This window comes from Duganella sp. OV510, assembly GCF_900100205.1.
In the GTDB taxonomy this organism is placed as follows: domain Bacteria; phylum Pseudomonadota; class Gammaproteobacteria; order Burkholderiales; family Burkholderiaceae_D; genus Rugamonas.
Window position 1 is genome coordinate 55,484 of sequence record NZ_FNEQ01000009.1, and the last position, 57,671, is coordinate 113,154.

Consider the following 57,671-nt stretch of genomic DNA (forward strand, 5'->3'; position numbering starts at 1 on the left):
AACGTGGATGGTGCCGTACAGATAACTGGTCTTGCCTTCGTGCGTAACACGGTACAGCTGACCGGCGGCGAATACAGTCTGGTAGCAAGCCAGCAGCAATGCGAATAATATAGCGCGTGCCATCGAATTAATATTTACATTGGAATAAAAGGGAGAATAAGGCTAGCGCCTTACTGTTTCCAATGGTAAATCAAGTGCACGCGACAGAAAAACTATATTTAAAAATCGTCGGAAAAATAAAACATTATCTAAGGCGACTTTGATAATTACTGATTATTTTGCTCACACTTCTGTCCCTAACGATCTGGTCTATTGCCTTATTGACCTCGAAAATGCTGACATGCCCCTTGGGAGAGACCGCGCACTGGGCTTTGTAATGTTTTACCACCAAAGGCGGGTATAACGATAGTTTCTCGCCAACTTTAATATAATAATCAAGCGTGTTTTGCTGGGTAATAACATGATGCAAACGGCCAGCCGCCAATTTACGCAGATTACCGGACGACGAATAGCCGTCATCCCGCTTAAAACCCTGGCCGAGCGCCGCGTCAAACTCCGGATAGTAATATCCCAATACCGTGGCAATCTGCTGGCCGCTTAAATCGCGGAGTGTGTGCGGCTGCGGCACCGAGGTATCGGTCACCACCACTTCGGCCACCGGGAAAAAGCCCTGCGTCCACTGGAAATTGCCGGGCAACCACGGTGGCAGGTACAGGCAGATCAGGTCGGCCTGGCCGGCGTCCAGCGCCATGGCGATGCGCTTGCGCGGCAGCAGCAGGAAGCTGGCTTCACGCCCCAGCTTGCTTGCCAGCGCCTCGCCCAGCTCCTTGTGGAAACCCTCCGACAACTGGCCGTCGACAAAACCGGCCATCGGCATCTCGGTGCCGGTATCGACCGCCACCACCAGCGGCGCCGGGGCGGCCACCGCGCAGGTCAGCGTGATGAGGATGGGAATCAGGGCCTGGCCTGCACGCTTGGCCCAATCTGTGTATGCTTGTCTATCCATTTTGAAAGAATTATACCCATACGCTTTCAATGGGCTTGTGATGAACAGAGAGATTACCACCCATGATTCCATTCTCGATACTCGACCTTTCCCCGATTGCAGAAGGCAGCAATCCCACGGCTTCGTTCCGCAACACGCTGGACCTGGCGCAGCACGGCGAACGCTGGGGCTACCACCGCTACTGGCTGGCTGAACACCACGGCATGCCCGGCATCGCCAGCGCCGCCACATCGGTGGTGATGGCCCATGTGGCTGGCGGCACCAGCACCATCCGCGTGGGCGCCGGCGGCATCATGCTGCCGAACCACTCGCCGCTGGTGATCGCCGAACAGTTCGGCACACTGGAAGCGCTGTTCCCCGGCCGTATCGACCTCGGCCTGGGCCGCGCGCCCGGCTCCGATCAGACCACGGCCCGCGCGCTGCGCCGCACGCTGGAAACCGACGCCGACGCCTTCCCGCAGGACGTGCTGGAATTGCAGGACTATATGTCCGACAATCCGCGTCAGCGTGTGCTGGCCGTGCCCGGCATAGGCGCCAAGGTGCCGCTGTGGATTTTGGGTTCCAGCACCTTCGGCGCGCAGCTGGCCGCGCACCTCGGCCTGCCGTTCGCCTTCGCCTCGCACTTTGCACCGCAGATGATGCAGCAGGCCTTGTCGCTGTACCGCGCCAACTTCCAGCCATCCGCGCAACTGGCCAAGCCTTACGTCATGCTCGGCTTCAATGTGTTTGCCGCCGACACCGATGAAGAGGCGCACTTCCGCGCCACCTCGATGCAGCAGGCTTTCGTCAACCTGCGCACCGGCCGGCCATCGCAGCTGCCGCCGCCGAAGGCCGGCTATCTGGACACGCTGGGCCTGCCGGAACGCGCGATGCTGGATTCGGTGCTGTCCTGCACCGCGATCGGCTCGCCGGCCACGGTCAGCCAGCAACTGCAGGACTTCATCGCCCGCACCGGCGCCGATGAACTGATGATTACCTCGCAGATCTTCGAGCACGCACAGCGTTTGCGCTCGTATGAAATCACCGCTGAAGTGCGGCAGTCACTGGCGCGCGCGCAAGCTGGGCTGTAATCAGTGCGGCACGATCATCAAGACCTCTCGCCAGGCATGGTCTGGCTGTTCGCGATTGCGACCGGCCTGATTGTCGCCAACCTGTATTACGCGCAAACCCTGATCGGGCCGATCAGTCTGGCCACCGGGCTCGATCCCGGTGCGGCCGGCTTGATCGTCACACTGACGCAGATCGGCTACTGTCTCGGCCTGCTGTTCATCGTGCCGCTGGGCGACTTGCTGGAGAATCGCCGGCTGATCGTCATCGCGCTGCTGGTGACGGCGCTGGCCTTGCTGGCCGCCTCGGTGACCAGCAGCGCCAAGCTGTTCCTGTTTGCCTCGCTGTGCATCGGCCTCGGCTCGGTGGCGGCGCAGATCGTGGTGCCGTTTGCGGCGCACCTGTCGCATCCAGAAACGCGCGGCAAGACGGTCGGCAAAGTGATGAGCGGGCTGCTGATGGGCATCATGCTGGCGCGCCCGGTATCCAGCCTGGTGGCGGACACGCTGGGCTGGCATGCGATCTTTGTGTTGTCGGCGCTGACCACGGCGGCGCTGGCGCTGCTGCTGCGCGCCAAGCTGCCGCAGCGCCAGCCGCATGGCGGCATGCATTATTTCGCGCTGCTGGGATCGATGTGGCATCTGCTGAAGACCACGCCGGTGCTGCGTCGCCGGGCGGCTTACCAGGCCTGCATGTTTGGCGCGTTCAGCCTGTTCTGGACCTGTGTATCGCTGGAGTTGACCGGGCCGTATTTCCAGATCAGCCAGACCGGCGTGGCGATCTTCGCGCTGGTGGGCGTAGCGGGTGCGATTGCCTCGCCGATCGCCGGCCATCGCGCCGACCAGGGCAAGAGCCGCTCGACCACCTTGATCGCGTTGACGCTGGGCGGGCTGGCGTTTGCCATGCCGCTGTTTATACACAGCACGCGGCTGGTGGATCTCGGCGTGCTGGTGCTGACCTCGATTATTCTCGACATGGGCGTTTCCGCCAACCTGGTGACGGGGCAGCGCGCGATCTTCGCCCTGCCGCCGGAAATCCGCAGCCGCCTGAATGGCCTGTACATGGCGCTATTCTTCATGGGCGGCGCCATCGGTTCATCGCTGGGTGGCTGGATGTTTGCCGCCCACGGCTGGACCGGGGTGCTGTGGACAGGACTCGCCTTCCCCCTGATCGCCCTGTGCGTCTTCGCCACCGAACCCTAAATCCGGGGTCAGTTCTGCCAAACGTACACGGGCTCAACAGCTACGCTGTTGAGCCCGTGTACGTTTGGCAGAACTGACCCCGGATGTTTAGTTGCGGGGGACGGCGAAGGCGTCGCCGGCTTTCCATTCGGGCAGCCTGGCGCCGTTGGCGATCAGGCGGCCGAGGTTGAGCGTGTATTGCGCCGTCTGCACCATGCCCGACAGGTCCCAGCCCGGATCATATTCGTCGCTGGCCTGGTGGTAACGCTTGCCGTAGGCTTCAGACTTGGCCTTGGCGCCCGCCAGGTCCTTGATGTAGTCGCGGCCCGAACTGATCGAGAACGCCGGTACGCCGTTCTTGGCGAAGTTGAAGTGGTCGCTGCGGAAGTAGCCGCCCGCCAGGTCCGGCTTGGCCGGCGCGATCTGCATGCCCATCCCTTTCGCCGCCGTTTCGGCCAGCTTGCCCAACTCGGTACGCTCGCTGCCTTGCGTGCCAATGTCGCGCGTGGCGCCGATGAAGTTCAGGCTGTCCAGGTTGAGGTTGGCGGCGGTCTTGGCCATCGGCCACAGCGGCGACGAGGCATAGGCGCCGCTGCCCAGCAGCCCCTGCTCTTCTGCCGCGACCCACAGGAACATCTGACTGCGCTTGGCCGGCACGCGCTTGGCTTCGGCCGCCATCGCCAGCAATGCGGCGCTGCCAGAGGCATTGTCGACTGCGCCGTTGAAAATAGTATCGCCGCTGTCGCCCTGCTTGCCCAGGTGGTCCCAGTGCGCGCTGTAGATGACCACTTCGTCTTTCAGCTTCGGATCGGTGCCCGGCACCACGGCTGCCACGTTGAATTGCTCTACCTTGCGCACCGCTGCTTTCATCTCGCCGTTCAGCTTGGCGGACAATACGACTGGCTTGAAGTCTTTCTTTTCGGCCGCTGCGCGCAATGCGTCGAGGTCCTGGCCACCGGCCGTGAACAGCGCGCGTGCCGTGTCTTCGGTCACCCAGCCTTGCAGCGGCGTGCCCAGCGTGCCGGCCGCCAGCTGGAAGCGTTCGACGCCCGACCAGCTGTTCTGGATCACGCTCCAGCCATATGAGGCCGATGGCGTGGTGTGGATCAGCAGCACGCCAGCCGCACCCTGGCGCTGCGCTTCTTCAAATTTATAGGTCCAGCGGCCGTAGTAGGTCAGGCCCTTGCCGTTGAAGCGGGTCGGCTGCTCGGCCGTTGGCTGCGGGTCGTTGACCATCATCACCAGGATCTTGCCTTTCAGGTCGACACCCTTGAAGTCGTTCCATTGCTCGTCCGGCGCGGTAATGCCGTAGCCGACAAACACCAGCTCGGCGTTGAAGCTGTGCGCTGCCGTGGCGTCGCCCGGCGCAAATACCCAGTCCTTGCCGAAGGCGATGTCGAGCGGCTTGCCGCCCGCTTCCAGCTTCAGCGTGCTGTCGGCCGGCAGCGTTTTCACGCCGGCGATCTGCACCGATTGGCGGAAGCTGTCGCCATTGCCCGGCTTCAGGCCCAGCGCCATCGCTTGCGATTCGAGATAGGCAACCGTCAGGTCGCCGCCGCGCTGGCCGGTGCCGCGGCCTTCCAGCAGGTCGCTGGAGAGGAACTGGAGATGAGCACGCAACGGCGCTTCTTGTACTGCGGCGGTCTTGCCGGCGTCTGCATGGGCCGAAAATGCCAGCGCCAGGCTCATGGCCAGCGCCGATGCTGCGAAGGATGTCTTCATTGTTGTGATGTCCCTGTGGCGTTCGTAAGTGGTCGGTGCGGATTTGCCGCGCGCACATTGTATGCGATTTGCTGCCGCCCTCCGCCAGCCGGCGGCCCGCCGCGTTAAAATGACGGGCATGACTGCACGCACTCCCTACATCGGCCGCTTCGCCCCGTCGCCCACCGGCCCTCTGCACTTCGGCTCGCTGGTTGCCGCCATGGCCAGTTATCTCGACGCCCGGGCCCACCAAGGTCAGTGGCTGCTGCGCATCGAGGATGTCGACGGTGCCCGCAATGTCGATGGCGCCGACCAGCACATCATTGCCTCCCTACAGCGCTGCGGCATGCAGTGGGACGGCGAAATCACCTGGCAAACCCGGCGCTACGATCTGTACCAGCAGGCGCTGGCGCAGTTGGGCGAGCTGGTCTATCCCTGCGGCTGCACGCGCCGCGAGATCGCCGATTCGCAAGTCAAGCTGAGCGGCCGCCAGTTGCTGAACCTGGTCTATCCCGGCACCTGCCGCCACGGCCTGGCGCCGGGCAAGGTCGAGCGCGCCTTGCGCGTCAAAGTGCCGCAGCAGCCGCATTGCGTGCTGTCCTTCGACGACCGCTGGGCCGGCCGATACAGCCAGGACCTGACCGATGATGTTGGTGACTTCATCATCCGCCGCGCCGACGGTTACTGGGCCTATCAGCTGGCCGTGGTGGTGGACGATGGCGCGCAGCACATCACCGACATCGTGCGCGGCGCCGATCTGCTTGATTCGACACCACGCCAGTTGTACTTGCAACAGGTGCTGGGCCTGCCGCAGCCCAGCTATCTGCACGTGCCGGTGGTGGTCAACGAGGCAGGCGACAAGATGTCCAAGCAAACCGGCGCGCAAGCCTTCGACACCGGTGCCGATCCGCAACTGCTGTTACGCGAGGCGATGCTGCCGGCCGCCCGCTTCCTCGGCCTGGATATCCAGGCGGAATCCATCGATGCCTTCTGGCGTGCCGCCATACCTGCCTGGGCGCAACTCCTGCAAACCTTGCCGCGCAGCGCCTGAAAACGTGCGCCTTGCCCAGGCGCTTTTCCTTACACTGACGAGATGGAAGTCGAACTCAAACTCTTACTGGCGCCGGAACACAACGAGCAGGTGCTGCAACATCCGCTGCTCGGCAAGCCCGCGCAGGTACAGCATCTGCCCGCGCGCTATTTCGACACACCGGACCTGCACCTGTTGCATCACGGCGCCGGCCTGCGCGTGCGCAAGGTCGATGGCGCGTGGATACAGACGCTGAAGGCCGGCGGCAGCGTGCAAAGCGGCCTGCATAGCCGCAACGAATGGGAAGGCCCGGTCGACCAATCCTGGCCGCAACTCGGCAAGCTGCGCAAGCTGATCGGTGATGATGAGCAATGGCTGTCCATGCTGGATGTCCACGATCTGAAACAGCGGCTGGAACCACTATTTCTGGTCGATGTGCAGCGCCATCTATGGCAAGTGGAAAGCGCCGGCAATCTGATCGAAGTGGCGCTCGACGTCGGCCATATCGAACGCAAAGGCCGCCAGGTGCCGGTCAACGAGATCGAACTGGAGCTGAAGGAAGGCGATCCGGCCGGCCTGTATGCGTTTGCGCTACAGCTGCTGGACGATATTCCGCTGCGCATCAGCAACCTCAACAAGGCGCAGCGCGGCTACATGCTGGTGCGTGAAACCGGCCATGCCCCCTATCGCGCGCACGCACTTGAACTGGACAGCGACGCCGGCCTGGCCGACGCTCTGCCTGCCGTGCTGGGCAACTGCCTGGAGCACATCCAGCGCAATGAAGTGGCGGTGGTGGAAGGCCACGATCCGGAAACGCTGCACCAGATGCGCGTCGGCGTGCGCCGTTTGCGCTCGGCGCTCAAGCTGTTCGCGCCGGTGGCGCCCTGCCCGCCCGCCTTGCTGGAGGATGTCAGCTGGTTGGGTGAACAGCTGGGCGCGGCGCGCGACTGGGATGTGCTGCTGTCGTCCACGCTGTCGCACGTGGAGGCGCAGCCCGGTGGCGGCAACGGCATGATGGAAGTACAGGCGCTTGCGCTGGATACCGCGCACGCCAAACGGCGCGAGGCGGCGCAAGCCGTGCTGTCGCAGCGCTACACCAGGCTGATGCTGACGCTGGGATCGTGGACGCTGCAAACGGCGGCGCTGCTGGATGGCTCCGCCGCGCAGTTCTCGCGCGAGACCTTGCAGCGGCTGCATAAAGCGCTGCTGAAGCGCGCCAACCGCATGAGCGAAGATGATACGGCCAGCGCGCACCGCACGCGCATCGCCGCCAAGCGTGGCCGTTATGCACTGGAGTTTTTCCACGCACTGTATCGCAGCAAGGGAACGCGCGCATACCTGAAGACGCTGGCGGCGGTGCAGGAAGAACTCGGCCAGCATAATGATCTGGTGGTGGCCGGCCAGTTGCTGCAGGAACTGGCGCAGCAGCATCCGCAATCAGCCGGCGCCATCCAGTTTGTGCGCGGCTATCTGGTGGCGCAGCAATCCACGCAGTCGGCCGACCTGGATGATATCCGCACGCGGCTGCACGCCTTGCGGCTGCCGCGCGTCAAATAATCAAGGGCGCGCCACCTTGCCGGACACGTTCCAGCTCAGCGTGCCGGAACACTTGGCCTGCTGTAGCGCGGCCAGCGTGTCGTCCGCTTCGGTACTGGCTTGCGCATACGCCTTGTGGCCGGCAATGCGGAAGTGCAGCGCCGGCGAGGATGAGTTGGCGGTCTTCGACAGCGTCGGCGCAAACCCACGCTCGGCCAGGATCTTGCGGCAGGGTTCCATGCCGTTCAGTTCATCCCCGGTCAGCTCGATATTGAATACCCAGCTCTCCACATAGCCACGCGCGGCGCGCTCCGGTTCCGGCAGCATCAGGTGGGACGGCAAGGTGGCGGCACTGGCTGCCAGCGCCAGCAGCGAGGCGCTCAGCGCCAGCGCGATACGACGATACATGGGCATTCCTTCAAATCCGGTAAAACGCTATGGTATCAGGCCAGCAGCGGATACAGGGTAGCCACCAGCGCCAGCGCCATCACCAGATTGAAAATACGCACCGAGCGCGGGTCCTGCAACACGCGGCGCATCGCTACACCGAACACCACCCACGAGCCGACGCAGAAAATGCCGATCACCCAGAACACGGTGGCCGGCACCAGCACGTCGGCCACCTCGAAGCCTTGCGGCAGGTAGGTGGTCAGCGCGCTCAGAATCATTACCCATGCCTTGGGATTAATCCACTGGAAGGCTGCCGCGCCCCAGAAGCCCATCGGCTTCGACAGCGCGGCCTGCTCGCCGCTCATCGGCGCCGCGTGCGCCAGCTTCCACGCCAGCCATAGCAGGTAGAGCGCGCCGCCGTATTTGAGGATGGTTTGCAGCATCGGCACCCGCTCGAACACCGCGTGCAGTCCCAGCCCGGTCGCAAACATCATGAAGGCGAAACCGCAGCAGATGCCCAGCAAATGCGGCACCGAGCGTTTGAAGCCGTAATTCAGGCCTGAGGCCAGCATCATGGTGTTGTTCGGGCCGGGTGTGATGGAGCTGACGGTGGCAAAGCCGCACAGTGACAGCAGCAGTTCGGGTGACATGGCGGTATCCGTTTGTTAGGTGTGCTTGCATTGTACGGTCAAGTGTACTGGCATTGACCAGTACACTTATACAAACACTTGCCACCACTGTATAGGTAGTTTTACCTGTACGAGCTTTCCAGTTCGCGCCGCACCAGGTCCTGGCCGTTCTCGATGACGAAGTCCTGGAACGACGCCGCCACCTTGGGAATCGGCTGGTCGGTCAGGTGCATGATCTGCCAGTCCGCCTCCACCTGGTGCTTCAGCGGCAGGATGGCCAACAGGCCGGCCTTGAACTCCAGCGCGCAGGCGTGCTCCGACAGGAAGCCAACACCCAGCCCGGCCGACACCATGCGCTTGATTGCCTCGTTGCTCGATACTTCGGAGCCGAATTCCGCCGGGTGTCCCTCCTCGCGCAGCAGTTTCTCCACCGCCGTGCGCGTGCCCGAGCCGCGTTCGCGCACCAGCAGGTTGGCCGCCATCACATCGTTGAGCGTGATTTTTTTCTTCTTCATCAGCGGATGATTGGGGCTGGCCACGAAGGCCATCGGATGGCGCGCGAAGCGGGCCGCGTTGGTGCGCAATTCGCGCGGCGGCGTGCCCATGATGGCCAGCTCGATCTCGTGCCGCGCCAGCATATTGATGATCTCTGTGCGGTTGCCCACCTGGAGCTTGAGGCGCACGTCCGGCCGTTCCAGCGTGAACGGCACCAGCAATGGCGGCAGCAAGTGCTCGGCCGTGGTCACCGCACCGATGCGCAGCGTGCCGGAGGTGACGCCTTGTAGCGCTGCCAGTTCATCGGTCGCCTGTTCCCACAGGCGCAGGATGCGCTCGGAGAATTCGGCCATCACCTCGCCCGCCGCCGTCAGCTGTATATTGCGTCCGACCTTGCGCGTCAGGGCGATGCCGGCGATGTCCTCCAGCGTGCGGATTTGCAGCGATACCGCTGGCTGCGTGAGGTGCATGGCGTCCGCCGCACGCGAGATGCTCTCGTGCCGCGCGACCAGCACCAGCGATTGCAACTGGCGAAAACTGGCGTGATACATAAGTAATCCTTATTGATTATCCAAAATCTTTAATTTTTCTTTTAGTCATTCTACCTCTATATTTCATACTTATCTGACATCGTTGAGCGAGAATGACATGAGCATAGACGTGATCTTCCTGGGCCTGGACGGCGTACTGTTCGACACCGAGGCGCTGCACCTGGCAGCCTGCAACGCGGCGTTTGCCAATGCCGAACTGTCGATCCGCTGGACTTTGCCGGCGCTGCGCGCAGCCGCCGCCACCCATGGTTACGCCCGCGCCATCGGTTCCGCCGTCGCGGTGCCGCCACTGTCACGCGACAAGCACCGCGTGGCGCAACTGTTCGAAGACAAGCATCAGCAGTTCCATCAAGCCATTCTGACGCGCCCGCCGCAGACGCAGGCCGCCGCACTGGCGCTGATTGAAGACGCCACTGCTGCCGGCTGCAAGGTCTGCATCCTGACCGACCTGCCGGCGCCTGCCACGTCGGCGCTGCTGGAGCGCTACTTCGGCATTGACGTCAACAGCATCTTCAGCGTGGTTGCCGGCGGCGCCAGCTTTGACGGCCCGGCTGGCACCGGCCCGTACGCGCACGCCTTGCACGCCATGGGCGTGGCACCGCAGGACGCGATCGTCATCGACACCGCCGTACCGGCACTGCGCGCTGCCGCCGATGCCGGCCTGTGGACCGTTTCCGTTGCGCCGTACGGCAACGACGTCGTGCGACCACGCCAGTTCATCACCTTCGACGCCCTGCATGAGCTGCAGGCCAGTCCCTACACGCCGGACCAGCAACGCCCTGCGCCAAAGCAGCACCGCGCCGCATAAATCACAACAACGGGGAGACAAACATGGAAACCATCGTCATTGTTGGCGGCGGTGCGGGCGGGCTCGAACTCGCCACCCGCCTCGGCGACACTGTGGGCGTGTCGGGGCACGCCCGTGTCGTGCTGGTCGACCGCTGGCCAGGCCACTTCTGGAAGCCGATGCTGCACACCGTCGCCGCCGGCAGTTGCGATCCGCAGGCCGATGAACTGTCATTCAGCGCCCAGGCGGCCGAGCATGATTTCGAATTCGTCCAGGGCGAGATGCTGTGCATGGACCGCGCCCGGCAAACCATCACCTTGTCGCCACAAGACGGTAGCGACGGCGCCTGCCGCGTGCTGGCCTACGACAAGCTGGTACTGGCGCTGGGCTCCGTCACCAGTTTCTACGGCGTGCCTGGTGCCGCAGAACATGCGCTGACGCTGGACAGCGTGGCCGATGCGGAAGTCTTTCGCCACCGCTTCTTCGCTACCTGTCACCACGCTGGCGCGGCGCCGGTGCATGTGGTGATCGTGGGCGGCGGCGCCACCGGCGTCGAGCTGGCGGCGGAACTCAGCGGCAGCACGCGCGCACTGGCGCTGTTGCAAAACATCCGTATCACGGTCATGGAGCGTGGCGAACGCCTGCTGCCGCAGATGGACGCCATGCAGGCGCAGCGCGCCGAACGCCATCTGCGCTCGCTTGGTGTTGCCGTGCATACCAATACCAGTGTGGCCGCCGTCAGCGCTGGCGCGGTGACGGACGCCTGTGGCCAACAACACCCCGCGCACCTCACCTTGTGGGCGGCTGGCGTCGAAGCGCCGCAGTTGTGCGCTACCCTGGGATTGAGCGCCAACCATCAGAAAAAGATCCTGGTCGACGCCAGCCTGCGCTCGACCAGCGACAGCCGTGTGTACGCGCTGGGCGATTGCGCCAGCTATATCTGCCCGCTCAAGGGCGAGGCGCCGCCGCGCGCACAGGTGGCACACCAGCAGGCGATGTTCCTGGCCGCGCTGCTGGCCGGCGGCAGCGCGAACGCGACGTTCCGCTATCACGATCAGGGTTCGCTGGTGTCGCTTGGACAGCAGGCTGCGGTCGGCTTGTTGACCCGTGCCGCGACCGGCCTATAATAGGGTGATGACAACCATCACCTCCCTGAACCGGACTACCCCCACCACCACTACCCAGGCGGCTGGCGGTCATTACACGTCCACTCCCGGCGCCACCAGCACCGCAGGCAACGGCTCATCCACCCTGGTATCGCTCGGCACTGGCGCCAACGACGCCACGCCGCAAAAGGCACTGGTGTGGGAAAACCGCACCCGCAGCACGTCAGCCATGCTGATGGCGCGAAATTTTAACGACGAGCCATTGTCTGGCCGGTTGAAAGGCCTGGGCAGCGAGCTGCTGAAACAGGTGGCCTACGATGGCGAGGATTTTTCACAGACAGTACAGCAGGCGCCTGGTGGCGTGCAAGCCGATACCTACGACATGCTGGTATCACCGTCGCAGGTGTCGCAGCACGGCATGGGCGATAACCAGATCGGCCTGACCATCACCACCCGCAGCGGCGTGAAGGTGGAATTGAAGCTGGACGCCGGCAACAACAGCATCGCCGTGGAAGCCAAGGCGGACGGCGAATTGAGCGAGGTGGAACGCAAGGCGCTGGGCAAGCTGGCCGAGGCCTTCCAGAATTCGATCGACGGCTTGACCGAAGATCCACCGCGCATGAACCTTGAAGGCCTGACACAGTTCGACACCAACGTGCTGTCGTCGGTGGACCTGAAAGGCGAAATCAAGGTCAATCCGAAAGAAACGCAGCGGCTGGAATTCCACGCAGACAGCAAGCAACGCACGGTGAGCTTCAGCGGCCCGGCGGGCAGCGCCAAGATCGGCGTGGACCTGAGCCAGCCTGCAAGCTGGGGCAACAAGGAGCAGCAGGCCAAGGCGCTCGCCAACTATTTGCAACAGGTGGATGATGCGGGCATGCGTGGCCAGGGCGACGCCACCATGATCAAGATGTTCAAGGACGCGTTCACCGGCATGAATGCCAACTACGGCACGCCGCCGGCCGCAGCGCCAAGCAGCATCTTCCTGACCAAACAGGATCATGCGCTGACCACCGGCCTAGCCGATTTCAACGCATCGTTCTCGCAGACCGAAGTATCGTCGAATCCGGCGCGCGTGACGGAGAAGGACACCTTCTCCTACGAGGTATCGCAAAAGACCAGCATCACCGGTACCTCCCAGCTGGATCGCGGCATCTCGCAACAACAGCAATCGCGCCTGAAGGCCAACTACCACACGCCGGTGAAAGCGGACGCGGTCCTGGCGCTGACGTTGTCGCCGAATTCGCAGAACTACCGCTACGTCACCGTCGACGACTCGGCCAGCGCCAGCACCAGCATCGGCTACGACAAGGGAGCACTGGTCAAGGCATCGATGGAAATGCAGGCCAACCAGTCCACCCGCGTGCTGAAATACACGCTGGGCAAGCTGCAGGAAAACCATACCTCGCCATACAGCAAGGCGATGTCGCGCGACCTGCTGACCACACTGGAGCCGGAACGCAACGGCGGCGAACTGCTGTCCGACGCTGAACGCGACCAAATGCTGGCAAAGCTGAACAACCAGATCTACCTGAAATCCAGCCCGGACGCATTGCCGAATGAGCGCGGTTGAGCACTTCCTCCTGCTGGCCCGGTACAACGCCGACATGAACCAGAATCTCTACAACGCCGCAGCCCAGCTGCCGGCGGAAGAGCTGACGGCCGACCGCAAGGCGTTTTTCGGTTCACTGGCCGGCACGCTGAATCACCTGCTGGCTGGCGACACCATCTGGCTCAAGCGATTCAGCACGCATCCCGCCAGCTTCTCCGCGCTGCAAGCCACGCAGGCGCTGCCACAACCGGGCGGCCTGACGCACTCTTTCGGCAATGAGCTGCCGGTACTGCGCGCCTACCGCGAGCAGCTGGACACCATCATCAGCGCCTTCGTGCCGCAATTGACGGAAGCCGACCTGGCGCACATCTTTGAATACCGCACCACGCTTGGCAACACCTACCGCAAGCAGTTTGGCGCCGTGCTGCTGCACTTCTTCAATCACCAGACCCACCATCGCGGCCAGGCCAGCACGCTGCTGACGCAGGCGGGCGTGGATATCGGCATTACCGACCTGCTTTTATGGGCGCCCGACTTATGAAAATCGCCGTCTACAGCGCGCAGCCCTATGATCGCCGCTTCCTCGACGAAGCGCGCGCCACGCTACCGGGCGTGGAAGCCGTCTATTTCTCCGACCGTCTGGAACTGGACACCGTGCCGCTGGCGCAAGGCTGCACCGCCGTCTGCGTATTCGTCAACGATATCCTGGATGCGCCGGTGCTGGAAGCGCTGCATGCTGCCGGTGTGCGCGCGGTGCTGCTGCGCTGCGCCGGCTTCAACAATGTCGACCTGCACGCCGGCGCACGGCTTGGCCTGTTCATGGCGCGCGTGCCCGCCTACGCGCCGGAAGCCGTCGCCGAACATGCGCTGGCACTGGTGATGACGCTGAACCGCCGCACGCACCGTGCCTATGTGCGCGTCCGCGAAGGCAACTTCGCGCTGGACGGACTGCTGGGCATGACGCTGCATGGCAAGACCGTCGGCATCGTCGGCGCCGGCCAGATCGGCGCATGCGCCGCGCGCATCTTCCATGGCTTGGGCTGCAAGGTACTGGTCAGCGATCCGGCGCCAACGCCGCAACTGAACGGCGTCGCCGAGCGCACCAGCCTCGATGCCGTGCTGGCGCAGTCGGACATCGTCTCGCTGCATTGCCCGCTGATGGACGCCACGCGCCACATGATCAACAGTGACAGCCTGGCAGGCATGAAGCGCGGCGCCATGCTGGTCAACACCTCGCGCGGCGGCTTGATCGACACCGCCGCCGTCATCGATGCGCTGAAGAGTGGCCAGTTGGGCGCCCTCGCCATCGATGTCTATGAGCAGGAAAGCACCCTCTTCTTCCAGGACCACTCCAGCGACATCATCGCTGACGACGTGTTTCAGCGCCTGATGACCTTCCCGAACGTACTGGTGACCGGGCACCAGGGCTTCTTCACAATAGAAGCGATGCGCGAAATCGCTGCCGTCACGTTCGCCAATCTCGCCTGCCACATGCAGGATTCCCCTTGCGCCAACGCGCTACCACACACCTAGTTTTTAAGGAAGTTCATGTCGCTCGCCTATCGCGCCAACGCCGATTTCGCCAAGCTGAATCACCCGATGCGGGTTCCGCTGTCTGCGGAGATCCATTCACGCCCGTTCCTGCAATTGCAGGCGCCGGAAAGCCTGACCCACTTCGCCCTGTACCTGCAACAGGACCAGCCCTCACGCCAAAACCATCGCAGCAGCCAGCACCAGATACTGGAGCAGCTGTGCATGCACTACGGCGTGGCGACCCCGCATCCGCAAGCGCGCTACTTCTTCCATGACTTCGGCCGCTTTCGGCTGAAGTGGGAATGCCATACCGAGTTCGCCACCTACACCTTCGTCGAACGCGGCGAACCTGGCCTGGACTGCCGCGCCTCGTTCGACCGCATGCCGCTACAGCACGTGCCGCAGGAATGGCTGGCCGGCTTGAACGGCAAGATCATCGTCGCCGCCCACGTCCTGCTATGCAAGGCCGATGCGGATGACGCCTCCTTCGCCGAAGGCATACGCGATCTGTTCCAGGGCAAATCGCTGGTTGGCAGCAGCGCCGGCGGCAACGCCGAAGTGTGGACCGACTTCCTGATCCAGCCGGATGGCTTCAGCCGCTTCGTGGTGCGCGACCAGCGCCTTCGCGAATTCCAGTCCGGCCGCCTGGTGGGCCGCCTGCTGGAAATCGAAACCTACCGCATGATGGCCTTGCTTGGCCTGCCGCAAGCCGAAGCCACGCAGCCGGACATGAACAGCATCGAGAACGAACTGGCGGCGCTGACCGCGAAACTGGTCAAGGAGGAAGGCAATGATGACCAGGACCTGCTGAACCAGATCACTGGCCTGGCCGCGCGTGTCGAGAAAATCTCGGTCAACAACAGCTACCGCTTTGCCGCCTCGCAGGCATATTTCAACCTGGTGCAGTCGCGCATCCAGGAATTGCGCGAAGTGCGTATCGAAGGCACGCCGACGCTGGCGGAGTTCATGGGCCGCCGCCTGGCGCCGGCGATGAATACCTGCGTATCGGTGGCGCAGCGGCAGGAGACGCTGGCGCAGCGTATCGCCCGCAGCAATGACTTGCTGCGCACGCGGGTAGGCATCGAACAGGAGCAGCAGAACCGCCGCATCCTGCAATCGCTGGATGCGCGCGCCGCGCAGCAATTGCGCTTGCAGCAGGCGGTGGAAGGCCTGTCGGTCGCCGCCATCTCTTACTACACGCTGGGATTGGTGGGCTACGTCGGCAAGGCGATGAAGGCCGGCAGCGTGCCGGTGAATCCGGACCTGATGACCGGCATCGCCGTGCCGCTGGTGATCGGCGCCGTGTGGCTAGGCTTGCGCCGTCTGCACCACCAGCTCGCGGGTGCTAAGCACTGAAACGGCTGGACAGGAAACTGGCGATGCGTTCCTGCGTCGACTCCAGGTAGGGGATGTTGATGTGGTCGGAATCAGGAATGATTTCGTCCGCATGCAACATGCCCAGTTTCTGCACCAGCAGATCGGTGTGCGAATGCGGCACGATGTCGTCCACCGCCGCACGCAGCACATAGGCCGGCGCCTTGATTTGCTCGGCGTACTTCACCGATTCGAATTTATGCCGCAGCACGTAGTCGATCGGCAGCGCCTTGAATTTGCGTTTGGCCAGCGCCAGGATCGAGTCGTAAGGCGTAATCAGCACGACGGAATTGGCATCACGCTCCATCGCCACTTGCACCGCTACGCCGGAACCCAGGCTGCGGCCGACCACTGCGATGCGTTTCGGGTCGACGTGATGGCGTTCGCTCAGCCAGTCGTACAGCATGCGGCCGTCTTCGACGAAGTGTTCCTCCGCCGGGTCGCCGTGGGAATCGCCATAGCCGCGGTAATTCACCGCCAGCACCGCCATGCCGGGAAACAGCTTGCCGGCGTCACGCGCCACCCAGGAAACTTCTTCCGAGCGGCCACCGAAATATACAACGCCCGGATGCGTGCCGGCCATGCGTGGCGTCATCAGCCAGCCGGACAGGCGCGTGCCGTCTTTGGAGCGGATGACGATGGGGCGCGTGCGATGGCCGGTGCTGTATGGTTTCAGCACCTCGCGCCGGCTCCCCAGTGGATTGAACAGCAACCGTTTCTGGTTGGCCGCCACGGCTGCGGTAAGTCCCATCCACAGTACGCTGACGATGCCCGCCAGGCCGGCCACTTTTTTGGAATTATTCATGACTTCTACTCTACTCTTTTCCTGCTTTTCCGCTGTCAAAAAATAACGGCGGCGTGGTATAGACCACACATGGTAGCAGGTTGACAGCTTTTCAAGGCCGGCGGGGCAAACCGGTATAATCTGCGCTTCGCTTTTTCATGATTTGCCAACAATGAAACCTGCCGTCGTCCTGCTGCATAGCTCCATGAGTTCCAAGTCCCAGTGGTCGTCCCTGAAAGCGCAACTGGCCGACGCTTACCGCTGCATTCCGGTTGACCTGCAAGGCTACGGCGCTTCGCCCTTTCCGGCGGATGCGGGCGACGACTACGTCCATACCTTGGCGCATGAAGTGGATGCCGTGGTGGCGGCGATCGCCTCGGAACTGGAGCCTGGTGAGGCATTCCACCTGATCGGCCATTCCTTTGGCGGCGCCTGCGCGCTGCACATGGCGCGCCGCATGCCTCAACGCGTGCTGTCGCTGACGCTGTTTGAGCCGGTGGCGTTCCATCTGCTGCCGGAAACGCATCCGGCCAAAGCCGAAATCGTGGATGTGGTGGGCCGTATCACATCCAGCGCCAGCGACCGTGACGCCACCCGTATCTTCATCGATTACTGGAACCGCGCCGGCGCCTTCGACGATGCGCCGCACGCAGCGCAAGAAAAAATGGTGGCGCAAATCGCCAAGGTCAAGCTGGACTTCCAGGCGCTGCTGGGCGAACAGGCGACCCTGGATGATTTGTCCATGTTGACCATGCCGGCGCTGGTGATGGCTGGGGAGCGCAGCCCTGCTTCTACCCGTCTACTGGTGGAGCAGTTGGGTGTGTCGCTGCCCAGCGCCACCGCATCGAAGCTGCGCACCGCGCACATGGGACCGATCACGCACGGCGACATCGTCAATCCGGCCATCGCCGGCTTCCTCAGCGGCGCCGAAGTGGCCGCCGAACAGCAATGAAGCGCGCGCTCGTTGCCGTGGCCATCAGCGCCCTTTCCATGCTGGCGCAAGCCGGTGAACAGAATGTGCGCATCGCGCCGGATGTCCATGGCGCCTGGGTGACGCCGGACGGTGCGTGGGACGGCCGCACTGTGCTGTTCCTGCACGGCTTTGCCGACGACATGAATGGCGCCGGCGATTTGAGCAAGCGCATGTCGGCGCGGCTGGCGCAGATGGGTATTGCTTCGCTGCGTGTGAACTTCCGTGGCGAGGGTGATCGCCAGCGCAGCAATATCGCGTCGACGCTGGATACGCGCATTGCGGACACCGAGGCGGCATATGCGTTTCTGCTGAAGCAGCCGGGCGCGCAGCCTGCACGCAGCGCGGTGCTGGGCTGGAGTCTTGGCGCCACCACGGCGATCGTCACTGCTGCGCGTCATCCGCAATGGTTTCGCAGCATGGTGTTGTGGTCTTCGCCAAGCGGCGATCAGTGGAAGCAGATGACGTCTTCGCCGGTGGCGCAACAGGCGTTACGCGATGGTGTGGCGACGGATGTGGTGCCGGGCTGGAAGAGCATCACCACCAGGCGTGAGTTTTACGAGAGCTTCCGTGGTGTAGATCTGGATCGGTCGCTGGCGACGTATCCCGGCGCATTCCTGACGATACGCGGCAGCGCCGACTTTCTACCGCAGCGCGATGCGCAGCTGGTGCAGATCGCGCCAGGCAAGCCGGCGGAGGCAGCCTTGATCGGTGGGGCGGACCACATCTTCAACGTCTTCGCTCCCGACAGCAGCGCCGCCCAGCGCGTCATCGACCTCACCGCCGACTGGCTGCAACGCACGCTCTGACGCGCCTCGCGCGACACGGGCAGGCAAACTGCTAGCGCGAGCGCTAACCGCCTCTCGGCGCGCGCGCGAGCCGGATGAGCGTTACAGGCCGCCGCCAAGCCGCCTGCTTTCGCCTGCGCGCAGATTCAGCGGCACGACGTTGTCGCCATAGCGCACCTTGCCCGCGCCCTCGCCTGCCGTGCGGCGTATGGTGGCGGATATCAGCTTGCCGTTGGCCCAGGCGAGATCCACTTCATAACCGCCACGCGCACGCAGTCCCTTGACCGATCCTGATGGCCAGGCAGACGGCAACGCTGGCAGCAAGTGGATTTCCCCTGTCTGCGATTGCAGCAGCATCTCGCAGATGGCGGCGGTGGCGCCAAAGTTACCGTCGATCTGGAACGGCGGGTGCGCATCAAACATATTCGGATAGGTGCCGCCGGCGTTATTGGATTCCGTGCCCTGGCTGCTCTGCTGTGCTGCCCGCGCGCCTGGCTTGGCCAACTGGCCGCGCAGCATCTTGTGCGCGTGATCGCCGTCCAGCAGGCGCGCCCAGTAGGCAGTCTTCCATGCCATCGACCAGCCAGTGCCAGCATCCCCGCGCGCAGCCAGCGATTTGCGTGCCGCAGCGGCCAATGCCGGCGTTTGCGTCGGCGAGATCTGCCGGCCGGGGAATAGCCCGAACAGATGCGAGACATGGCGGTGCGTGTCGTCCGGCGTGTCCAGCACCTTGTCCTTCTTCTCCTCCATCCACTCCAGCAACTGGCACCAGCTGCCGATGCCTGGCGTGGCCAGCTTGTCGCGCAAGGCGGCGACGTGGTTGCGGTACTGCGTATCGCCCAATACGCCGGCAGCTTCCACTGTGTTGTTGAACAAGTCCCAGATGATTTCCTGGTCGTAGCTGACGCCATCTTCAATCGGTCCATGTTCAGGTGACCATCCCAGCGGCGCGACCAGGCGGCCATCGGGCAGTTCCTTCAGATAGTCCTCCCAGAAGGCGACCGCTTCCTGCATCATCGGGTACGCGATGGTGCGCAGGAAGGCTTTGTCTTGCGTGTAGGCGTAGTGTTCCCAGAAGTGCTGCATGTACCAGGCGTTGCCGGTTTTGTTCCACACGTAGCCCATGGCGCCGAAAGGATTCGACTCCGTGCGCACGGTCCAGCCGCGAACTGGCTTGCCGGATTTGCTGACGAAGGTTTCTTCGCGCTGCACCGCTTCGCCGCTGAGGTCCGGCTGTGACATCTGCACCGAGGATGGGTCGGCGATGGCCTTGGCGGCGGTGTCGGTGATCAGCTTTCGGTAGACTGGTGCGACGCCTTGCACGAAGTCCAAGAATGGCTTGTGGTGTTCGGAGAGATTGGCCGGTTCGGCTGGCCAGTAGTTCATCTGGATGTTGATGTTGGTGTGGTAGTCCGAGTTCCACGGCGGCGTGAGGCTGTTGTTCCACAGGCCTTGCAGGTTGGCTGGCAACGAGCCGCGCGAACTGGAGATCAGCAGGTAGCGGCCGAATTGGAAGAACTGTGCTTCCAGCTCGGGATCGTTGCCCTCGGCGGTATAAGCCTCGATACGTCGATCAGTCGTCAGCGCACGACGCGCAGCCGGCGCCGCACCAAAGTCGACAGCTACCCGTCCGAACTGCGCCGCATAGTCACGCTGATGCGCGGCCAGCAGCGCACTCCACGACTGCGACGCGGAGGTGACTTGCGACGCGACACGCGGCAGCGGCGCTTCCCCCTGGAAGCGGCGGGAGGTGTCATTAACGTAGCTGGTGCCGGCGCCGATAATCAGCGTGATGGCGTCGCTACCAGAAAAGCTGATCTTGTTGCCGTCCACGGCCAGCTTGCCGCCCTCGTTCAGCACCCTCACCTGGCTGGCGTAATCCATCACATTGGTGGACGGCTGCTGCCCCTTGCCATGCAGCGTGCCAACAGCGGTGATCTGCCCATCCTGCGCGGTAATCCTGGCATCGTGCATATCGGTCAGCTCGATGGAGCCAGTGTACTGCCCACGCTTGCTGGCAGTCAGCCTAACAGCAATCACCTGCGCCGGATAACTGGCCAACGCCTCGCGCCTGAATTCAACGCCTTTGTGCACATACCGGACGCTATGCAGGCTGCGGCCAATATCCAGCTGCCGCGCATATCCGCTCGCCTGATCGTGCCCAGGCAGATTGATGTAGACGTCGCCAAACGGTTGATACGCCCCCATCGCCTTGTCATCACCAGTCCACAGCGTAATGTCATTGAACTGCAAACGCTCACGCGCCAGCTGCCCGAAGATCATCGCACCGATGCGCCCATTGCCAATCGGGAGCGCCTCCTTCTCCCAGCCCGCCGCCGTATCCGGCGCCGGCTGGGCATAGCGCAACGTCATGTCCGGCGCGGCCGCCGCGTTGGCAGCCACCAGGACCAAAGCAATCAACTTCATTGAGGATTAATCTTGATCAGCACAACATCGTTGACGCGCATCTTCACCTTGACACTGGCCACACCGGAAGCCGGCACCTTCACCGTACTGGTCTGCGGAAGATCGGTGGTCAACGCCTGCAAGCGCTCCAGCTGACGCGGCGACAAGGTCTTCGGCGAACCCAATTTCAGATAAGCGGTGTGCGCATCATTCGCCTCGAAGCCGGTGCGATACACCTTGACCGAATACGCACCAGGCTTCAAACCCTTCAGATCAATGCTGATCGGCGCACTGTCGCGCGTCGGCTGCACCGTCGTGAAGAAACCGCGATTGCTGCGGCCCTGCTTCGGTGTCTGGAAATCCCAGGCCAGCACCTGCACGCCCCGGCCATCCTTCGCTGCATAGCTCTGCGCATCGGCATTTTTCAGCGCCGTATCACCCAGCTGGTTCAGATACTTGTACGCAAACCACGCCGGCTTGCGCACACCCTGCGGATTCATCAAGCCAAAGCCGCCTTCGAACGGCGCCGTCGGCGGTCCAGGCTCCTCGAACAGATCGCTGTAAGTCCAGTAGCTCATGCCCTGCACCAGACCTTCAGTCGCTTTCAGCTTGCTCAGGATGTACGGCGCACTCATATACGAATCATGCACCGGATCGCGCGGCGTATAGCTGGTGCTCCACTCGGTGAAGTACAGCGGCATGTCGGGATGGCCAGCGTCCACCATCTCCTTGCGCACCTTGCGCACATCGCCGACAACCGCATCTGGCGATGGCGACAGCTTGGTATCGTCCTTGCCATGTTCGTCGAGGAAGCCGCCATCCACGCCATAAGTATGCGTGGTGACGAAGTCCACCACCGAACCCGATTGCTTTGCATGCGCCAGGAACTCGGGCACCCATGCCGCGCCAGCCGTCGACGGCCCGCCAACACGCAGCGCCGGATCGATCGCCTTGATGGTGCGCGACGTAATGTCGAACAGCTCGAAGTACACCTTCTGGTCCGCCTTCTCCCAGAAGCCGTCCAGGTTAGGTTCATTCCACACCTCGAAGAACCAGGTGCGCACCTCCTCCTTGCCGTAGCGCTCCTGCATGTGACGCACAAACGCATCGATCAGGCCAGCCCATTTCTTCGGATCGGGATGCGAAGTATTCCCTTTCCAATAGAAGATGCTCAAGTCGGAACTGCGCATCGCCAGCGGCGTAAAGCCCAATTCCACGAAAGGCTTGACGCCCATCTTGAGCAAACGGTCATACAGGTAATCGATCTTGGTCCAGTCGTACACCGGCTTGCCATCCACCTCCTTGTACGTGCCCAGCACATCATGGAAGATAGCGTGAAAGCGGATGTAGCGGAATCCCAGCTCGTCCTTCGCAATTTTCAGCTGCGCCAGGCTGTCGTCGCGTATCAGCGTGCCCGGATAATCCGAGCCCACCGATAAATCAGCGAAGCGGTCGCGCGGCGTTCCGGCGGAGGCGGCGTCGATGGCGATGTGGCGCACATCAGCAGCGCTGGCCGATGCGGCCAGCGCGAACAAAACAACTGCGGTCAAAGTCTTCATATCAGCGTTTCACAGTAACAGCCTTGCCCTCGTAGCTGACCACCTTGTCGGCTACGTCGAAGTTATCGGTGCTCGAAACGCCAGGTTTGATGAAACGTACCTTGAACTGGCGCTTCGCCACCATGCCCTTGTACTGGCCGGAGCGATCGCCGATGGTGACCACGCCGGTCCTGTCATTGTAGCTGAACGGGATGCGGCTGGCCTCACCACGCAGATAGGCATTGCTGACGCCATCATCCTCGTACAGCGTGAAGCGGCCATCGGCGCCGGTGTACACATACAGCGTGATCGGCGCATCCGGCTTCTCATCCACATACTGCGTCAGCGGGCCGACCGGCAGAATGGCGCCGGCTTTCACCAGCACCGGCATGCGCGTTTCCGGCGCCTTGATGGTCGCCGTGGTGCCGCCCTTGTGCACTTCGCCGGTGTAGAAATTGTACCAATCCGCGCCCTTCGGCATGTACACGCTGCGCTCACGCGCGCCGTACACATACACCGGCGCCACCAGCATACTGCGGCCGAACAGATACTGATCGTTGATATTCTTCACCGCATCATCGTTCGGGAAGTCCATCACCAGGCCGCGCATGATGGAGCCCGACTCGTAGTGGGTCTCGGCGGCGGTCGAATAAATGTATGGCATCAGACGATAGCGCAGCTGGTCGTACCACACCATCGATGCGCGCATCGGCGAACCTTCCGGCGAAATCTCATGGATCTCGCGCTTCACCACTTCACCGTGGGAGCGGAACAGCGGCGAGAACGCGCCAAACTGGAACCAGCGCAGATTCAGCTCGCGCCATTCCTTGAGATCCTCCGGATTACCCTGCTGGATGCCGGTGCTGCGGTTCTCCTGCGCCGAACCGACTTCGCCGACCTGGAAGCGCGTCTCCTGCGCATAGCCGCCGATATCGTGCGTCCAGTTAGGGATGCCGGACATCGACATGCTGACGCCCGCCGAAATCTGATCGAACAGATTATTCCAGCGGCTGGCCGTATCGCCACTCCACAGCGCGGTGCCGTTACGCTGGATGCCAGCGAAGCCGGAGCGCGACAGGATGAACTGGCGCTTTTCAGGCTGGTCCGCCTTCAGGTGATTGTAGAAGCCTTCCGTATGCACCAGGCTATACGGATTGAAGGTGATCTCGCCGCCGCCATACACGGTTGGGCCGATCAGCTTCTTGAAGTCCGCCGGACGGGTGTTCGACAGCACATCAGGCTCGGTGTTATCCATCCACCAGGCGTCGAAGCCCAGGTCCACCAGCTTGCCCTTCATCTGGCGATAGTAGATATCGCGCGCTTCCTTGGTGTACGGATCGTAGTGGCTGTTCTTGTAGCCAGGGCCAACCCAATCCAGGTCGCCGTTCTCGACGTTCTTGGTCCACATATAGCCCTTGGACGCCAGCTCCTTGTAGTTGTCGGTGTTGGCGTAGAACTTGCCCCAGATCGAAATCATGATGCGCGCATTGGCCTTGTGGACTTCGTCCACCATGGCTTTCGCGTTCGGGAAGCGTGCCTTGTCGAAGTCATGCGAGCCCCAGCCATCCTGCGGCCAGTAGAACCAGTCCTGCACCATGTTATCGACCGGCCATCCCTGCTTGCGGTACTCGCGCAGCACGCCCAGCAGCTGCTCCTGCGTCTCGTAGCGCTGGCGCGATTGCCAGAAGCCGTAAGCCCATTTCGGCATCATCGGCGCCTGGCCAGTCAAGTGGCGATAACCGGCGATGACGTTGTCGATGTTTTCGCCGCTGACCACGTAATAGTTGATGCTCTGCGCGACCTCCGACGAGAAGGTCAGCGAATGACGTTCGTCCTTCGGCAGCGGATCATTATGCGTGATCGCCACCATGCCGCCGCTCGGCTTCCACTCCAGGTGCAGCTTGACCGGCTTGTTGGCTTCAAACTTCACTTCGAAGTTGTGATACCACGGGTTCCATCCCTGGCGCCACACGTCCATCACTTCCTTGCCGTCGACGGTCAGCTTGGCGTAGTCCGACGAGTACAGCTGCATCTTGTGCACGCCCGGCTTGTCGGACGCCATCGTGCCTTCCCACACCACCTTCAGGTTGGCGGCCTTTGGGTCGCCGGCTTCCTTCGGCCAGTTCTCCGCCACGTCCTTCAGGTACTGGTAGGCGATGTCCTTTTCCTGGCGCGTGAACACCAGCTTGTCGCCAACGTAATAGCGCGCGGTCAGGCCGCCGGCCTTGCCTTCGGCATCGGTCAGCTTCAGGTCGCGGCTCAGCCACGCATACGGCTTGCTGTCACCGAAGCGCGAGATCGCATTGTTATCCCACAGGACGCCGTAGTTTTTATCAGACACCACAAACGGCACGGCAATCGCCATATTGTGCTGCATCAGCAGCACGTCTTCGCCGTTCAGATTCATCTGGTGATTCTGATGCTGGCCCAGGCCGTAGAAAGCGTCCTTGGTACCGTAGTTGAAGCCCTGCTTCACCGCCAGGAAGGGCTTGCCGTCGATATCGACCGGCGCCATGCTCTCCGCCTGCTGCGTCAGGAAGGCCTTGCCGGCAGCGTTAAAGAACTGCACCTGGCCGGTGGCCAGCGACACCGCCACCGAAATCTTCTTCGCCTTCAGCGTGACCTTGTCCTTGCCGGACGCGCTGACGCTGAAGTTACCGCTAACAGGAGCGGCCACGGTCATCAGCGATGGGTTCAGCGGCTTGCCCGCTTTATCCAGCTTCACCACGTGGATGATGTTATCGGCCATGACGTCCAGCCGCACTTCCTGTGCGGCGCCGCTGTCAGGCTTGACCACCACGCCGGTGCTGGTCTTTTCAAATGTGCCGGCCACGGACTGGCCGGCGGCGATCACGGCGAGGCACGACGCCGCGTGAGCGATGGTTTTAATACGCATATTGTCTCCGAATTTTAGTAAGTGCCAACCTTCACCTTCAACACCACCGGGTTGCCGGTCAGGTTGAGGCCATAATCAGTCTGGTCGCCATTCCAGTTACGCTCCATGATCCACTTGCCGGAAGCGTCGTAGCGGCCCTCCTCCACGCGTGCCCACATGGTCGGCTTGCCTTGCGCCTCATCGATCTTCACACGCGCGCGCTGGCCGATGATGATGAATTCATTGTCGCTGATCTGGGCGATCGACACACCGCCGTTCGGGATCTCGGTCCCTGCCGGCACGTCCTTGACGTTCTTGAAGTATTCACGCTCGCCGAACTGCCACTCGCGGAACGAGATGGTAGCCTTCCAGCCTTTCATGTCCACGGTTTGCGGCTGGCGATCGTCGCCTTCGGCGATGCCGTAGGTACGGCCCTCAAACGCCCACTTGGCCCATTGGCGTTCCATCGGACGGAAGGCAGCGTAGATTTTTCCGAACGGTTCCACCATGGTCTTGTCGACCGCCTTGTGACCGAGCGGGAAATTGCTGTAGTCGGCATAGTCGATGCCGAACGGCGAGAAGCCGATCGCGCCCTTGCCCAGCACCAGATAGGTGTAGCGCACATATTCGGCGGCGTTGCTCATCTCCGGCACCATCAGCGGATTATCCGGGCGCTGGAAGTGCTTCAGCGACGCGTTGAACTTCTTCCAGTCAGGGCCATAGATATCCGGGCCGGCGAAATCGATATGCGGCGCGGCGGCGCGGTAGATGTCGATCACGTCATAGGTCGGGCCACCGCTGGCGAAGTTTTCCTTCCATGGCTTGACCGGATCTTCCAGCGAATCGCGCTGCGAGTTATTGACGAACATCGGCAGGTTGTAGACGGCGCGGCCGGCCTTGGCGATTTCCTCGATATAGCTGGCGATGGAGTACGCGTGGAAGTATTCATCGGCGTAGTCGCCGTACACCTGTTTCCAGGTACCGCTCTTCGCCAGGGACACCGGCGATTTTTTATAGTCCAGCACCGCCTGCGGTACTGGCTTGTTGAACAGCGCTTCAGCCTTGGGTGCGAAGTCGCGCGCAAAGCCGTAGGTGCCGACTTCATTCTCGACCTGCACCATGATGACCGTGCGCTGCGCTTCGTCTATCTTTTTGATGTGGCTCATCAGCGCCACGAAAGCCTTCTTGTCTGCCTTCAGCGTCTCTTCGCCTTGCGGCGACAGGCAGTAGGTGATCTTGCCGTTCTTGTCCAGCATGCGCGGGAAGCGCGTGTTGTTGAACTTGACCCACTCCGGCGTGTAGCTTGGGCCGGTGTTCTTCCAGGTACCGAACCACAGCAGCACCAGTTTCACCTTGTTCTTGCGGGCCTCAGCCACCAGCGTGTCGACGTAGCTGAAATCGAACTTGCCTTCCACCGGCTCGATCTGCTCCCAGGCCACCGGGATTTCGAGCGTATTGGCATGCATGTCCTTGATCGCCGCCCAGACCTTGTTCAGGGCCAGCGGATAGTTACTGGAATTCTGCGCCTGCCCGCCGAGAACGACGAAGGGCGCGCCGTCCACCATCAAGGCGAACCGGCCATCCTTCTTGACGATCTGCGGGAGGTCGGAGGCGGCCGCCGCGCCAGCTGCGGCCATCAAAAAACTGAGGGAAAGAACAAGCTGGCGGGCGGATTGCTTCATCTGTTAAAAGCCTTTCGTTAGATTAGAAGTCGTAACTCAGTTTTGCCACCACGCGGCGGCCCGTCTTGAACCATGCACGGCCCATCATACCGATATTTTGCTGCATCAACTGCTTATAAGTCGCATCGGTCAGGTTTTGTGCTTCCAGGCCCAGCTGGATCTTGTCGCTGAACTTGTAGAAGAACGACGCGTCCAGCTGACCGTAGGCGTCCGACCAGGTCGGCAGCGCCCAGGCGACGTTGGTCTGGCCGTATGTCGGGCTGGCGGGATTGCTGTCCGTGGCGTCGCCACCGTTGGTGCCGTTGACGTTCACCGCTTGCAGCGACTTCGAACGCCAGTTGTACGCCAGACGGGCCGATATCGGACCTTTGTCGTACAGCAGCGCCAGGTTGTACGACTGGCGCGACAGGCCTTCCAGCGGCAGGTTGCCGAAGGTCGTGCCATCGGTGTCGCAACCGTTCAGGTTCAGATTCAGGTTGGCCGCGCCACTGCTGCCGGTGCAGTATTTCGAGTAGACCGAGTTATACAGTTTGCGCTCGCTGTCCACGAAAGTGAAGTTGGCTTGCACGCCGAGGCCGGACCAGGCGCCAGGCAGCGAATCGAAGTACTGCTGGTAAGCCAGCTCGATGCCACGCGCGTGACCACGGGCGCCGTTGATCGGGCCGGTGACCGTGAAGTCCTGCATGCGGCCGGTGCTGTCAGGCAGCTGGTAGTTGTACACCTGCTTGACGATGACGTCTTTCAGCCGCTTGTTGAAGATCGCTGCGGTGAACGAGCCGGTCGGCGCGAAGTACCACTCCATGGTCAGGTCGATCTGCTTGGAAGTGGTCGGGCGCAGCATCGGATTGCCTTCGCCAGTGCCGTTATGGGTCACGCTGTTGACCGTGGTGACGCCATTGATGGTGGTGGTGTCGGCCGACTGCGACAGCGAGGTGTAGCCTTGCAGCTGCGAGAAGTCGGGACGCGACAGCGCCGAGGCGGCAGCGAAGCGGAACTGCAGCGTGTCGCTGGCCTTCAGGCGCAGGTTCAGACTAGGCAGGAAATTGTGGTAGCTGTTGTCGTAGTCCTGCGACTTCGCGAACGGCGCGATCGACGGAATCGGCACGCCTTGCAGGTTGTTGCCGGTCGGTGCAGTCGAGTTGAACACCGTGTAGCCGAACGCGGTCGAATCGGTCTTCACATAGCGCAAGCCGACATTGCCATCCACCGGATACTTGAGGTTATCCCAGCCGAAGCGCAACTGGCCATACAGTGCCTTGGTTTTCTCGGTCTGGCGGTTGGTGCCCAGGGGATCGGTGCCGAAGGTGGCAGGCGCCCATGGCGCGCAGGTGGAATCCGGCTTGCACAGCATCTCGTAATACTTGTGCAGCTGAGCATAGGTATCCGGGAAGCCCTGCGCCAGCGAGACATTCGGGAACACCACCGCCGGCACGGAGACGCCGCCGTTGAAGAAGTTATCGAAGCTGTGCAGGCTGACATTGCCGGCGAAGCGCGGATCGCCCAGGTAAGCCAGACCGGTGATCTCACCCTGCCATGGCTGGGTGATGGCGGCCCAGTGGTAGCTTGGATTGGAATTGGTGGTGACGGCTTCGCGGTCGGTCAGGCGCACGCCGAAACGCACGTCACGCAGCACCGGATTATCGAAGTCGTATTTGACGTCGGTTTTCCACGCCTTTTCATCGGCCTTGCTGCGGTCCAGATGTTCCTGGGTGAAGGCCCAGTAGTAGTTGTTCGGGTTCGCCAGGTAGGCGCGGTCGGCATCATCGAAGATAATCTTCGGCACGTTGCCGGTCAGGTCCAGCTTCTCCTTCGGCATCTGGATGCCGGTAGCCACGGTGGAGTCGAGATTGCCGGTCTTGGCCTTGATGTATTGCAGGTCAGTGGTGACGGTCCAGTTGTCACGGCGCCAGCGCAGGTTCCACGATACGTCGGTGGTATCGGACTTGCGGTTCGAGGTGCGGGTGTCGTCGCCGAAATTGATGCCGGCGCCGGTGGAGTCGGTCAGCGTGCCGGTCAGCAGCTGGCCGTTGGCGCCAAACGTAGCGTCCGGCGAGACGCGGATGTTGTAAGGGCTGGACTGGGCAAAGATCGCCTGCTCGTCCCACTGCATCTCATACTTCGATTTGAAGTAGGTCAGGCTGCTGGACCACTCCTCATTCTTCCATTGCAGCGCGCCGTAAGCGCCTTCGCGCTTGCGGTTGAATTCCAGCGTGCGCCATTGCGCGCCCTTCGGCACGAAGACGGTTTTACCGGAAGCGTCTTTCAGCGGGTAGTAAGGCTCGACCTGGAAGGCATCGGTACGGGTGCCGCTTTCCGAGTAGGCCAGGTCCAGCAAGGCGCCGATTTCGCCAACCGGGGTTTTCCATCGGTTCGATACCAGGCCCGAAGCCGACGGCGAAGTCTTGCCGCGCTTGAGCTCCGACCAGGTGCGGTCCGCCGATACCGAGGCCTTGAAACCCTTGTAGTCGAACGGCATGGCGGTGCGCAGGTTGACCAGGCCACCGATGGCGCCCTCGATCTGCTCCGCCGATGGATTCTTGTAGATATCGACGCCGGCCACCAGCTCTGGCGGCACGTCCTCGAAATTCAGCGAACGGCCACCGTTGGCCGAGAACGAGTCGCGGCCATTCAGCTCCGAACGCACATAGCTCAAGCCGCGGATCGACACGCTGGAACCTTCCACCGAAAAGTGCTCCGGGTCGCCCTTGGACATGGTGCGGTCGATGGTGACGCCGACCACGCGTTGCAGCACCTCGGTCACCGAACGGTCGGGCAGCTTGCCCATGTCTTCGGCGACGATGGAGTCAACGATTTCGTCGGAATTCTGCTTGATCTTCTGCGCCGATTGCAGTGCCGCGCGCTGGCCGGTGACGATCACTGCCACCGGTTCGGCTGCGGGCGTGCCGGTCGTCTGGGTGGCTTCAGTCTGGGCGACAGCAGCGCCGCTCAGCATCATCGTCATCTGGGCCAGGCCCAGCGCGATGGCCGTTTTTTTCAAATGCTTCATTACGCTCTCCAAAGTTATACGATTCCTGATAGCTCTTTGGCTATTCATTATTGTCGCTGTCTGTGGGGGTATTACGGAAACGCGGGATGAGTTATCCCACCGGCGCTAAAAAGCGCGGAATTCTGGTCGTCATTGATATCGTCTCGCTCGTCGTATATTTTTTGTCGCGGCGGGCTGATGGCGGTTTGCCACTGCGCGCGAATTTGAATCATTGTGCGTTTTACGACAGCGGCTCGCAATTGCGAAATTCACCAATCACGCGAATGATTATGAGCAATCGACGGAGAACGGGGCCGCATGGCCCCGTTGAATTGCTTACTTGCCCGCGAGCTGGGCCTGAGTGTAGAAGCCGTCCTTCACCACCAGGTCCACATTGGCCTTGGTCAGTGCGATCGGTTTGAGGAATACCGAATCAACCTCTTTGAAGCCGTTGTTATATTTCGCGTTGAACGCCGGCTTCTGGTTGCGCACCAGCTGCACCGACAGCTTGGCCGCTTCCGAGGCGATCAGCTTCAGCGGCTTGTAGACGGTCAGCGTCTGCGTGCCGGCGATGACGCGCTTGACGGCGGCCAGGTCCGAGTCCTGCCCCGACACGGCCACCTTGCCATCCAGCTTCTGCGAAGCCAGCGCCTGAATGGCGCCGCCGGCGGTGGCGTCGTTCGACGCCACCACGGCGTCGATCTTGTTGCCGTTGGCGGTCAGCGCATTCTCGACGATGGACATGGCTTCCGATGGGCTCCAGTCCTTCACCCACTGCTTGCCCACCACCTTGATGTCGCCCTTGTCGATCAGCGGCTGCAGCACCTTCAGTTGGCCATCACGCAGCATCTTGGCGTTGCTGTCTGTCGGTGCGCCGCCCAGCAGGTAGAAGTTCCCCTTCGGCTTGGCCGCCAGCACGCCTTGCGCCTGCAACTGGCCAACCATATTGTTATCGAAGGAGATGTAGGCGTCGATATCGGCGTTGAGGATCAGGCGGTCGTAGGAGATCACCTTGATCTTGGCCTTCTTTGCCTCGCGCACCGCGTTGGTCAGCACCGTGGCGTTGTACGGCACGATCACCAGCACATCCACGCCGCGCGAGATCAGGTTCTCGATCTGCGCGATCTGGCGCTGCTCGCTGGCGTCGGCCGACTGCACGAATACCTTGGCGCCTTGCGCCTCGGCGGCGGCGACGAAGTAATCGCGGTCGCGCGCCCAGCGTTCCAGCCGCAAGTCATCGATCGAGAAACCGATCTTCGGATTCTTGGCATCGGCCATGGCGTTGCCGCCAGCGAAAGCCATCATGACGGCGATGGTCGCCGTGCTCAGTAATTTCTTCATCGTAGTCTCCAGTTTTATTCTTGCGCCGTTATGTTACCTCACACGGCCCGGCTACGCCGCCAGCTCCGGTGCGGGCAGCGCCGAGCCATCGTCGATGATGCCCAGCATGGCGCGGTCCTGATAGGTGCGCGGCGTGCAGCCCAGTTCACGCTTGAACACAGCATGCATATACTGCACCGAGGTGAAGCCGCAGCACAATGCCACTTCGGCGATGCTGCGCTCACCGCGCGCCAGCATCGAGGTGGCCGCATCGAGCTTGAAGCGCAGGATCACGTCATGCACACTGCAATTCAGTTCAAGCCGGAAGTAGGACTCCAGCGACGAGCGCGAGATGCCCACATACTCCGCCACCTGGTGTGTCTTGATGCCCTGGCAGGCGTACTGGCGGATGAAGTGGCGCGCGCGCATCACGTGCGGATGCTTGGGCGCTTCGTGCTGCGTCGACGCCAGCACGTTGATGCCGACCGGCGGCACCAGCACGCGCGTGCCGCTCATGCGCACGCCGTGCAGCATCTGGTCCAGCAGGTGCGCGGCGGTGCGCCCCATCTCCTGCGCGCCCTGGATCACCGAGCTCAAAGGTATGCGCGTCAGCATGCGCGCCAGCGGATCGTTGTCGATGCCGATCAGCGCCACCTGCTCCGGCACCGCGATGCCGGCCATGATACAAGCCTGCATCAGCTGGCGCGCACGCGCATCGGTGACGGCGATGATGCCGACCGGCTTCGGCAGGCTATGCAGCCAACTGATCTGCTGCTCGACCGCCTCGTCCCACGACGGCGCGCTGGTGCCCAGGCCGCGATACACATGCGGCTCCATCTTGTCCTGTTCCATCAGCGTGCGGAAGGCGTGCTCGCGTTCCTGCGCCCAGCGGTTCTCCTGCGCTTCCGGCAGCGAGAACATGGCGAAGTGACGCAGGCCAGCTTCGATCAAATGATCGCGCGCCATCTTGATCAGCTTGAAGTTATCAGTGGCGACATAAGGCACGTCTTCGGGATAGGCGGCCTGGTTTTCATACGAGCCGCCCACCGCCACCACCGGAATGCGGCTGCGGGTCAGCGCGGCAGCGACCGCCGGATCGTCAAAGTCAGCGATGATGCCGTCGCCTTGCCAGTGCTCGATGCCGGGCAGACGCAGGCGGAAGTCCTCCTCCAGGAACAAATCCCAGGTGGCCCGCGTCGAACTCAGGTAAGCGGCGACGCCGGCAATGACCTCGCGATCAAATATCTTATTTGCGTTAAACAGCAATGCAATCCGGTGTGACTTCATCTGCATTTCTACTGCTCCGATTCCAGACAAACGTGGCCTTCTTGATATTGTTACACGCTGTTTGAAGCCGTCTGATATAACAAATTTCGCATTTTCCATAACGAAATTCACTAAATTCCCCTAAGCAATTACGTTTTTACACTTACTGAGTGAAGGGTTTACCAAAAACGATGCCGCGCCCTGCGGTACTCATGAAAACGTTGCCAAAGGTATTCATGTCACCCATAATGAATTGTGCATCACCCGGACCACCGTATTGGTGTTGACTGTCGTTAATCCGCAACCATGTGGCGCCGGAATCGGTGGATCGGTACGCGCCACGTACGCCGCCGACCTCGCCCCACAGATAAACAGCCGGGAAATCCGTTCCCGGCGCCGCCTTGCCGAAGCCGACCGCCGCCGCGTAGCTGACACCTTGCAGCGCGGTGAAGCTGGCGCCGGCGTCGATGGAGCGCGCCAGGCCGCCGTCATACAGCGCCACCCACAACTCACCCTGGCGTCCAGGCACCGCCCGCACCACCTTCGAACCGCGCGCCGATGGCAAGCGGCCCGCCGGCGCGAAGCTGGCGCCGCCATCGGTGCTGACCAGCATCCGTTCGCCCGCCAGCGCATAGAAGCGGTGCGCATCCACCGGGTCCGCCACCGGTCGCCCGCGCTCGACGTGCAAGCCTGTCACTTCGCTCCAGCTCGCGCCATCGTCGCCGCTGCGGTAGCAGGTGGTCGCCTTCTCGGGGCAATGCACAATCACCTCGCCATCCGCGCTTAGCGCCACCTGCCCCTGCTTGCCGTTCATGCTGGCGGTTTTCTGCCAGGTGATGCCCATATCCTTCGACAGATACATCGCGCTGCCGGCGCGCACCACCACTTGCGGAATGCGCGCCGCGTAATCCAGCCCCCAGGTCGTGCCCATGGTGGGTGTGTGAATCGGCGCGTAATGCGTGAAGTCGGTGTGACGGAAACCGTCGTAGTCGCCTATCGCCGACATCAGCGGCCCGCCGGGAATGCTGACCAGATTCAGCGGCACGGATTCTTCCAGCCCGGCGGCTTCAAACTTCCACACCGGCTTTTCCGCGTGGATATCGGTCGAGACGAACACGCCGTTGCCAGACACCGTCCACAAGCGCCGGCTGTCAAACGGATCGAACGCGATGCTGGCGGCCCAGTGGATGAAGCTGCCGCCTATCCAGCTGACGCCATTCGGATCGATCTGCACGCCGTTGGCGACGATGCTCTTCCAGCTTTTGCCGCCATCAAGCGTCTCGAAGAACTGATCGCCGATACCGCCGCGCATCTGGTAATAGGAAATCGTCGACACCACCATGCGCAGCGGATTGTCCTGCGCCACGGTAATACCGGCATACGCGCGGTTCAGCGGCGGCGAGATATCGGCCCACTTGCCACTGGCGATGTCGTACTGCCACACGCCGCCCTCGTCCAGCGTCTCGCCTTTGGCCTTGTCCGCGTGCGGGCCGCCGCCCAGCGCGAAGGTCGCCACCAGCTTGCCATCGGCGATGACTGCGCGATGCGGCATCAGCCGTGACGGCGTGCCGCGCATCAGCGTGAAGGTGTTGCCGCCATCAGCCGACATATACATATTGTCGCCAAAGCGTGAAACGCCGACGAAGATCCGGCCCCGGTCCAGCAGCACAAAGCTGATGCCATTGCCGTTGGCGGTGGTGGTCACATCCAAGCCGTCGAGGCGAGACCACGTCAGGCCCTCATCGACGCTCTTGAACAGCCCGTTGGCGCGCGTGCCGAGGTAAAGCAGCTTGCCGTTGGCGGGATCGACTTGCAGCTTTTCGCCGTTGCCGCGCCCCATGCCATTGCCATGGATTTTGAACTGGCTGCTGACGTCGATGCGTTTGAAAGTCTGGCCGTAATCGTCGGACTTGAGGATCGCGCTGGCGCCGCCGTTGTGATAGGCAATGCCAGCGGTGAGATAGAGCTTGTTGGGCGCCGAGGGATCGAGCGCCAGCGATTCAATGCCAAGCAGGCCGGTGTCCTTGTCGGACACCCAATCCATCAGTGGGAGCCAGCGTTTTTTTTTACGTCCCAGCGATAGGCGCCGCCGACATCGGTGCGCGCATACAGCAGGCCCGGTTCGGTCTTGCTGAACACCAGGCCGGAGACAAAGCCGCTACCGCCGATAGGTAGGTTATCCCATACATACTTCTGCGCTTCCGGCAGCAACTTGTTCAGCTCAGGCGCCATGGCCTTGGCCCAGATTTCATAGCCCTGCTCGTTCGGATGCAGCAGGTCCGGCATGATGTCTTTCGACAGCGTGCCATCCGCTTGCAGGAAAGCCTGGTTGATATTGGCGAAGAACACCTTCTGGTGATCGGCAAAGCCGGCGATGATGGCGTTGACCTGCTCGTTAATCTGGCGCAGCTTGTCGTCCGGCTTTTCGCCGCGCGGGAAGATCGCCAGCAGCAGTATCTTCGTATCCGGCAGGCGCTGCTGCAACTCATCGATATTGCGCTTGATGCCGATGGCCGTGGTCTTCGGATCTTCCTGGCGGTGGCCGGTATTGTTGGTGCCGAACATCAGCACCGCGACCTTGGGGGCAAGGCCGTCAACCGCGCCGTGCTGGATGCGCCACAGCACGTTCTCGGTGCGATCGCCACCGAAGCCCAGGTCCAGCGCATTCAGCGGCTTGTAGACCCGATTCCACACCGCCAAGCCCTCCTTCTCCCAGTTGTGGGTGATGGAATCGCCGATGAAGATTACTTGCGCGCTCTTGCCCAGTTGCCTGGCTTCAGCCAGCTTGTCTTCATGGCGCTTGGTCCACCAGTTGACTGACCAGGATTCATTCAATTTGTCCGGCGTGACGGAGACAGTTTTGTAGTCCGGGCAGCTGGCGTTGGGCTTTCCGCTGATCTGATACTTGATGTTGGCAACGGAGATCTTGCCAATGCCGCTGCCATCGAGCGCAAACGGCTGCGTGACTGCGCTGAAGTCGTCGCCCTCGCGATAGAAACAGCTCATCGAGAACACCAGATGCTTCCAGCCCTTGCCGGCGATCTCGCGGCCCGGCACCAGATACGGCACGCTGCGCTCGCAGTTCTCGCCGCAACGCAGCTTGAACGACATGCCGCCTTCGGACAGTTCCTGAACATTGACGTCCAGCGCCAGCACGCCCTTGGCCACATATGGCCGCAGGTCGACCGGCTTGCCGCCATCCACACGCAGGCTGGCGTACCAGGCCTTGTTGAAGTTGAGCGTCAGCGCATCGTTCTTCTTCGACCTGGTCGACTTGCTGACTGTAACCACGCTGTCCGGCACTTTGACCTGGCGCGAGATCTCGACCGCATCGCCTTCCAGCGTCTTGTTGGTTTCAAAGTCGGATACCTGGATGTGCCACGAGTCCAGCGGCTTGCTGGCGTACACATTCAGTTCATTTGGCGCGGCCGCGAAAGCGGAGGAAGACAGGATGGCCAGCGTGGCGGCAAGGCGGATATGCATAGGGATGTCTCGCTTATTTTTTATGCGCACCATTGTGCGACCGGTAGCCGTGCACGGCAATTACGAAATTCACCAACCGGCGCAATAATATTGAACTTGCCTACCCGATCAGCGGTCTAAACTGTTATGACGCCTCCACCCAACACCGTTGAAGCCCAGGTCGCCGTCCTCGAAGCGCGGACGGATGGCAGGATATCGTCGATGGAAACCACGTTCGCCAACTTCGTCAAACTGATGGATGAACGTCAGAAAGTCTCCGATGCAAGATTCGACCGAATCGAAACGATGCTTGCCGAAATGCGCGCCACTATTGCCAGCCTGCGCACGACGATCATTGTTACCGGCATCAGCAGCGTGCTGGCCGCCACCTTCGGCATTGCCGCGCTGAACGCCAGCATGCAATTCAATATGCTGGAGGCGCTCAAGGGCGGCAAGGAAATGGCCGCCACGCAAGCCGAGGTAAACCGGCTGGTCACGGAAACTGCCGTTCTCCTCAAACAAATCCAGGACGAAAAGAAAGCGTCTAAACCACCGCCTTCGGATTAACGGTGTACGGCCGCTCGTGGTACTCGAAATAATCGAAGTCCGCGTGTAGCGCCGTGCCAGACATGTCCTGGCACGTCACGCCCACAAACGCGCCGGTAAAGTTGGGCTGTCCTGGCGCATTCGCCTCATCCGACAGGATGCTGGCATCGAATATCTGCGGCAGCCACTGCCACTCGCCACCCTGCGGACGATAGCCGAAGTACAGGCGCTCCTCATCGACCTCCACGCGCAACTCCACCGGCCCTGCCGGCAGCGGGATCGGCGCAGTAAAGGTATCGGTCTGCACATGGTTCGGCAAACTGGTCATGACGCGCAAGTGCCGGCCTACTGCATCATCATTGCTGATATACAGATAGTGGAACTTGGACGCATTGTAGTAACACACCAGCCCTGCCTGCTGCTGGTAATGCTCCGGCTCAAACTCCACCCGCGTCGACGCGCTATAGCAATGCGACTGCTGGCGTCGCGCCACCAGCGACTGACGGAACGTGCTGCCCAGGCTCTCGCGTCCAAACAAACGCAGGAAGCCCGGCCGCGCACTCAGGCTGAACAACTCCTCCGGCCACGGCGTGCGCAGCCACTGGAACGCCACCGGCAATTCGGCCGCATCGAAATCCTCGCGCACCGGCGCCTCGTCAAAACGATGCTCCGGCAGACCTGGCGCAGCCGCATGCAACTCCGGCGTGCCCTGCCCGTCCAGCGTGCGCAGCCAGCCATCCTCACCCCACACCACCGGCTGGATGGCCGTCTCGCGGCCCAGTGTGCACACGCCGCGATTGCGCAGCGGACGGCCGCACAGGTAGGCCATGTACGTCTGCCCATCCGGCGTCTCGACAATATCGGCGTGGCCTGCGCGTTGCAAGGCGGCATCCGGGCGATGACGCGACGTCAGCATCGTCGATTCCGGATGCAGTTCATACGGGCCTTGCAGATTGCGCGAGCGCGCCATCGTCACGCCATGATTCCAGCCTGTGCCGCCCTCGGCGGTCAGCAGGTAGTAGTAGCCATTGCGCTTGTACAAATGCGGCGCCTCGGTCAGACCATGTGCGGTGCCCTTGAAGATATTCTCGCGCTTGCCGATCAGCTTGCCTTCGGCCACCGAATACTCCTGCGCCACAATGCCGTTGAAGCGATTGCTGCCCGGACGGTGATCCCACAACTGATTCAGCAAATACTTGCGGCCATCGTCATCATGGAACAGCGACGGATCGAAGCCGCTGCTGTTGAGGTAGACCGGGTCCGACCACGGCCCGTCAATACTCGGGCTGGTCACCAGATAGTTGTGGAAATCGCGCAAGGACGCGCTGCCGGTCGCGCCGCCGGTCGACGTGCGACCGTAACGCTTGACATCGGTATAGATCAGCCAGAACAAGCCATCCGCATAGGTCAGGCAAGGCGCCCAGACGCCACAGGAATCCGGCGCGCCCAGCATGTTCAACTGGCTGGCGCGCGTCAGCGGACGCGTCAGCAAACGCCAGTTGACCAAGTCGCGCGAATGATGGATCTGCACGCCGGGAAACCACTCGAAGGTGGAAGTCGCAATGTAGTAATCATCGCCCACGCGCACGATGGACGGATCGGGATTGAATCCCTTCAGGACAGGGTTTTGAATCATGACGTTTTCTCTCGCACCAAAGTCCACAGCAGCACTGCCGCCACCAGATCCAGCACCGCCAGACTGACGAAAAATGGCGTGTAGCCGACGCTTGCCATCAGCCCGCCGATCAGCAGCGAGAACACCAGCAGACCGAAGTTGCCGAAGGTGCCGCACATGCCGGCCACCGTCGCCACCTCGTTGCGGCGGAACAGGTCGGACGACATGGTGATGACCGTGACCGACAAGGTCTGGTGCGCAAAGCCAGCCAGGCTCAGCAAGGCAATCGCCGCATACGGGCTCTCGACGTAACCAACAAAAGCCACGCCCATCATCATGATGGCGCCGAGCGTGAACGCACCGCGCCGCGCGTTGATCAGGCGGACGCCGCGCTTTTGCAGCGCCAGCACCACCATCGGGCCGAACAGGCAGCCGAGGTCGGCGGCCAGGAATGGCAGCCAGGCAAACATCGCAATCTGCGCCAGATCGAAATGCCGCACTGTGGTCAGGTACAGCGGCACCCAGAACGACAGCGTGCCCCAGGCCGGATCGGCCAGGAAGCGCGGCAGCGCGATGCCCCAGAAGTTGCGCATCTTCAGGATGCTGACGATCGACGGCCGCTTGCCATCGCCTTCCAGATGCTGCTCCTGGCCGGCGGCGATATGCTCTTTCTCCTCCTGCGACAGGCGGCGATGGCGCGCCGGCGCATCGTACAGCAGCAGCCACATCGCCACCCATATCAGGCCCAGCGCGCCGGTGATGACAAACGCCGATTGCCAGTTGTAATACAAGATCGCCCACACCACCAGCGGCGGCGCCAGCATCGAACCGAACGAAGCGCCGATATTGAAGATGCCGCCCGCCATGCCGCGTTCCTTGGCCGGGAACCATTCGGAGACCGCCTTCATGCCGGCCGGGTTGGCCGAACCTTCGGCCAGGCCCAGCAGGCCACGCAGCACAGCCAGCGTCTGCCAGTTGGTGGCCAGGCCATGCAGCATGCAAATGATCGACCAGGCGGTCGCGAACATCGCGAAGCCGAGCTTCAAGCCGATTACATCGAGCACATAGCCGGCCAGCGGCTGCAGCATGATCGCGCCCTGGAAGGCGGCGGTAATGTATGAATATTCCTTGGTGCTGATGCTCAGTTCAGCCAGCAGCGTGGGCGCCGCCACCGCCAGTGTGCTGCGGGTCAGGTAATTGATTACCGCCCCAAGCATGATCAAGCTGATCATCCACCAGCGTAGTCCCCGTATCTTTTTATTGAACATGATTGCGCAATCATTTTTGTAATAGGTGGAACCATAACACAGTCTGCCAGCGAAATGATTGCGCAATCGCGAGTTTTTATCCACGTGAATACTGAGGCATTGGCACATACCGCTCTCGCTTCCGCTTATCGCGCTAACGATGAAATAAAGCGACCATCGCTGGTCTGCGACTTCTTCCCGCTGGACGCACAGCAGCTTTCGCAGGAGTTAAGCGAAAATCAGTGACATATTTTCAACTTTAGGCAAAGTTAGGTCATTTACTGACCTGTTAGTTCGGCCGCGCTTCCGGTATCATTCAGCATGAATATTTCTTTCCAACCTTTTATTATTGGTGTCGCAGGTGGTAGCGGCAGTGGCAAGTCCACTGTTTCCCAGCAAGTGCTCGCTTCGTTTGGCGCCGACATGGTGTCGGTCGTGATGCAGGATGATTACTACTGCGACCAGACCCATCTCACGCCGGAAGTCCGTCGCCAGCAAAATTACGACCATCCGCAGGCGTTCGACTGGCCCCTGCTGGTGCAGCACGTCCAGGCCCTGCGCAACGGCGAAACGATCGCCATGCCGGAATATGACTTCACGCGCGACAACCGCTCCGACCGCACCATTCCCGTCAAGCCCGCCCCGGTGATCGTCATCGAAGGCCTGTTCGCCCTGTACGACGCGGATTTGCGCGACATGATGTCGCTGAAGATTTTCGTCGACACCGCCTCCGACATCCGCTTCATCCGCCGCATGCAACGGGACATCACCGAGCGCGGCCGCTCGGTGGAAAGCGTCGTCGGCCAGTACCTGGAAACGGTACGCCCGATGCACAAGCAATTTATCGAGCCGACCAAGCGCAACGCCGACATCATTATTCCGCATGGCGCGAACAGCCCGGCAGTCGACATGATCACCACCAAGGTTGCCAGCGTGATTGGCCAGTTGAAACGGCCTTGAGGGTGTAGTTCGTGCTGAGAATAGACGTTTCCTCCCTGCTGATCGCCATGACGCTCAACTTGCTGATCATGGCCGTGGCGCTGCCATACTTCATGGGGCAAGTGAACCGCGCCGCGCGTTACGCGCAGGTCGGCATCGTGCTACAAACTGCGGGCTGGATTGCGTTGCTGATGTCGAGCACGTTCGAAGGCGGCGGCTGGGCCGACCATGCACTGTCGACACTATCGATGGCGTGCGTCTCCAGCGGCATGGTGTTCAACGCCATCGCCTTCGAACTGTGGTGCGGCCGCCAGGCGAGCGCGCGCGCGCCGACCATCATCGCCATCGTCATGACCGTCGGCTACGGCATCAGTTATTCCGACTATGCGTTCCGGACTGGCTGGGCCAACGGCTTGCTGGCGTTGCAGATCGCCACGGTGGTGGCGACGCTGTGCCGCCGGCCACAGGTACCGGTCGGCCGCTGGCGCTGGCTGCTGGTGATCTCCCTGTCGATCCAGATGGTGGTGCTGGCCTGTCGCGGCGTGCTGGGCGCGTTCTACACCGCCGAGTTTCCGAACTTTTACACGCCGCACCTGCTGAACCAGGTATTTGCCCTGTCGTCCAACGCCATGATGGTGTTGTCGATGATGGCCATCCTGCTGGCGCACCGCGACGAAGCGGCGCGCGAACTGGAGCGTCTGGCCACGCTGGACGGCCTGACCGGCGCCCTGAATCGCCGCGCCTGGCTGCTACAGTCCACCATCGACCTGGCCAGCAGCGTGCGCTACCAGCAACCAATCGGCGTGCTGTTGCTGGACCTCGACTATTTCAAGCAAATCAACGACACGCGCGGCCACGCCGTCGGCGATCGTGCGCTGCAATTGTTCGTCGCCGGCATGCGCGACGTCAGCCGTGTCGGCGACGTATTCTGCCGTTACGGCGGCGAAGAATTCTGCGTGCTGCTCAACTGCGCCGACCTCGCTTCGGTGATGGCTTACGACGAACGCCTGCGGCAGTGGCTGGCGCAGAACTCGGCCAAAGAGCTGGGATTCGATCTGTCCTACAGCGCCGGCATCGCCATGCGACTGCATGACGCCGACAGCATCGACATCATGCTGCACCGCGCCGACGTTGCCCTCTACCAGGCCAAATCACAGGGACGCGGACGCACGCTGGCCAGTTAGATGCGGCCTCCTCCCTGTCAGCCCAGTCACGCTTCCTGTATCATTCGGCATGAATACGATTTCTTTCCAACCGTTTATTATTGGTGTCGCAGGCGGTAGCGGCAGTGGCAAGTCCACGGTATCCCAGAAAGTGCTGGCAGCGTTTGGCGCTGACATGGTCTCGGTCGTGATGCAGGACGACTACTATCTCGACCAGACCCATCTCCCTCCCGAAGTCCGTAACCAGACGAATTACGACCACCCGCAGGCTTTTGAATGGTCGCTGCTGGTGCAGCATGTGCAAGCGTTGCGCAATGGCCAAGCGATCGAAATGCCTGAGTATGACTTCACGATTCACAACCGCTCCGACCGGACCATTCCGGTCAAGCCAGCGCCGGTGATCGTCATCGAAGGCCTGTTTGCCCTGTACGATCCCGACTTGCGCGACCTGATGTCGCTGAAGATCTTCGTCGACACCGCCTCCGACATCCGCTTCATCCGCCGCATGCAACGAGACATCACCGAACGCGCCCGTTCGGTGGAAAGCGTGATCGGCCAGTACCTGGAAACCGTGCGCCCGATGCACAAACAATTCATCGAACCAACCAAGCGCAACGCCGACATCATCATCCCCCACGGCGCAAATGGCCCGGCGGTCGACATGATTACCACCAAGGTAGCCAGCGTTATCGGCCAATTGCAACAACCCTGAAAATCGGGGTCAGTGCCTAATGCCGTTAAGTTAAGGATTTCCTGAGCCTGCGTTCAGGATAGCGTTGCGGTTTTGCTTTGGTGACCCGATCGAATTTCCGGTCGGGTCGATAGACATTCAGTTCGAGGATCATCCTCTCGCGCATTCGTTTGATCGTTCCTGGTAGGTTGCCCAAGGCCCGCTCGGAGGCCGCATGCAACATCTCGAGCTGAAATACCCCGAGGGCGAAGATAAAGCTAACGTCATTGGGGGCACATTTTGCCTGCTCTGCCGTGCGCGCCATTTCTAGCCGCACGAGGTTGTAGGCAATAAGAATGCCCCAGATTTCCTGTCTGGTTGCTGCGACACTTTGGCTGCGCAGGCATAGGGCCATCCCCATCATGGTTTGCTTGATTTCGCGGTAACTCGTTTCGATCTGCCAGCGTTCGCTATAACAGTCGCGGACGGTTTTCGCGGGGAAGCGTCGACGATCCGTCAAAGAGGTCAGTAAATAGCACCGGTTGCCCTTCGCATCTTTCGTTGCAATGGCACGCGCTTGCCACTGTTCGGGCATGGCGGGGTCGCGCTTGCGTACTTGTGGGGAAACGCGCATTTCGACGATGCCATCCTCACTGTCGCCGCTCACAAGATGCCACCGTGTGTTGGCCTTGGCCGGCACCAGGAAATGCCGCTGCTGGCCTTGGGTACGCAGTTTATGGAGCAACTCGGCGGCTAGAAAGCCTTTATCGAAGACCGTCAGCGAATGGTCGGCGATCGCGTCGAGCAGCGGTAAGGCAAAACCCATCTCCCCCTTGCTATAGGGACCGAAATCAGCGGCCAAAACCAATTGCGTGCGCAACGCGGCCAGGGTCACCATGCGGGCATGGGGATAACTGGCCAAGGCGTCATTGGCAAAGTGTGGTGAATCGAAATGCGCCCGGTTTTCCGCGCTATCGGCTAATTTCAGGGTCGTCCCATCCATAGCAAGAAGCTGGAGGCCGTGGAAGTCGGAGCGATGGGCATCCTGCACTTGCCAATGGCGCGCGGACGTTGAGAATAGCCACGCCAACGGTTCTTCGCCCAGCCGCTGACGTGCTTGCGTTACAGCGCTATCGGTCACGCACGTGTCCTTCAGATCCGGCAGCGCGAGCTCCAACTCACCCAACACTTGTCGCACCGAGCGATGTCGGTAGATCGCCAGCGCGATGACCAACCAGACTACCTGTTCTGCCGGCAGACGCCGCTGCCGAATACTTGCCTTGCCGGTGTAATTCAATGCTCCCAAGATCCATTCGGCGGGCAATTGCTCACCCAACCGGCCCCAGTCTGGAGTTGGCAAGTCACATGTGGTCAAAGGGAGAGCGTCGGACAGCATGGCGCGAAGGTTAACAGCCTTCGCGCATGTTTACAACAACTAACTCGGGTTAGCCTAGATCCTTAACTTAACGGCATTAGGGTCAGTGCCGACATTCGGACAAAATTCTTACGAATAACAGCGTTCCCCGCAAGCCCGCGTAGGGCTTGCTTCTTTTGCTACAGAGAAAATGCAAAAAGGCCACCCGAAGGTGGCCTTTTTTACATTGTATCCTGGCGGAGAGAGGGTCTTTAGAACCACTGTCTACCAAGGTCTACCGAGATCCAAAGTTAAAATATAAATCATTGTTTTTAAACGAATAATTTAATTACCTTGTCCAACAACGTCCAACTTGATACACTGCAATCCAGACCAAATACATGGGTAGATACGTGGGTAAAAGACAGGTTGAGCGCTTGACCGCAGTAGCGGTAAATGCAAAAAAAACACGTGGCTACTACGCCGATGGTAATGGGCTGTACTTGCAGGTTGGCAAGCCCCATGAAGTGGACGGCAAACAGAAGGCCGGAAGCAAATCTTGGGTTTTCCGGTACACACTGCACGGCAAGGCGCGAGAAATGGGCCTCGGGTCGATTACGACCTACAGCCTGGCGGAAGCCAGAGAGCAGGCCAGAAAATGCCGCCAACAATTAGATGCCGGCGTTGACCCCATCGAACATCGTGCCAATGAACGCATCCAACTCCGGGTAGCAACCGCACAGCGGCGCACCTTCGCAGAGTGCGCGGCCGAGTACCACAAGCTGCACGCAGACGGCTGGAAAAACACGAAACACGCCGACCAGTGGATCAACACGCTGAAGACCTACGCATACCCTATCTTTGGCGACCGGGACGTCTCTGACGTATCCAAGGCCGACGTACTCCGCTCACTGGAGCCGATCTGGGCCACAAAGGCTGAAACCGCATCCCGAGTTCGCCAACGCATCAGGGCCGTGCTTGATTGGGCCGCAGCGCGGGACTATCGAAAAAATCACGACCCACACCTCTGGGACCAGATTGGCCGCGCACTACCCAAAACCAAGGATATCAAGAAGTCCACGCACTTTGCGGCATGCCCCTACCCGAAAATTGCGGCCACTATTGCGTCGATCTCCTCTGCCAGCGTCGGTGCCGGGGTCAAGGCAGCGATGGAGTTCATCATCCTGACTGCGTGCCGATCTGGGGAAGCTCGCGGCGCGACTTGGGCGGAAATCGACTTCGAGAATCAGCGCTGGGTGATCCCTGCCGAGCGAATGAAGGCATCAAAAGAGCATCGCGTGCCACTGTCGCCGCGCGCCTTGAAGCTACTTAAAGGGCAAGAGAGGCTGCACGATGAACTGGTATTTCCGAACGACAAAGGCCGACAGTACAGCGACATGACCTTTACTATGGCCCTGCGGCGGCTGGGGCATGAATTCACAGTCCACGGCTTCCGCTCCACCTTCCGGGACTGGGCGGCTGAACAAACGGCATACCCCCGTGAAGTGTGTGAGGCGGCACTGGCGCACGTATCCGGCAAGGATGCGACGGAGGCAGCCTATTTCCGCAGCGACCTCTTTGAGAAGCGCAGGCAACTCATGGCAGACTGGGCTACTTACTGCGCGCTGCAATGCGCTACGCCAGCCACCGATTCGGGCTCCGCGCACGATCAACTCGCCGCTTAACTCCTTCCTTAATCCTGGCGCCGATGCTATGTGTCGCGTCAGGCTGCAATTTTCTGCGCCGACTCCAAAGCCAAACGCCGTTTAGATTCAGACATATCAGCGTAGAGCAGGATGATTTCTGCAAGACGGTCATCGGCGCAATAGAAGAATGCGGCGGACACCCCCAGCACCTTCGCCAATGACTCTGCAAAGCGGACTGGCGGCTCATGGATACCACTTTCATAGCGGCTGATCCGCGCACTGCTTGACGATTCTTCCAACCCAGCCAGAACACCAAGCTGATCCTGCGGCAAGTCGGCACGCAGCCGGGCCTGCCGCAATCGGCGGCCAAAAAGTCCCCGATCAGATGGCTTACGGCTTGTCATCCTCCGATAATCGTAGATCTACTTGTATTTTTCTCTACGATAAACGTAGAATCTACACTTCTTTCACCACCCACTACCAAGAAAACAGAACATGAAAAAAAGCGCTCTCATCGCCATCCTGATCCTCACCGGCTGCGCATCCTCCACCGGCGTGATCTCCGCCGGCAAGGACCAGTACATGATCTCCCGCGAAGACAACGGCCCAGCCGCTTCCCTCGGCGCGATCAAGGCGAAGGCGTTCCAAGAGGCTGGTGCCTTCTGCGCTGGACAGGGCAAGACCATGCAGATCATCAAGGAGAACGATGTGCCGCGCTCCTTCGGCCAGTTCCCACAGACCACCTTGCAATTCTCTTGCGTGTAAAATTCCCCGGCCGCTCATCGCGTTGCGAACGCGGCCACTTTCCAGTTTTTGGAGACCACCAATGCCCACCCTATCTTTCGACTTCCAGTTCGCGCCCGATCCTGATGAACTCGTTCCACCAAAGGACGGCTACTTGGTGACGCTACACGGAGATGCCGGTGAGCTCACCCGGTTCGAGATCGACTGCATCGCTAATCGCACACCTGCGGCATATCTGATGGTCCGACGCCGTGCCAAGTCTAAGGTGATGACGATCGAGATTCCGGGAGAGTCGCACCAACTAGCTGATTTGCGAGCAAATCACTATACCTGGAGCGCGGAGCGAAGCGATGGGAAACCTATGGGGCTGGCCGAATTTCAGCTTGCGCTCATGTCGTGGACTAAGCACCGCGCAAACCAACAAGAACCCGCGTACACAATCCCGCTGTCATCCTTGAACAAGCTGCTCTCCATCGACAAGGCCGTGAGTGGCGCCTTGATCGACGTGCTTGCGAATGCGGAGCCGATGCAGCGCGAGGTCTTCATCGCCGATCCAGACATTGCCGCGAAATTGGTAGATCTCGGTCTGGTTACTGCCAGCGCTGAACCCGACCTGTACGCCCTAATGAACATTAAAGTGCACTGACAACGGGAAGCCCTATGGCAGCCCCACCACTCCCGCAGGCACCCGCTACGCCCACCTCGCAGCGCTTTCCCGATGGATCTCCGCTGTTGGTAGCGGGCAATGCGATAAAGCTGCTGGAGAGGCAGGCACCGTATTTGTCCATGCCATGTACGCCAACTCTCCCAGCGGTTAGCAGTGCGGTAGACACGCCGATATGACCCGCTTCGCACCTCCCGACCTCCACCAATGCCCAACCTGCGCTGGCTACTTCAAACGCTACGCGCTTATTTCCCTGCACTTCGAGGATGACGTTCCAGAGTGGTCTGATGGAAAGTGCGGGCAGTGGTGGGCAGGAGCCAGTGGTCACGTCGGCCGCTGTCCAGCGTGCTCGGGCGTCGTCTGGATCGACGACGCTAAGGTAGTCATGGAGGCACCATCAGCGCCACGCCCCATCGGCGCTGTTGCGCGCGCGTGGCACTACATTACAGGCGACCGTAGCGGCAGACTCGAAGAGGAACGAGAATGGAATACCCTTCCGCCGGCCATCCAGCAGGCTGAACGCATCGATGGGCTGGTGCACGCCGAGGATTTTATCGAGGCGCTTGCTGCCCTACAGGATGGAGAGCGAGATCGCGAAGTTCACCTTAGGTGTCGGCTCTGGTGGGCATCTGCGGGCGCGGAAGGTGGGCGCAGTGGCTCTGCCCACCGTTAGCGTCGACGTGGCCCATGAAAACACTCTACGCCTTCTACAGCTGATTGAACACGACTCCGGCGAGCAGGTGATGCGCGGTGAACTACTGCGTCAGCTGGGCCGATTTGACGAGGCCGTGGCCGTATTGAAAGCCGTGGAGCCTGACGGATATTCTGAGACCAGAGCCAGTAAAGTACAGCGGCTTGCTCAGGCGCAGATAAGCGACCTGAGCATCCTAAATTAGCCACTTCTTGGTGCTCGTCTATGGTGACAAAGACACGTTTAACACACATCTTTAGCATTGGCCGCCCCATGCCGGACGAGGCGGAGCGCACGGACGAATGCGATACCCTTCGCCGCAAGATTCTCGATGGGCCTCAGCGAATTGACGATGTTAAGCGTCTCAATGCTCTCGAAGACCTTGTTGCGGATTGGGGCTGTAAGCCGTTGCGCGTACCTCTTTACAAATTGCTGAAAGACGACGACTGAACACGCTAAGCTTATGTCTACGTAACATAAACCATGCGATTTCCAGTGGGACAGTCCGCCAAACTTGACCGCTGAAACATATGGCTTGCCTCCTGTCCGCCCATCAAGTCCAGCGGGCTGGCGATATTGCTGCCTCCGCTGCAGATCATGCAGGATTAGCGTAGCGTCAGCGGAATGTCTTGCTGGGCAGCGCATCGACAAACGCCTCGTGCCGGTCGAACTTGGCCATCACTGCATCAAACGAGGCGTGGAGGCGTTACAGGGCAAGTTAGATCCCGCTGAGAACTGGTCGGCCTGACCGGCCACTGCCATGACCTTACAGGGCAATGGCCGAGATCCAGTGTGACGTGCTTACGCGTTCCAGCGCATGATCAGCGCATGCAGTTGCGAAATTTTTGGCCAGACCAGATCCGGCCAGCCGAGCGCGGTGTCGTAGCTTCTATGAGCTTTGACATAGGCAGCGCTGACGTCGGCCTTTGAGCCTGACAAAGGCAACAAACGCTCACCCTTGACCTCAAATTTTTCTTTGATGAAAGTGGCCGGCAGATACGATTCGATCGTGTATTTGTCGGTGATCCAATATTTGCCGCGGCTGCCCACAACACGCTCGAATTCCCGCGCGACCCGCTGTTTCGCCGAATTCAGATTCAGGCACTGGAACGTGCCGTCGGCTAGCTTTTCAAAATCGTGATCGCGGTCCATGAAGAGGGCTGCGTTGCGGTTGATGCGCAACAGGTCAATGAACTGGCCATCCGAATCGTCGGCGCTATAGTGCGACAGTATGGAGCCGCCATAAAAGGCAAATGAGTAGTCGGCATTTTCGACCGGTTCTCGTACCGCGCCCCCCTGTTCCCGGCACCAAAGGCTTAACCAGTGCTTGATGTAGACACGGTCGCTCGGTCCCTCCACCCAGATCACGCCATTGCTCTGCGCAAGGTCGGAATTGCGCACGCCCAAGGCGTCCAGCAGACGCCACACATTCGGCTCAGCGTGCAGGCTCGCGCCATCGGCTTCCAAGATGGCGACATGGTCTTGGTTTTTTGTCCAGATGACCGGGTTTTGCAGCGTTGGTGCATGGGTCGCGATAAACAGCTGCAAACTTTTTTCGCTCACCATCTGACTCATTTTTTCCGCCAGATGCCGTTGCAGCCTAGGATGCAAATGGGTCTCCGGTTCATCCAACACCGCCACCGAACCGTCCGGCAAATTCCTCAGCCAGCTAAGGATCGACACAAGTTGAAGCCAGCCGGATGGCAAGGTCGAGATCAGCACATTGTTGAACTGGGCCTGATCATCCGCCAGCCAAACGCCAACACGGCTATCGTCCTGCTCCAGCACATGAAACGGCGTTTTTTGCCGATGGGCGAAGTTCAGCGCGCCCAATCCTTCTGTGTCGGCCACGCCGGGCGCGGAAATCAGTCCAGGCAGCAACGTCCTGGCATCGTTGAGTATGCTGACCACATCATCCGCCGCCAGTCGGTCAATGCCATCCCAGCGATGAACCTGACACGCCGTTTGCCGAAAATCAGCCGCCAAATATCGCTGGGTGTCTGCGGCAATGTCGATCTTGCTGATGTTGCGGTTTAGTCCGCCCAGCTTACGGTCTTCGAGTTCCCGCTCATCGAGCGTCACAATACGCGCCACAAGATATTGGCCATTGATCTGCTGAGCGATATTGCTGTCGCTTGGATAGGCACCGTTAGCGACCGGATCGACCTGCACCCGCAGGCGCACCTGGTTATCGAAATCCAGCATGAAGGCGGCCGCCGATTCCGAATTACGATTTTCCCTCGCCAGCGTCGCCAGCCGCCCGGGCTGTGCAAGCACGGAAATCAGATCCAGCACGGTAGATTTACCCGCTCCGTTGGGGCCGGTAAAAATATTGATTTTCTTGAGCGGATACCAATCGGGCCGCTCCTGCCAGGCAAAAAGATTACTGCTACCAAACTGGGTTCGTCTGACAGCCAACGGTTTTAGTGTACGCAGTCCACAAAAAGCCATACGGGTGAGGTGAGACATCTGTTCCTTTCATTTCAAATATAGGTAAGGGGCCGGCCTGACTTGGCTTGAGCTGCAGTTCGGCCAGCGCCGGCGGGTGGGCTTTGAGTTCCGGACGATGTTCGCTGCATTTCGCGTGCGGATCTCCAGCGCCTGCTGCAACAATGGCGTGGCGTGCCCATCCTGATCTTGCAGGCGGTGGTCCTCGCTCAGTTCCTGCATCACCTCGGCGACCGAGCTGCCGGCATAGCCAGCGCAACGCCAGCGCGCGCTGAAGAGCATCTACCGCTTTGGCGTACTGGTGCTGACTTTGATACAGAATGCCTCGACCAGGAGAACGAACAACAGTTCGGCGTGATTCGCGCCCAGCAGGCGCCTTGGCAGTCCCCCAAACCTGCGCGCTGAAACACATACGGTCGCCTCCCGGTCGCTGAGTGCTCCGCTTGGGCCGGCAGCCTCGTTACGGACTACATCAGGATATAACAGCCTGCGCGCCAGCGGCAGTGGCTGCGGATGAATCACTACGGCTGGATGGCAACGCATCAACCAGCGCCTCGATGCGATCCAGTTTATCCATCACCCTCTTGACCGCCACATCCAATCCCGTCGCTGCCATGTAGGCCGGCACGATACTTGGTTGAATTTGGTCAGCGTGGACGGCACCGTCAGCAGGCGTTGCATTGGAGTCATGCGCCGCCATGCGACGGCTAAAGAGTTTAAGTTTCATTGGCGTTGATGGAAGGAGTGGATGACGCTTTCATGCTGCTCCCCCATCAGCGATTCGACTTCGCAGTCTGCAAAAAAAAGTCATGTAGGCCGTGAGAAAATTCAGGAGGGTTAGGTCGTTGCTTTGCACAGAGACGGGTGGGGGGACGTTTCGCCCCCCCCCCATTAAATAGCTCATGTATCGATCTGAATCTTGCACGTCATTGCACCGTCTGGGTGCGGTCCCGCATATAGCACGGCCAGATAGAGCACACCGTTCTCTTTGAATGTGCAGTAGTAAATTCGCGCCGCAGCTTGCACAGTCGTCCCGTCTCCTTGCTTTACGTGCGTTTCAGTGTCAAACGTTTTTATTTCTCGCTGACCAGCGAATACCTTCACCGTGACCACCGAACCACCAGTTTGGGCGTGTCGCAATCCGCGCCCACGCAAGAAGGAATCGATACGTCCGACGGCACCATCTTGCTGAAGAAACAACACAAAAGCATCCATCGCTTCCGCTACGAAAGCATGGCGGAGTGGCGCAATTTCGTCACACACATTGAATGCACTTTCAGCCACCAGCAGTTTAGGGTGCCGATCTCGCGCAGACCGCAAACTTATCGAAGGCACGGGCGTAGCAGCGTCGTCCTGCGCGAATACCGTTTCGCAGAGTTGGCCGAATAGCGCGTCATTAAATTCCGCAGTCAGTGGGCGACGTGGCAGCAGTTTTGGCCAGCCTTGCTCACCATTCATGGGCTCAACAACTTCGCCACCTGCCTCCTCTATCTGGCAAAGCAGATCATCAACATTCGGCGGGCGTTCCGTATAAGGTAGCAACAAAACGTAGGCGTCAGCCAGGTCTTCCAGATCGTCGAGGTAGTTACGGAGGTCTGCGGTCGCCTGCTTGGGGAATGGGCGCAATTGCAGAACGCCTTGCGGATTGGTATCAGCAAGAACACAGGTCACTTCGATCTCCTGCGGGCCCGCAGCCTGTACAAAGCGTGCGCGTAGCTTCGCAGGCATGCCCATGATGAATACCTGGCTCATAATTCGCCCCAAGGCCAGGATTAGCGTTGAGTAGTTACCAGGATTGCATCGAGAACGTGTGGAAGTACCATTCGCGCGATATCCTTGTCCGACAGCATTCCCAACAGTTGATCCACCTTCTTGCGCGGCGTGAGATCAGGTGCCCAAGCGCAGGTGGGCGGCATAGGCTGTTTCTCGCTATGCACCTTCTCCGGCAAGCACAGCTTATCCATTGGGTAATTCTGCGCATCCGCCCAGCGCTCAATGACCATGAAAACCTTCGCGGTGCGGAAATGCTTCCACGACTTTGCATGCCCGCCTAACATCTTCGTGAACTCGACGTTGAGGTCACTGGAATACGGTTTATCGAGCAATGCAGTAAGGGTTACCTTATCACCACTAAGTAAGGCCACTGTCGCAATAAAATCCTTCATCCAGCCCAACTGTGTGGAGCCGTCAATCGGCGTGATTTCGGCGAACTGCTGCGGCTGGTCGCGGATTTCGTCCGGCACCCCCGAAGTAGCCAGAAAATGCTGAACTTGACCGGTACTCTTATTCAGGAAACGCTTACGCGCACCATCCGGGTTGCAAAACGCCTGCCAAACATCGCTGCGAGCCGCTGGTAAACGCTTTTTCTGTTCATCGCGGGTCGCCTGCAATTTTTTTTGTACCTGCGCCACATCCGGCGCATTAGAGAGCGACACACGCACGTCACTATCGCCAGCCTGGCGATCGACCTTGACGGTACCGTCAGTGCCGTTTTTTAAGAAATCGGAAAAATTACGATAGCCCAGATCTACTGGGTTCAGTGGAGGCAAGCCTTTCGCAGCAGTAGCAGCGTTCAAGCGCTGCTTCAGGCGGGCACCAAAATCATTCGGAAAATCTGTCAGCAGCTCGACGAGCAGCGACTTATAGAAAGGAAGTTCTACCATGCTAATCAGTCCTTAGGGCCGAAAGTAATATAGGAAATGCCCCGCCACAGAGTGTAGCGGGGATTCCACGTATTCATGCATTACTTTTTGAGTTCCCTGACTTACATAGCGTCGTCTGCACGGGAGAACTCTGGCACCCAATACAGCTCTTTGGCACTACATAAGCTTCTAAGTTGTCAGAAATTCATTAGTTCAGACAAGGCTTGGAATGGTCTGCTTTAGACGTGGGATGGAGTTTAGCGCCACAACAACCGATGCGTCAAGAAAAGCCCGCAATTTTTGGCGTGTTTTTTTTCGGACGTGCGAAATTTTACGTGCATTTTTTTGCGCGTGTTTTCCCGCGTGCATTTTCTACGTGTTTTTTTTGCATGCGCTTTTTCACACACAGTTCCGAAAAAGTGCAGCATCGCCAGCGCATCCGCAAATCTGCTCCGCCAACTTCCTCCCCATGAGATGGCGTTCCCCAACAAAATCTCAAAAATTTTCGGAGGGTAAGGACGATATTTTGTTCCAGCAGAGTGGCGCCGTCCATGCCTCCCCCCCCTGCCCTCCCTTTTTCAAAGGGGTGTATTACGCAACAGAAAACGATGCCGGGTGCTTTACGCTGAGCTTGGCTGACGAAAACGTTGTAAATTGAGCCCTTCAATGGAGAGTAAATGATGAGTTTTGCCGAAGACGAATTCAGACGGTTGGCTAAGGTCGCTGCGGACTTAAAGGTCGCCCATGAGGCCGAGCAACATTTAAGAGTAATTAGGCAACAGGAGGACTTTGCTCGCACTCTCGGCATGAGGAGCGAGATTGGCGCATTATCTGAGCATTTCAAAGTCGGCACCGCAGCCCATGTGGCGCTCGGCCTTCCTGGCGGCGCGTTGGCAGCCGGATTCGGCATAACGGGATTGTCGGCCGCAGACCAGATCGGGCAAACGGTTGCGCAGCTTAAAGCTGGCGATGCGATTAGCAAGCACATGGCGCGGCCGGGCAGCGCATTAGCAGCCGCATTGGGGATAACAGGAAAATCCGCTATTCCCCAGATAGGGGCGTATGTTGAGCATTTAAAAGCTGAAGCAGCAGCTCGCATAGCACTAGGACAGCCTGTCGGCGCCTTAGAGGCAGCGCGTCAGGCAGCTATCAGTAGCATGGGTTTATTCGCTAATCCTTTTAAGGCACCGACGGCATTGGCCCCCTCAGCCAGCGCTTTCGCGGCTACATTCGGCATAACTGGATTGTCTGCTGCCGAGCAACTAAGTAAGCTGGCCGCTGAGTTCAAGGCCGGCGAGACGGCGCGAGGCATGCTCGGGGAAGCAATCCAATCCTTCGACGTAACCAACGCTTCGAGGTTGATTGCGTCAATGTCGGAACTTGTTCGCGCCCATTCCGAGTACGAGTTACACCACGACGAAGGCACAGAAAACATTGATCCAGATGAGCCAAGTGCCATCTTGCATGCAGCCAGCAGTCGAAGCACTGCACAAGACGGCGACGCTTTGGTTCAGTTAATCGAAAATTCCGTTCGGGCACTGCACTCATCAACGAATACCCAGCAAAATGACATTTTCTGGACAAGGGTCTACCCATTTATTTTGGCCATCCTGACGTTGCTATTGGCCCCCGTTGCTGACCATTTTATTAAGCAAGCTCTGGCAACCGCATCGCCGTCTCAGAACAGCGCCCCCAAGCAAGTGAACACCGCCGTGCGTAATTTTGGGTTCTCGCCGCTAATGCTGAGTGGTCATCGTATCGTAGATGCGAAATCCAGTCTCCCAGTGCGGGCCACCGCTCGCATGAACGCAAAAGAACTGGGACGACTACCACGCGCTTGTGTCGTTGAAGTTCTTCAAGTCGAGGGACGTTGGACTCTGGTGCGCTGGTCGGATGAGAAGCACAGCATTGTGCTCCAAGGTTGGGTATCTACGCGGTACTTAAAGAAATTTCAATAGCCCGATTCCCCCTGACAATCGCAACATCCATCACTCAACTAACGCCATCGGTTAAAGCAGCTACACCTCATATATACCTAATATAGGTATCTGCAAACCCTGATTTCATACGGGTTTGCGAGGTACTCGGGTAAAAAATCGGGTAAAACTGATCGCAACTAGCCGTTAGACGACGGTCTCCGCAGTTTCTTGTTGTAAGCACACAGCAAACGCTTGCTGTATGGAGCCATGACGATGCGGCAGTGTGATGGACTCAGCCGGCAATGATTTACTACCGCCGAAAAGGATAAGAAAGCTGGCCATCGAGAAACTGACCCGTGCGAAATGCTAAAATCTGAGCTTGCAAACTGTCCATACAGGTAGCTTTTTGATGACGATAGTGACCACACCCGCAGCACCTGCCGAACGGATGCGTGCTGGCGGTCGTGCCACAGAGGCCGGCATGGCATTTCAGGCTGATGTGGCGACTTGGCTTGCAGTGCATATCCTCGTCCGACTCCCTGTCGGCGGACGCTTCGGCATCAACAATCAAGCACTTCCGGTTGCCATCCGTCTTGAAACTGGCGATACCCTCGACGACATAGAAGTGACGCAGTCGGATGACGGTGCGCTGAATTTCCAATGCAAGACCAGAGCCACTCTAGGCACCGGGACAGAGTCCCCGCTCGCAAAAACTGTTCGACAAGTGGCGAAGTGGGTCGCAACGGAAAAGGCAAGCGACGGCCTGCCCAGCGTGACTAGCAACGCCGCAGTGTTGGCTGTTCGGGCTGATGCTCCGATGACGCTCGACGTTCTTGAAACCGCGTGCCGCGCTTTCGACCACGGCGGTGGCTGGACGATAACTCGTGGGCAACGTAATCAAGCTGAACGTACTGCACTCAACCTTCTGGAGACAGCGGCAACACCTGCTTGGAGGGAACTGCGTAGCATAGAGCCGCAAGACGCCGATCTCGCGGATCTCGCACGCATTTTTCATATTAATCGTTTCACGATGGATGAGGGGGATAGCGATTGGCGCGAAGCATCGCACCTCTTAGGGCGCCACTTGTACGGCGATGACGCTGCTGGCGATGCTCCACTGCGTGACTTAAAGGGGATCATGCGCGGATTGGTCGGCAGCGGTGCGCCTGCAGATCGCGACGGGCTGCTGCGCGCACTGCGCCAGCGCGGGCATAACGATATCATGGCACCTGGCTTCGATGCCGATATCGCTAGGCTATGCGCTGCAACGGCGAGCGAGCTCACCCGCCTTGCGGTACATTGCACTTTACCTCTCGGTACCGGCATTCCAATCGCGCGTGAATGCAGCGAGCATCTCGCCACAGCGATCCTGGACGGTTCATTGCTGGTGACCGGTGAGCCTGGTGCAGGCAAGACCGGTGCCCTTGTCCACGCAGCGACGACACTAGCAGCCGCAGGCGATACTGTCGTGTTCCTGTCTGTTGATCGCTTTCCTGGCGTGACAATCGCTGCCGACATTCAGTCGGAACTCGGACTGGCCCACACGCTGCCAGATACCCTTGCTGCAATCCCCGGCTCGGGCCGCAAGATCCTGTTCATCGACGCCCTCGATGCCGCACGGGGCGGGCATTCGGAGGCGGTCTTCGCAACGCTCATCGAGCAGGTACTCCAACGACTAGCGAGCGCATGGATCGTCGTCGCATCAATCCGCACTTTCGACCTCAAGAATGGGCGTCGCTATCGTCAAGCCTTCGCTGGAACACCTGTCGTTTTGCAGCCTGTGGACAAAGGAATGGCGAACGTTCGGCATTTTTCCGTGCCGCGCCTATCAGATGAAGACCTTCGGAAAGCAGTGACGGCATCTCAAGCACTAGCCGGTTTGATAGATTCGGCCCCTGTACAACTCGTGGATCTGCTACGCAACGTATTCAATCTGTCGCTTGCTGCGCAGTTGCTAGGTAACGGCACCGAGCCTTCCGCGTTCGCCGAGATCGGAACGCAGTCAGGGCTAATAGACGCATACGAAGATGAACGCCTACCCGTCACACCGCTGCGGCTTGCTACACGCGAGGCAGCCGCCGTGATGGTACGTGGCCGCCGCCTCTCTGTGCGCAAGATTGCAATCAATCACGATAGCCTCGATATCGTGATCGGTAGCGGTGTGCTCGCCGAATCGGGGGAATTAGTTAGCTTTGCCCACCATGTGTTATTCGACCATGTCGCCGGTCGTTTTTATCTGGCTTGGGATGATCCGGTCGCCTTGAAAGCTCAGCTTGCCTGTGACACATCAACCGCTCTAATGTTGGCACCTGCGCTGCGTTTTGCAGTTGAGCGGCTCTGGCGGGAAGACGACGCGAGACGACCGCGAATCTGGCGCCTGACCGCCAGCCTTTTCGCTGGCGACGTCGACCCGGTGCTGGGCAATGTCGCGTTGCGGACCTTAGTTGAAAATGTACGAGAACAAGGCGACCTGCTTGGCCTCATGACGCGTGTTGCCTCAACGCCAAGCGATCCTGCACTGGTAGCCGAGCTGCGTCGCCTGACGCGATTCGCTTCCATGAACATCGCCGATAGCCGCCCTCCAGCCCAATCTGCTGCATTAGCATGGGCCCGACTTGCTGAGGCACTCGTGTCTACGCGTGAGCGGTTGCTAATCGACCCCGCCCGCCTACTTCTTAAGGCATTGTTCGATCATGGCGACTTAGCTGATTCCGTACTCTTCGGCGTACTTGGCCAAGCATCGCGCGCGCTGCTAGAACTGGCATGGACACCATCGGCACAGTTGATGCAGATTACCCCGATAGTGATTGAATTTGTTGGCAAGAGCTTTTCCTCGTCACCAGGGGCTTCGCGGGCCCTTCTGGACCGCATTTTGCGCGAGCCCCATTTTTCGCAAAATGCCGATCGCGAGGCACGCTGGCTTGCCACGCAGATAAGGGCCATCACCCGTATTGATCCTGACTTCACCGTGCAAATTTATGCCGCACTCTACGGCCAGACGATCACAGACTCCGCCATCTCGTCGATGGGAACCGATCGTATCCTCCGCCTCACTTCCACCCGGCGGCAGGATTACGAAAGCAGTCGCTACCTGCTTGCAATAGCAATCAGTGACGTACTTGCGCTATCGCCAGCCCACGGCACCCGTGCGCTCATTGACGCGTTGATCGGCGAGTCCATCGTTCGCGGCATCACCAATGCTCCCGATGGGCGCCAAATCAATCTAGGCACATCGTCAATTACACTCCTCGGCGCCGTCTACGAATATAGCGACTGGAGCCAGTCTGGCATATCGAACCGCAAGGACGATCTGCTGCACCAATTTGTTGTCTTCCTGCGCGGATGTGAAAAAGAGACGTTTGCTACCTGCGTCGAAGCAGCATCGCGC

General features: G+C 60.3%; 47 protein-coding genes (2 of these 47 running past the window's edge). 23 read left to right on the top strand and 24 right to left on the bottom strand.

Features of this window, described 5'->3' with window-relative positions; genetic code table 11:
- Positions 1–123, bottom strand: partial view of a TraB/GumN family protein gene (locus tag BLS51_RS21975; RefSeq protein ID WP_090189737.1) — the 5' portion only. 750 nt of this gene lie to the left of the window's left edge; 123 of the gene's 873 nt are visible here — the first part of the coding sequence; it begins with the start codon at positions 121–123; its stop codon lies beyond the left edge, outside the window.
- A gap of 121 nt (positions 124–244) precedes the next feature.
- Positions 245–1,066 (bottom strand): substrate-binding periplasmic protein, encoded by an 822-nt coding sequence (locus tag BLS51_RS21980; protein WP_175472655.1) that lies wholly within the window; start codon positions 1,064–1,066, stop codon positions 245–247.
- A gap of 2 nt (positions 1,067–1,068) precedes the next feature.
- Here BLS51_RS21980 and BLS51_RS21985 point away from each other — a divergent pair, with 2 nt between their 5' ends.
- Positions 1,069–2,076, top strand: coding sequence for an LLM class flavin-dependent oxidoreductase (locus BLS51_RS21985; protein ID WP_090189735.1), 1,008 nt, complete (start codon positions 1,069–1,071; stop codon positions 2,074–2,076).
- Between the two features lie 36 nt (positions 2,077–2,112).
- Positions 2,113–3,255 carry an MFS transporter gene (locus BLS51_RS21990; RefSeq protein WP_090189733.1) on the top strand — a complete coding sequence of 381 codons (1,143 nt, stop codon included), beginning with the start codon at positions 2,113–2,115 and terminating at the stop codon, positions 3,253–3,255.
- Between the two features lie 87 nt (positions 3,256–3,342).
- On the opposite strand, the gene BLS51_RS21995 is transcribed toward BLS51_RS21990, so the two are convergent.
- Entirely contained in the window at positions 3,343–4,956 is a 1,614-nt protein-coding gene (locus tag BLS51_RS21995; protein WP_090189731.1) for a M28 family peptidase, read from the bottom strand.
- 118 nt (positions 4,957–5,074) lie between these two features.
- On the opposite strand from BLS51_RS21995, the gene gluQRS reads away from it, so the two are divergent.
- Together gluQRS and BLS51_RS22005 are read left to right on the top strand one after the other, a co-directional pair.
- Entirely contained in the window at positions 5,075–5,986 is a 912-nt protein-coding gene (gene gluQRS, locus BLS51_RS22000) for a tRNA glutamyl-Q(34) synthetase GluQRS (protein WP_090189866.1), read from the top strand.
- A gap of 42 nt (positions 5,987–6,028) precedes the next feature.
- A complete protein-coding gene (locus BLS51_RS22005) occupies positions 6,029–7,522 on the top strand; it encodes a CYTH and CHAD domain-containing protein (RefSeq protein ID WP_090189729.1) in 1,494 nt (497 codons plus the stop codon).
- Here the strand turns inward: BLS51_RS22005 and BLS51_RS22010 are convergent, their stop codons facing one another.
- From BLS51_RS22010 to BLS51_RS22020, 3 genes are all read right to left on the bottom strand, one after another.
- On the bottom strand, positions 7,523–7,909 hold the full coding sequence (locus tag BLS51_RS22010; protein WP_090189727.1) for a hypothetical protein: 387 nt from the start codon (positions 7,907–7,909) through the stop codon (positions 7,523–7,525). It lies immediately after the preceding gene.
- A 35-nt stretch (positions 7,910–7,944) separates the two neighbouring features.
- A complete protein-coding gene (locus BLS51_RS22015) occupies positions 7,945–8,541 on the bottom strand; it encodes a LysE family translocator (protein ID WP_090189726.1) in 597 nt (198 codons plus the stop codon).
- A gap of 101 nt (positions 8,542–8,642) precedes the next feature.
- Positions 8,643–9,566, bottom strand: a complete 924-nt coding sequence (locus BLS51_RS22020; RefSeq protein ID WP_090189724.1) for a LysR family transcriptional regulator — start codon at positions 9,564–9,566, stop codon at positions 8,643–8,645.
- A gap of 97 nt (positions 9,567–9,663) precedes the next feature.
- Between BLS51_RS22020 and BLS51_RS22025 the strand changes: the two genes are divergently transcribed.
- The 6 genes from BLS51_RS22025 to BLS51_RS22050 are packed head-to-tail and all read left to right on the top strand — an operon-like array spanning position 9,664 to position 15,900.
- Entirely contained in the window at positions 9,664–10,374 is a 711-nt protein-coding gene (locus tag BLS51_RS22025; RefSeq protein WP_090189722.1) for an HAD family hydrolase, read from the top strand.
- A 23-nt stretch (positions 10,375–10,397) separates the two neighbouring features.
- Positions 10,398–11,480 carry an NAD(P)/FAD-dependent oxidoreductase gene (locus BLS51_RS22030; RefSeq protein WP_090189720.1) on the top strand — a complete coding sequence of 361 codons (1,083 nt, stop codon included), beginning with the start codon at positions 10,398–10,400 and terminating at the stop codon, positions 11,478–11,480.
- A gap of 7 nt (positions 11,481–11,487) precedes the next feature.
- Positions 11,488–13,032 (top strand): hypothetical protein, encoded by a 1,545-nt coding sequence (locus tag BLS51_RS22035; RefSeq protein WP_090189718.1) that lies wholly within the window; start codon positions 11,488–11,490, stop codon positions 13,030–13,032.
- A complete protein-coding gene (locus BLS51_RS22040) occupies positions 13,019–13,552 on the top strand; it encodes a DinB family protein (protein WP_090189716.1) in 534 nt (177 codons plus the stop codon). Before BLS51_RS22035 ends, BLS51_RS22040 begins: the two co-directional genes overlap by 14 nt.
- Positions 13,549–14,544 (top strand): 2-hydroxyacid dehydrogenase, encoded by a 996-nt coding sequence (locus BLS51_RS22045; protein WP_090189714.1) that lies wholly within the window; start codon positions 13,549–13,551, stop codon positions 14,542–14,544. The genes BLS51_RS22040 and BLS51_RS22045 overlap by 4 nt, the downstream gene beginning before the upstream one ends.
- A gap of 15 nt (positions 14,545–14,559) precedes the next feature.
- Entirely contained in the window at positions 14,560–15,900 is a 1,341-nt protein-coding gene (locus BLS51_RS22050) for a DUF3422 family protein (protein WP_090189712.1), read from the top strand.
- Here BLS51_RS22050 and BLS51_RS22055 read toward each other — a convergent pair.
- Entirely contained in the window at positions 15,890–16,723 is an 834-nt protein-coding gene (locus tag BLS51_RS22055) for an alpha/beta hydrolase (protein WP_090189710.1), read from the bottom strand. The genes BLS51_RS22050 and BLS51_RS22055 overlap by 11 nt on opposite strands.
- A gap of 151 nt (positions 16,724–16,874) precedes the next feature.
- Between BLS51_RS22055 and BLS51_RS22060 the strand changes: the two genes are divergently transcribed.
- Both BLS51_RS22060 and BLS51_RS22065 read left to right on the top strand, forming a co-directional pair.
- Positions 16,875–17,654, top strand: a complete 780-nt coding sequence (locus BLS51_RS22060; protein ID WP_090189708.1) for an alpha/beta fold hydrolase — start codon at positions 16,875–16,877, stop codon at positions 17,652–17,654.
- Positions 17,651–18,481, top strand: coding sequence for an alpha/beta hydrolase family protein (locus BLS51_RS22065; RefSeq protein WP_090189706.1), 831 nt, complete (start codon positions 17,651–17,653; stop codon positions 18,479–18,481). The genes BLS51_RS22060 and BLS51_RS22065 overlap by 4 nt, the downstream gene beginning before the upstream one ends.
- 81 nt (positions 18,482–18,562) lie before the next feature.
- On the opposite strand, the gene BLS51_RS22070 is transcribed toward BLS51_RS22065, so the two are convergent.
- The 9 genes from BLS51_RS22070 to BLS51_RS30350 form a co-directional block, all read right to left on the bottom strand.
- The gene (locus BLS51_RS22070) at positions 18,563–20,887 is read right to left on the bottom strand and encodes a glycoside hydrolase family 95 protein (protein WP_090189704.1); all 2,325 of its coding nucleotides are present in this window, start codon (positions 20,885–20,887) and stop codon (positions 18,563–18,565) included.
- Positions 20,884–22,425 (bottom strand): GH39 family glycosyl hydrolase, encoded by a 1,542-nt coding sequence (locus BLS51_RS22075; RefSeq protein WP_090189702.1) that lies wholly within the window; start codon positions 22,423–22,425, stop codon positions 20,884–20,886. Before BLS51_RS22075 ends, BLS51_RS22070 begins: the two co-directional genes overlap by 4 nt.
- Position 22,426: 1 nt before the next feature.
- Positions 22,427–25,300, bottom strand: coding sequence for a glycoside hydrolase family 31 protein (locus BLS51_RS22080; protein WP_090189701.1), 2,874 nt, complete (start codon positions 25,298–25,300; stop codon positions 22,427–22,429).
- A 14-nt stretch (positions 25,301–25,314) separates the two neighbouring features.
- Complete coding sequence (locus tag BLS51_RS22085; RefSeq protein WP_090189699.1) at positions 25,315–26,961, bottom strand: GH35 family beta-galactosidase; 1,647 nt, start codon at positions 26,959–26,961, stop codon at positions 25,315–25,317.
- 22 nt (positions 26,962–26,983) lie between these two features.
- A complete protein-coding gene (locus tag BLS51_RS22090) occupies positions 26,984–29,968 on the bottom strand; it encodes a TonB-dependent receptor (RefSeq protein WP_090189697.1) in 2,985 nt (994 codons plus the stop codon).
- Positions 29,969–30,283: 315 nt separating this feature from the next.
- The gene (gene xylF, locus BLS51_RS22095; RefSeq protein WP_373994355.1) at positions 30,284–31,252 is read right to left on the bottom strand and encodes a D-xylose ABC transporter substrate-binding protein; all 969 of its coding nucleotides are present in this window, start codon (positions 31,250–31,252) and stop codon (positions 30,284–30,286) included.
- Positions 31,253–31,339: 87 nt separating this feature from the next.
- Complete coding sequence (locus BLS51_RS22100; RefSeq protein ID WP_090189864.1) at positions 31,340–32,554, bottom strand: XylR family transcriptional regulator; 1,215 nt, start codon at positions 32,552–32,554, stop codon at positions 31,340–31,342.
- A 142-nt stretch (positions 32,555–32,696) separates the two neighbouring features.
- The gene (locus BLS51_RS30345; protein ID WP_229207720.1) at positions 32,697–34,577 is read right to left on the bottom strand and encodes a WD40/YVTN/BNR-like repeat-containing protein; all 1,881 of its coding nucleotides are present in this window, start codon (positions 34,575–34,577) and stop codon (positions 32,697–32,699) included.
- Positions 34,577–36,016, bottom strand: coding sequence for a GDSL-type esterase/lipase family protein (locus tag BLS51_RS30350; RefSeq protein ID WP_229207719.1), 1,440 nt, complete (start codon positions 36,014–36,016; stop codon positions 34,577–34,579). Before BLS51_RS30350 ends, BLS51_RS30345 begins: the two co-directional genes overlap by 1 nt.
- A gap of 201 nt (positions 36,017–36,217) precedes the next feature.
- Between BLS51_RS30350 and BLS51_RS22110 the strand changes: the two genes are divergently transcribed.
- Entirely contained in the window at positions 36,218–36,562 is a 345-nt protein-coding gene (locus BLS51_RS22110) for a hypothetical protein (RefSeq protein ID WP_090189693.1), read from the top strand.
- Here the strand turns inward: BLS51_RS22110 and BLS51_RS22115 are convergent.
- Both BLS51_RS22115 and BLS51_RS22120 read right to left on the bottom strand, forming a co-directional pair.
- Positions 36,540–38,177, bottom strand: a complete 1,638-nt coding sequence (locus BLS51_RS22115) for a glycoside hydrolase family 43 protein (RefSeq protein ID WP_090189691.1) — start codon at positions 38,175–38,177, stop codon at positions 36,540–36,542. The two genes, BLS51_RS22110 and BLS51_RS22115, sit on opposite strands and share 23 nt — an antisense overlap.
- Positions 38,174–39,373, bottom strand: a complete 1,200-nt coding sequence (locus tag BLS51_RS22120; protein WP_229208072.1) for an MFS transporter — start codon at positions 39,371–39,373, stop codon at positions 38,174–38,176. The genes BLS51_RS22115 and BLS51_RS22120 overlap by 4 nt, the downstream gene beginning before the upstream one ends.
- Positions 39,374–39,724: 351 nt before the next feature.
- Here BLS51_RS22120 and udk (BLS51_RS22125) point away from each other — a divergent pair, with 351 nt between their 5' ends.
- Genes udk (BLS51_RS22125) through udk (BLS51_RS22135) form a run of 3 tightly spaced genes read left to right on the top strand, consistent with a single transcriptional unit; the run spans position 39,725 to position 42,217 of the window.
- Entirely contained in the window at positions 39,725–40,363 is a 639-nt protein-coding gene (gene udk, locus BLS51_RS22125; RefSeq protein ID WP_090189687.1) for a uridine kinase, read from the top strand.
- A gap of 11 nt (positions 40,364–40,374) precedes the next feature.
- Positions 40,375–41,526 carry a GGDEF domain-containing protein gene (locus BLS51_RS22130; protein ID WP_090189684.1) on the top strand — a complete coding sequence of 384 codons (1,152 nt, stop codon included), beginning with the start codon at positions 40,375–40,377 and terminating at the stop codon, positions 41,524–41,526.
- A gap of 49 nt (positions 41,527–41,575) precedes the next feature.
- Positions 41,576–42,217 carry a uridine kinase gene (udk, locus tag BLS51_RS22135; RefSeq protein ID WP_090189682.1) on the top strand — a complete coding sequence of 214 codons (642 nt, stop codon included), beginning with the start codon at positions 41,576–41,578 and terminating at the stop codon, positions 42,215–42,217.
- 25 nt (positions 42,218–42,242) lie between these two features.
- Here udk (BLS51_RS22135) and BLS51_RS22140 read toward each other — a convergent pair whose 3' ends face one another.
- Positions 42,243–43,571, bottom strand: a complete 1,329-nt coding sequence (locus BLS51_RS22140; protein ID WP_090189680.1) for an IS4 family transposase — start codon at positions 43,569–43,571, stop codon at positions 42,243–42,245.
- A 395-nt stretch (positions 43,572–43,966) separates the two neighbouring features.
- On the opposite strand from BLS51_RS22140, the gene BLS51_RS22145 reads away from it, so the two are divergent.
- Complete coding sequence (locus BLS51_RS22145; RefSeq protein ID WP_229207718.1) at positions 43,967–45,214, top strand: tyrosine-type recombinase/integrase; 1,248 nt, start codon at positions 43,967–43,969, stop codon at positions 45,212–45,214.
- Between the two features lie 38 nt (positions 45,215–45,252).
- Here BLS51_RS22145 and BLS51_RS22150 read toward each other — a convergent pair whose 3' ends face one another.
- Positions 45,253–45,579, bottom strand: a complete 327-nt coding sequence (locus BLS51_RS22150; RefSeq protein ID WP_090189676.1) for a helix-turn-helix domain-containing protein — start codon at positions 45,577–45,579, stop codon at positions 45,253–45,255.
- 91 nt (positions 45,580–45,670) lie between these two features.
- On the opposite strand from BLS51_RS22150, the gene BLS51_RS22155 reads away from it, so the two are divergent.
- The 3 genes from BLS51_RS22155 to BLS51_RS22165 all read left to right on the top strand — a co-directional run bounded on the left by BLS51_RS22155 (position 45,671) and on the right by BLS51_RS22165 (position 47,479).
- The gene (locus tag BLS51_RS22155) at positions 45,671–45,940 is read left to right on the top strand and encodes a hypothetical protein (RefSeq protein ID WP_090189674.1); all 270 of its coding nucleotides are present in this window, start codon (positions 45,671–45,673) and stop codon (positions 45,938–45,940) included.
- A 61-nt stretch (positions 45,941–46,001) separates the two neighbouring features.
- Positions 46,002–46,565 (top strand): hypothetical protein, encoded by a 564-nt coding sequence (locus BLS51_RS22160; protein WP_090189671.1) that lies wholly within the window; start codon positions 46,002–46,004, stop codon positions 46,563–46,565.
- A 596-nt stretch (positions 46,566–47,161) separates the two neighbouring features.
- Positions 47,162–47,479 carry a hypothetical protein gene (locus tag BLS51_RS22165; RefSeq protein ID WP_139168759.1) on the top strand — a complete coding sequence of 106 codons (318 nt, stop codon included), beginning with the start codon at positions 47,162–47,164 and terminating at the stop codon, positions 47,477–47,479.
- A 596-nt stretch (positions 47,480–48,075) separates the two neighbouring features.
- Here BLS51_RS22165 and BLS51_RS22175 read toward each other — a convergent pair.
- Positions 48,076–49,743 carry an AAA family ATPase gene (locus tag BLS51_RS22175; protein ID WP_090189664.1) on the bottom strand — a complete coding sequence of 556 codons (1,668 nt, stop codon included), beginning with the start codon at positions 49,741–49,743 and terminating at the stop codon, positions 48,076–48,078.
- A gap of 153 nt (positions 49,744–49,896) precedes the next feature.
- On the opposite strand from BLS51_RS22175, the gene BLS51_RS29540 reads away from it, so the two are divergent.
- Complete coding sequence (locus BLS51_RS29540) at positions 49,897–50,127, top strand: hypothetical protein (RefSeq protein ID WP_090189662.1); 231 nt, start codon at positions 49,897–49,899, stop codon at positions 50,125–50,127.
- A 67-nt stretch (positions 50,128–50,194) separates the two neighbouring features.
- Here the strand turns inward: BLS51_RS29540 and BLS51_RS22185 are convergent, their stop codons facing one another.
- The 3 genes from BLS51_RS22185 to BLS51_RS22195 form a co-directional block, all read right to left on the bottom strand.
- On the bottom strand, positions 50,195–50,449 hold the full coding sequence (locus tag BLS51_RS22185) for a hypothetical protein (protein ID WP_090189660.1): 255 nt from the start codon (positions 50,447–50,449) through the stop codon (positions 50,195–50,197).
- Between the two features lie 173 nt (positions 50,450–50,622).
- Positions 50,623–51,474, bottom strand: coding sequence for a hypothetical protein (locus BLS51_RS22190; protein ID WP_090285819.1), 852 nt, complete (start codon positions 51,472–51,474; stop codon positions 50,623–50,625).
- 20 nt (positions 51,475–51,494) lie between these two features.
- Positions 51,495–52,385 carry a hypothetical protein gene (locus tag BLS51_RS22195; RefSeq protein WP_090189655.1) on the bottom strand — a complete coding sequence of 297 codons (891 nt, stop codon included), beginning with the start codon at positions 52,383–52,385 and terminating at the stop codon, positions 51,495–51,497.
- Between the two features lie 656 nt (positions 52,386–53,041).
- On the opposite strand from BLS51_RS22195, the gene BLS51_RS22200 reads away from it, so the two are divergent.
- Together BLS51_RS22200 and BLS51_RS22205 are read left to right on the top strand one after the other, a co-directional pair.
- Complete coding sequence (locus BLS51_RS22200; protein ID WP_090189654.1) at positions 53,042–54,322, top strand: SH3 domain-containing protein; 1,281 nt, start codon at positions 53,042–53,044, stop codon at positions 54,320–54,322.
- A gap of 370 nt (positions 54,323–54,692) precedes the next feature.
- On the top strand, positions 54,693–57,671 hold the 5' portion of the coding sequence (locus tag BLS51_RS22205; protein ID WP_139168760.1) for an NACHT domain-containing protein. Its footprint extends 771 nt past the window's final position; 2,979 of the gene's 3,750 nt are visible here — the first part of the coding sequence; it begins with the start codon at positions 54,693–54,695; the stop codon falls past the right edge of the window.

Coding starts and splice junctions, on each gene's coding strand:
- BLS51_RS21985 (WP_090189735.1), top strand. CDS start 1,069: ATGATTCCATTCTCGATACTCGACCTTTCCCCGATTGCAGAAGGCAGC.
- BLS51_RS21990 (WP_090189733.1), top strand. CDS start 2,113: ATGGTCTGGCTGTTCGCGATTGCGACCGGCCTGATTGTCGCCAACCTG.
- BLS51_RS21995 (WP_090189731.1), bottom strand. CDS start 4,956: ATGAAGACATCCTTCGCAGCATCGGCGCTGGCCATGAGCCTGGCGCTG.
- gluQRS (WP_090189866.1), top strand. CDS start 5,075: ATGACTGCACGCACTCCCTACATCGGCCGCTTCGCCCCGTCGCCCACC.
- BLS51_RS22005 (WP_090189729.1), top strand. CDS start 6,029: ATGGAAGTCGAACTCAAACTCTTACTGGCGCCGGAACACAACGAGCAG.
- BLS51_RS22010 (WP_090189727.1), bottom strand. CDS start 7,909: ATGTATCGTCGTATCGCGCTGGCGCTGAGCGCCTCGCTGCTGGCGCTG.
- BLS51_RS22015 (WP_090189726.1), bottom strand. CDS start 8,541: ATGTCACCCGAACTGCTGCTGTCACTGTGCGGCTTTGCCACCGTCAGC.
- BLS51_RS22020 (WP_090189724.1), bottom strand. CDS start 9,566: ATGTATCACGCCAGTTTTCGCCAGTTGCAATCGCTGGTGCTGGTCGCG.
- BLS51_RS22025 (WP_090189722.1), top strand. CDS start 9,664: ATGAGCATAGACGTGATCTTCCTGGGCCTGGACGGCGTACTGTTCGAC.
- BLS51_RS22030 (WP_090189720.1), top strand. CDS start 10,398: ATGGAAACCATCGTCATTGTTGGCGGCGGTGCGGGCGGGCTCGAACTC.
- BLS51_RS22035 (WP_090189718.1), top strand. CDS start 11,488: ATGACAACCATCACCTCCCTGAACCGGACTACCCCCACCACCACTACC.
- BLS51_RS22040 (WP_090189716.1), top strand. CDS start 13,019: ATGAGCGCGGTTGAGCACTTCCTCCTGCTGGCCCGGTACAACGCCGAC.
- BLS51_RS22045 (WP_090189714.1), top strand. CDS start 13,549: ATGAAAATCGCCGTCTACAGCGCGCAGCCCTATGATCGCCGCTTCCTC.
- BLS51_RS22050 (WP_090189712.1), top strand. CDS start 14,560: ATGTCGCTCGCCTATCGCGCCAACGCCGATTTCGCCAAGCTGAATCAC.
- BLS51_RS22055 (WP_090189710.1), bottom strand. CDS start 16,723: ATGAATAATTCCAAAAAAGTGGCCGGCCTGGCGGGCATCGTCAGCGTA.
- BLS51_RS22060 (WP_090189708.1), top strand. CDS start 16,875: ATGAAACCTGCCGTCGTCCTGCTGCATAGCTCCATGAGTTCCAAGTCC.
- BLS51_RS22065 (WP_090189706.1), top strand. CDS start 17,651: ATGAAGCGCGCGCTCGTTGCCGTGGCCATCAGCGCCCTTTCCATGCTG.
- BLS51_RS22070 (WP_090189704.1), bottom strand. CDS start 20,887: ATGAAGTTGATTGCTTTGGTCCTGGTGGCTGCCAACGCGGCGGCCGCG.
- BLS51_RS22075 (WP_090189702.1), bottom strand. CDS start 22,425: ATGAAGACTTTGACCGCAGTTGTTTTGTTCGCGCTGGCCGCATCGGCC.
- BLS51_RS22080 (WP_090189701.1), bottom strand. CDS start 25,300: ATGCGTATTAAAACCATCGCTCACGCGGCGTCGTGCCTCGCCGTGATC.
- BLS51_RS22085 (WP_090189699.1), bottom strand. CDS start 26,961: ATGAAGCAATCCGCCCGCCAGCTTGTTCTTTCCCTCAGTTTTTTGATG.
- BLS51_RS22090 (WP_090189697.1), bottom strand. CDS start 29,968: ATGAAGCATTTGAAAAAAACGGCCATCGCGCTGGGCCTGGCCCAGATG.
- xylF (WP_373994355.1), bottom strand. CDS start 31,252: ATGATGGCTTTCGCTGGCGGCAACGCCATGGCCGATGCCAAGAATCCG.
- BLS51_RS22100 (WP_090189864.1), bottom strand. CDS start 32,554: ATGAAGTCACACCGGATTGCATTGCTGTTTAACGCAAATAAGATATTT.
- BLS51_RS30345 (WP_229207720.1), bottom strand. CDS start 34,577: ATGGATTGGGTGTCCGACAAGGACACCGGCCTGCTTGGCATTGAATCG.
- BLS51_RS30350 (WP_229207719.1), bottom strand. CDS start 36,016: ATGCATATCCGCCTTGCCGCCACGCTGGCCATCCTGTCTTCCTCCGCT.
- BLS51_RS22110 (WP_090189693.1), top strand. CDS start 36,218: ATGGAAACCACGTTCGCCAACTTCGTCAAACTGATGGATGAACGTCAG.
- BLS51_RS22115 (WP_090189691.1), bottom strand. CDS start 38,177: ATGATTCAAAACCCTGTCCTGAAGGGATTCAATCCCGATCCGTCCATC.
- BLS51_RS22120 (WP_229208072.1), bottom strand. CDS start 39,373: ATGCTTGGGGCGGTAATCAATTACCTGACCCGCAGCACACTGGCGGTG.
- udk (WP_090189687.1), top strand. CDS start 39,725: ATGAATATTTCTTTCCAACCTTTTATTATTGGTGTCGCAGGTGGTAGC.
- udk (WP_090189682.1), top strand. CDS start 41,576: ATGAATACGATTTCTTTCCAACCGTTTATTATTGGTGTCGCAGGCGGT.
- BLS51_RS22140 (WP_090189680.1), bottom strand. CDS start 43,571: ATGCTGTCCGACGCTCTCCCTTTGACCACATGTGACTTGCCAACTCCA.
- BLS51_RS22150 (WP_090189676.1), bottom strand. CDS start 45,579: ATGACAAGCCGTAAGCCATCTGATCGGGGACTTTTTGGCCGCCGATTG.
- BLS51_RS22155 (WP_090189674.1), top strand. CDS start 45,671: ATGAAAAAAAGCGCTCTCATCGCCATCCTGATCCTCACCGGCTGCGCA.
- BLS51_RS22160 (WP_090189671.1), top strand. CDS start 46,002: ATGCCCACCCTATCTTTCGACTTCCAGTTCGCGCCCGATCCTGATGAA.
- BLS51_RS22165 (WP_139168759.1), top strand. CDS start 47,162: ATGGAGAGCGAGATCGCGAAGTTCACCTTAGGTGTCGGCTCTGGTGGG.
- BLS51_RS22175 (WP_090189664.1), bottom strand. CDS start 49,743: ATGTCTCACCTCACCCGTATGGCTTTTTGTGGACTGCGTACACTAAAA.
- BLS51_RS22185 (WP_090189660.1), bottom strand. CDS start 50,449: ATGAAACTTAAACTCTTTAGCCGTCGCATGGCGGCGCATGACTCCAAT.
- BLS51_RS22190 (WP_090285819.1), bottom strand. CDS start 51,474: ATGAGCCAGGTATTCATCATGGGCATGCCTGCGAAGCTACGCGCACGC.
- BLS51_RS22195 (WP_090189655.1), bottom strand. CDS start 52,385: ATGGTAGAACTTCCTTTCTATAAGTCGCTGCTCGTCGAGCTGCTGACA.
- BLS51_RS22200 (WP_090189654.1), top strand. CDS start 53,042: ATGATGAGTTTTGCCGAAGACGAATTCAGACGGTTGGCTAAGGTCGCT.